This is a genomic window from Skermanella aerolata KACC 11604, assembly GCF_000936425.1.
Lineage (GTDB): Bacteria > Pseudomonadota > Alphaproteobacteria > Azospirillales > Azospirillaceae > Skermanella > Skermanella aerolata.
Genome location: NZ_AVFK01000048.1, coordinates 1 through 47,373, shown reverse-complemented (window position 1 = coordinate 47,373; position 47,373 = coordinate 1). Strand labels below are relative to the sequence as shown.

Annotated in this window: 45 protein-coding genes; 20 read left to right on the top strand and 25 right to left on the bottom strand. The window is 59.2% G+C overall.

All coding sequences use genetic code 11. From position 1 onward, the window contains the following. The 4 genes from N826_RS46090 to N826_RS40860 all read left to right on the top strand — a co-directional run. Positions 1-377 (top strand): integrase core domain-containing protein (locus N826_RS46090; protein WP_157599390.1); only part of this gene is annotated, 377 nt, incomplete at its 5' end. A gap of 84 nt (positions 378-461) precedes the next feature. After that, positions 462-764 carry a hypothetical protein gene (locus N826_RS33000; protein ID WP_147041288.1) on the top strand — a complete coding sequence of 101 codons (303 nt, stop codon included), beginning with the start codon at positions 462-464 and terminating at the stop codon, positions 762-764. A gap of 258 nt (positions 765-1,022) precedes the next feature. Continuing rightward, positions 1,023-1,181, top strand: a complete 159-nt coding sequence (locus N826_RS43675; RefSeq protein WP_157599389.1) for a hypothetical protein — start codon at positions 1,023-1,025, stop codon at positions 1,179-1,181. A 482-nt stretch (positions 1,182-1,663) separates the two neighbouring features. Further along, positions 1,664-2,971, top strand: coding sequence for a serine hydrolase domain-containing protein (locus tag N826_RS40860; RefSeq protein ID WP_147041287.1), 1,308 nt, complete (start codon positions 1,664-1,666; stop codon positions 2,969-2,971). 45 nt (positions 2,972-3,016) lie between these two features. Here N826_RS40860 and N826_RS32990 read toward each other — a convergent pair whose 3' ends face one another. Both N826_RS32990 and N826_RS32985 read right to left on the bottom strand, forming a co-directional pair. Further along, positions 3,017-4,186 carry a diaminopropionate ammonia-lyase gene (locus N826_RS32990; protein ID WP_052832480.1) on the bottom strand — a complete coding sequence of 390 codons (1,170 nt, stop codon included), beginning with the start codon at positions 4,184-4,186 and terminating at the stop codon, positions 3,017-3,019. Positions 4,187-4,213: 27 nt separating this feature from the next. Then, positions 4,214-8,326 carry a Pls/PosA family non-ribosomal peptide synthetase gene (locus tag N826_RS32985; protein WP_084721386.1) on the bottom strand — a complete coding sequence of 1,371 codons (4,113 nt, stop codon included), beginning with the start codon at positions 8,324-8,326 and terminating at the stop codon, positions 4,214-4,216. Positions 8,327-10,164: 1,838 nt separating this feature from the next. Between N826_RS32985 and N826_RS32980 the strand changes: the two genes are divergently transcribed. After that, positions 10,165-11,796, top strand: coding sequence for an ISL3 family transposase (locus N826_RS32980; RefSeq protein ID WP_157599388.1), 1,632 nt, complete (start codon positions 10,165-10,167; stop codon positions 11,794-11,796). A 295-nt stretch (positions 11,797-12,091) separates the two neighbouring features. Here N826_RS32980 and N826_RS43670 read toward each other — a convergent pair whose 3' ends face one another. Both N826_RS43670 and N826_RS43665 read right to left on the bottom strand, forming a co-directional pair. Then, positions 12,092-13,954 (bottom strand): porin, encoded by a 1,863-nt coding sequence (locus N826_RS43670; RefSeq protein WP_052832476.1) that lies wholly within the window; start codon positions 13,952-13,954, stop codon positions 12,092-12,094. A 359-nt stretch (positions 13,955-14,313) separates the two neighbouring features. Next, entirely contained in the window at positions 14,314-14,760 is a 447-nt protein-coding gene (locus N826_RS43665) for a hypothetical protein (protein WP_147041173.1), read from the bottom strand. A gap of 868 nt (positions 14,761-15,628) precedes the next feature. On the opposite strand from N826_RS43665, the gene N826_RS40845 reads away from it, so the two are divergent. Beyond that, positions 15,629-16,057, top strand: coding sequence for a c-type cytochrome (locus tag N826_RS40845; protein ID WP_169789458.1), 429 nt, complete (start codon positions 15,629-15,631; stop codon positions 16,055-16,057). A gap of 445 nt (positions 16,058-16,502) precedes the next feature. Here the strand turns inward: N826_RS40845 and N826_RS40840 are convergent, their stop codons facing one another. The 8 genes from N826_RS40840 to N826_RS32910 all read right to left on the bottom strand — a co-directional run bounded on the left by N826_RS40840 (position 16,503) and on the right by N826_RS32910 (position 24,131). After that, on the bottom strand, positions 16,503-17,546 hold the full coding sequence (locus N826_RS40840) for an adenylate/guanylate cyclase domain-containing protein (protein ID WP_052832471.1): 1,044 nt from the start codon (positions 17,544-17,546) through the stop codon (positions 16,503-16,505). Positions 17,547-17,617: 71 nt separating this feature from the next. Continuing rightward, the gene (locus tag N826_RS32940; protein WP_044436097.1) at positions 17,618-18,373 is read right to left on the bottom strand and encodes a copper resistance protein B; all 756 of its coding nucleotides are present in this window, start codon (positions 18,371-18,373) and stop codon (positions 17,618-17,620) included. Positions 18,374-18,387: 14 nt separating this feature from the next. Next, complete coding sequence (locus tag N826_RS32935; RefSeq protein ID WP_044436083.1) at positions 18,388-20,187, bottom strand: copper resistance system multicopper oxidase; 1,800 nt, start codon at positions 20,185-20,187, stop codon at positions 18,388-18,390. Positions 20,188-20,198: 11 nt separating this feature from the next. Next, positions 20,199-20,765 (bottom strand): cupredoxin domain-containing protein, encoded by a 567-nt coding sequence (locus N826_RS32930; protein WP_044436082.1) that lies wholly within the window; start codon positions 20,763-20,765, stop codon positions 20,199-20,201. A 325-nt stretch (positions 20,766-21,090) separates the two neighbouring features. Then, on the bottom strand, positions 21,091-21,384 hold the full coding sequence (locus N826_RS32925; protein WP_147041175.1) for a hypothetical protein: 294 nt from the start codon (positions 21,382-21,384) through the stop codon (positions 21,091-21,093). A 278-nt stretch (positions 21,385-21,662) separates the two neighbouring features. After that, positions 21,663-22,040 (bottom strand): CopM family metallochaperone, encoded by a 378-nt coding sequence (gene copM, locus N826_RS32920; RefSeq protein ID WP_044436080.1) that lies wholly within the window; start codon positions 22,038-22,040, stop codon positions 21,663-21,665. A gap of 106 nt (positions 22,041-22,146) precedes the next feature. Continuing rightward, entirely contained in the window at positions 22,147-22,596 is a 450-nt protein-coding gene (gene cueR / locus N826_RS32915; protein WP_044436095.1) for a Cu(I)-responsive transcriptional regulator, read from the bottom strand. Positions 22,597-22,625: 29 nt separating this feature from the next. Next, on the bottom strand, positions 22,626-24,131 hold the full coding sequence (locus N826_RS32910) for a calcium-binding protein (protein WP_211099448.1): 1,506 nt from the start codon (positions 24,129-24,131) through the stop codon (positions 22,626-22,628). Between the two features lie 186 nt (positions 24,132-24,317). Between N826_RS32910 and N826_RS43660 the strand changes: the two genes are divergently transcribed. Continuing rightward, complete coding sequence (locus N826_RS43660) at positions 24,318-24,566, top strand: hypothetical protein (RefSeq protein ID WP_147041176.1); 249 nt, start codon at positions 24,318-24,320, stop codon at positions 24,564-24,566. Positions 24,567-24,716: 150 nt separating this feature from the next. Here the strand turns inward: N826_RS43660 and N826_RS32900 are convergent, their stop codons facing one another. Next, the gene (locus N826_RS32900; protein ID WP_044436076.1) at positions 24,717-24,917 is read right to left on the bottom strand and encodes a CopZ family metallochaperone; all 201 of its coding nucleotides are present in this window, start codon (positions 24,915-24,917) and stop codon (positions 24,717-24,719) included. Positions 24,918-25,004: 87 nt separating this feature from the next. Continuing rightward, positions 25,005-25,325, bottom strand: coding sequence for a four-helix bundle copper-binding protein (locus N826_RS32895; protein WP_486669394.1), 321 nt, complete (start codon positions 25,323-25,325; stop codon positions 25,005-25,007). Between the two features lie 162 nt (positions 25,326-25,487). On the opposite strand from N826_RS32895, the gene N826_RS32890 reads away from it, so the two are divergent. From N826_RS32890 to N826_RS32880, 3 genes are all read left to right on the top strand, one after another. After that, complete coding sequence (locus N826_RS32890) at positions 25,488-26,213, top strand: response regulator (RefSeq protein WP_044436070.1); 726 nt, start codon at positions 25,488-25,490, stop codon at positions 26,211-26,213. Beyond that, positions 26,210-27,556 carry an ATP-binding protein gene (locus N826_RS32885; RefSeq protein ID WP_084721385.1) on the top strand — a complete coding sequence of 449 codons (1,347 nt, stop codon included), beginning with the start codon at positions 26,210-26,212 and terminating at the stop codon, positions 27,554-27,556. Before N826_RS32890 ends, N826_RS32885 begins: the two co-directional genes overlap by 4 nt. A gap of 222 nt (positions 27,557-27,778) precedes the next feature. After that, a complete protein-coding gene (locus N826_RS32880; protein WP_044436067.1) occupies positions 27,779-30,175 on the top strand; it encodes a heavy metal translocating P-type ATPase in 2,397 nt (798 codons plus the stop codon). Positions 30,176-30,433: 258 nt separating this feature from the next. Here N826_RS32880 and N826_RS32875 read toward each other — a convergent pair whose 3' ends face one another. The 5 genes from N826_RS32875 to N826_RS43655 form a co-directional block, all read right to left on the bottom strand. Further along, the gene (locus N826_RS32875; RefSeq protein WP_244619743.1) at positions 30,434-30,838 is read right to left on the bottom strand and encodes a c-type cytochrome; all 405 of its coding nucleotides are present in this window, start codon (positions 30,836-30,838) and stop codon (positions 30,434-30,436) included. A 62-nt stretch (positions 30,839-30,900) separates the two neighbouring features. Next, positions 30,901-31,329: a DUF411 domain-containing protein gene (locus tag N826_RS32870; RefSeq protein WP_044436089.1), complete on the bottom strand. Its 429-nt coding sequence runs from the start codon at positions 31,327-31,329 to the stop codon at positions 30,901-30,903. A 29-nt stretch (positions 31,330-31,358) separates the two neighbouring features. Then, complete coding sequence (locus tag N826_RS32865) at positions 31,359-32,819, bottom strand: multicopper oxidase family protein (protein WP_044436063.1); 1,461 nt, start codon at positions 32,817-32,819, stop codon at positions 31,359-31,361. A gap of 92 nt (positions 32,820-32,911) precedes the next feature. Then, entirely contained in the window at positions 32,912-33,400 is a 489-nt protein-coding gene (locus tag N826_RS32860; protein WP_147041177.1) for a hypothetical protein, read from the bottom strand. Continuing rightward, positions 33,397-33,600 (bottom strand): hypothetical protein, encoded by a 204-nt coding sequence (locus tag N826_RS43655; RefSeq protein ID WP_147041178.1) that lies wholly within the window; start codon positions 33,598-33,600, stop codon positions 33,397-33,399. The genes N826_RS32860 and N826_RS43655 overlap by 4 nt, the downstream gene beginning before the upstream one ends. Before the next feature lie 181 nt (positions 33,601-33,781). Here N826_RS43655 and N826_RS43650 point away from each other — a divergent pair, with 181 nt between their 5' ends. Then, positions 33,782-33,961: a hypothetical protein gene (locus N826_RS43650; protein ID WP_147041179.1), complete on the top strand. Its 180-nt coding sequence runs from the start codon at positions 33,782-33,784 to the stop codon at positions 33,959-33,961. A gap of 109 nt (positions 33,962-34,070) precedes the next feature. Next, positions 34,071-34,358, top strand: coding sequence for a hypothetical protein (locus tag N826_RS32855; RefSeq protein ID WP_044436058.1), 288 nt, complete (start codon positions 34,071-34,073; stop codon positions 34,356-34,358). A gap of 130 nt (positions 34,359-34,488) precedes the next feature. Here N826_RS32855 and N826_RS46085 read toward each other — a convergent pair whose 3' ends face one another. From N826_RS46085 to N826_RS32845, 3 genes are all read right to left on the bottom strand, one after another. Beyond that, positions 34,489-34,680, bottom strand: coding sequence for a signal peptidase II (locus N826_RS46085; RefSeq protein WP_373866650.1), 192 nt, complete (start codon positions 34,678-34,680; stop codon positions 34,489-34,491). Positions 34,681-34,791: 111 nt separating this feature from the next. Next, complete coding sequence (locus N826_RS45820; RefSeq protein ID WP_084721384.1) at positions 34,792-35,019, bottom strand: GDCCVxC domain-containing (seleno)protein; 228 nt, start codon at positions 35,017-35,019, stop codon at positions 34,792-34,794. Beyond that, entirely contained in the window at positions 35,019-35,888 is an 870-nt protein-coding gene (locus tag N826_RS32845) for a cation efflux transmembrane domain-containing protein (RefSeq protein ID WP_044436057.1), read from the bottom strand. The genes N826_RS45820 and N826_RS32845 overlap by 1 nt, the downstream gene beginning before the upstream one ends. 78 nt (positions 35,889-35,966) lie before the next feature. Between N826_RS32845 and N826_RS32840 the strand changes: the two genes are divergently transcribed. After that, positions 35,967-36,308: an ArsR/SmtB family transcription factor gene (locus N826_RS32840; RefSeq protein WP_044436055.1), complete on the top strand. Its 342-nt coding sequence runs from the start codon at positions 35,967-35,969 to the stop codon at positions 36,306-36,308. 130 nt (positions 36,309-36,438) lie between these two features. Here the strand turns inward: N826_RS32840 and mntR are convergent, their stop codons facing one another. After that, positions 36,439-36,897, bottom strand: a complete 459-nt coding sequence (gene mntR / locus N826_RS32835; RefSeq protein WP_308518323.1) for a manganese-binding transcriptional regulator MntR — start codon at positions 36,895-36,897, stop codon at positions 36,439-36,441. A 194-nt stretch (positions 36,898-37,091) separates the two neighbouring features. Between mntR and N826_RS32830 the strand changes: the two genes are divergently transcribed. Beyond that, positions 37,092-38,225 carry a multicopper oxidase domain-containing protein gene (locus N826_RS32830; protein ID WP_044436051.1) on the top strand — a complete coding sequence of 378 codons (1,134 nt, stop codon included), beginning with the start codon at positions 37,092-37,094 and terminating at the stop codon, positions 38,223-38,225. Further along, the gene (locus tag N826_RS32825) at positions 38,222-39,376 is read left to right on the top strand and encodes a ZIP family metal transporter (protein WP_044436049.1); all 1,155 of its coding nucleotides are present in this window, start codon (positions 38,222-38,224) and stop codon (positions 39,374-39,376) included. The genes N826_RS32830 and N826_RS32825 overlap by 4 nt, the downstream gene beginning before the upstream one ends. A 171-nt stretch (positions 39,377-39,547) precedes the next feature. On the opposite strand, the gene N826_RS32820 is transcribed toward N826_RS32825, so the two are convergent. Next, the gene (locus tag N826_RS32820; protein ID WP_044436048.1) at positions 39,548-40,117 is read right to left on the bottom strand and encodes a periplasmic heavy metal sensor; all 570 of its coding nucleotides are present in this window, start codon (positions 40,115-40,117) and stop codon (positions 39,548-39,550) included. A gap of 458 nt (positions 40,118-40,575) precedes the next feature. On the opposite strand from N826_RS32820, the gene N826_RS32815 reads away from it, so the two are divergent. From N826_RS32815 to N826_RS32800, 4 genes are all read left to right on the top strand, one after another. Then, the gene (locus tag N826_RS32815) at positions 40,576-41,532 is read left to right on the top strand and encodes a lipid II:glycine glycyltransferase FemX (RefSeq protein WP_044436047.1); all 957 of its coding nucleotides are present in this window, start codon (positions 40,576-40,578) and stop codon (positions 41,530-41,532) included. 518 nt (positions 41,533-42,050) lie between these two features. Further along, a complete protein-coding gene (locus tag N826_RS32810) occupies positions 42,051-43,421 on the top strand; it encodes an Nramp family divalent metal transporter (protein ID WP_044436046.1) in 1,371 nt (456 codons plus the stop codon). 254 nt (positions 43,422-43,675) lie between these two features. Continuing rightward, on the top strand, positions 43,676-44,290 hold the full coding sequence (locus N826_RS32805) for an SCO family protein (protein ID WP_044436044.1): 615 nt from the start codon (positions 43,676-43,678) through the stop codon (positions 44,288-44,290). 117 nt (positions 44,291-44,407) lie between these two features. Beyond that, on the top strand, positions 44,408-44,857 hold the full coding sequence (locus N826_RS32800; RefSeq protein ID WP_044436042.1) for a copper chaperone PCu(A)C: 450 nt from the start codon (positions 44,408-44,410) through the stop codon (positions 44,855-44,857). Positions 44,858-45,067: 210 nt separating this feature from the next. On the opposite strand, the gene N826_RS32795 is transcribed toward N826_RS32800, so the two are convergent. Further along, a complete protein-coding gene (locus tag N826_RS32795; protein ID WP_044436040.1) occupies positions 45,068-46,678 on the bottom strand; it encodes an amidohydrolase in 1,611 nt (536 codons plus the stop codon). Positions 46,679-46,922: 244 nt separating this feature from the next. Here N826_RS32795 and N826_RS32790 point away from each other — a divergent pair, with 244 nt between their 5' ends. After that, entirely contained in the window at positions 46,923-47,327 is a 405-nt protein-coding gene (locus tag N826_RS32790; RefSeq protein ID WP_044436038.1) for an alkaline phosphatase, read from the top strand. Positions 47,328-47,373 lie beyond the last annotated feature (46 nt).

Genomic DNA, 47,373 nt, shown 5'->3' with positions numbered 1-47,373 from the left:
GGTTCTGGGAGAGCGCGGGGCTGAGATGCCCCGCGCCACTCACCTACCTGCACGCCTACACTTCGGTCGCCGAAGCCAAGGCGGGCATTGGCGCCTGGCTGCACTTTTACAACGAGGAACGCCTTCATCAGGCGCACGGCTACCGGACGCCCCGGCAGATCTACGAAGAGCAATGCCCGTGGACATCGGGACGATCGGCTGCGCCGAACGGTTCCGCTTCCCCCGCTTCCCGAGCAAGATCGGAAAGCGGGGAAATGCTCACCTTCGCCCCCATGACCACCGGCATCAGCAACAACAAGGATTTGGAAATTGAAAACATAGCGGTTACCCTACGGTTCGCGCCGACACCGATGCCCGGCGTCGACACGGCGCAATGATCCCGCGGGACTCTCGCTTAACCCGCCACCCCAGTTGCCTCACCAGTGGGGTCCACCTCCGCGTATCAGGTTGGAGTGATCGACTTGGACGACCTCAAGCAACGCCGTGACCGCGTCGCCGATCATGGTCGGGCGTTACGTGAGCGACTGGGTGAGATCCAGCGCCAACACCGGGAGCGGGAGCAGGAAATTCGCCTGTTGGAAGGGCTGGAGGGGTTTTGCGCCAGCATCTGTGACGCTCTCAAGGAGCCGTCATTCGACACGAAACAGAAGATCCTTCGGCTGGTGGTTGACCGCATTCTTGTCGAAGACGACCGCTTGGTGATCAAGCACATCGTTCCGGTTGTGCCTTTTCGATTGCGACCAGGCTCACCTTCGCCCCCATGACCACCGGCATCAACAACAACAAGGATTTGGAAATTGAAAAAATAGCGGTTACCCTGCGGCTCGCGCCGACACCGATCCCCAGCATCGACACGGCGCAATGATCCTGCGGGACTCTCGCTTAACCCGCCACCCCAGTTGCCTCAACAATGGGGTCCATCTCAGTGTGCGCTTCGTGTGTAACTGCCCGTTTTGAAAGTGCAGCCAGTCTCATTGAGCGCGGGTGAAGGGTCACGTCTGTAGCTGTTTGGAAGGGCAGAGATGCCCATTCTGGAGGCCGCGATGTGGACACCCGAGGATCGAGCGCTGGTTGGAAACTATGGCTCCGGTCAGGCCCTGAGCGACGATCAGTACCGCCTGATCGAGCCGTTCATCCCTCGGCTGGTTCGGGCGATGGCGTCGCCTGTCCAAAGACTATGAGGAATTGCCAGAAGTCTCCGAAGCCATGGTCACCCTCGCAGCCATTCGCATGATGCTACAGCGCCTCGCCCACCCAAATCGAAAGCGCCTGCCACCTCCATGACTTTTAAAACGGGCAGTAAACTACCAGGCGCCGGGCGGTTATTCGCCCGCGCGGTGTTGACCGGGAGCAGAGTTCCGGATGCGGACACCGACCACACGTACTCAAGGAGAAGCGGATTCGCACGACCGGCGTGCCCGCCTCATCGTATCCTTCCTCCCACACCCGGCTGGTCTGGCCAGCCCCGCGGTTGTCAGAGGTGACAATAAGGCTGACAGTCTGTTCCATGAATGTGGACTCGCACAAGCTAACTGAATCGTGCATCGTATGTATGTGTCAACGCACCAGAGTATCCTCCTCATCGTCGCAATGCGTTGTCATAAGTCGTGGTAAATCCTATAATGAGGTTCATGACTGCCCTCGGATATAAGGAACCACTGAGTTGCGCAACGCCCTCATTCTGGCCAGTGTTCTGGGTGTATTTGGCTATACTCAACCAGGATATACTCAATCATATCCTCAGCAGTATCCATTGATCCTATCTGATTATAAATTGGCGGAATTTATACTTTTAAACGCACATGGTGGAACGGTAATGGACGACCGTAGCGCGAAACAGATAATAAAGATTGACAAGAAAGGACTTCATAGAAACGGCGATGATAATGATGACAGCTTAGCCGTTCCTCCATGTGCTACGAATGTCAGCGAAGAACTGCACCGTCTGGACGTCCCAGGCATGTCGGCAGTGATCGTCAAAAATGGCCGCGTAGCCTGTACGGCTGTTGCTGGAATGGCCAACATTGAAAAGAACCGGCCGGTCGAGCCTGATACCGTTTTCGCATGGGCCTCGGTCTCAAAGACGGTGACAGCAGCTGCGATCATGAAACTCGTCGAGAACGGCGCCTTCAAGTTGGACGATGACATCAACGCCTACCTGCCTTTTCCTGTTAGAATTCCTGCCTGTCCCGAGAAGCCGATCACGTTCCTGCATCTGCTGACCCACACGTCATCAATAGTGGAAAGCGAGTACGAGGGAGTCTACGCGGATCTCTACGTCAAAGGGGACTCTCCCGTGGCCCTGGGTGACTTCCTTAAGGACTATCTTGTGCCATCCGGAACCTACTACGACGGCGAGAACAACTTCAAAAGAACGTGTCCAGGCACCGTCTCTTCCTATTCCAACGTGGGTGTCGGGCTGCTCGGCTATCTGGTCGAGGTTGTAGCTGGCACTCCGTTCGAACTATACACTCGCGACCACATCTTCGCACCCCTCGGAATGAACGAGGCGGCGTGGAAGTTGTCCGGACTAAACGTTGAACACGTTGCAATGCCCTATTCCGGCGATCAATCATCCGGTTTCAAACCCTTGGGACATTTAGGCTTCCCTACGTTTCCTGATGGCTTGCTGCGCACCTCGGCACCTCAGCTCGCTCGATTCCTGCTCATGTTCATGCAGTTCGGTGAACTGGATGGGACGCGTGTTCTCTCGCAGGAATCTGTCACAAAAATGCGCCGTGTTTACTTTCCCAACCTCGACGATAGTCAAGGGCTCATCTGGTTCTACGACAGCTTTGGACCTCGCAAGCGGGTCATTGGCCACGACGGATCAGATCCTGGAACTAATTCCATGATGTATTTCGATCCAGAGGACGGGGCTGGCGTGCTCCTCGTTGCCAATGGGAGCTGGGAACGGGATCGGGCCGAAGCGCTTGTGGAGAAGCTGTTCAAGGAAGCGGATCAGTATTAGTGGTTTGCCACTGTTGAACTGCAGGATGGTACTGGATCAGTCGTTCTATAAAGCTGCTGTCAGATACATCTGGCCTTCGGAGAGTGATTCAGCATCCTGAGCGCACTCTGAGGCTGTCGCCGATTCGGTTGCAATCACGAGCAATCGAGCATCGGACAATAGTCCAAGGTGCTCCCGTACCGGGCCAGCAAACGGACCACCGAATGCGGCCAGGAGGCCAGCCATCCCTGCGGCTCCGCTGAGGCCGGTGCGAACATTGCAGGAGCGCAGTTCGGACACGGCGGTTGCTGCCCAGGAATCCTCAATGGCCAGGCAGCAGCTTACACCGGCCTGCAAGTTCACGAACGCAGTTAGGGATATTGTCCCGCATTGCAGAACGCTCATTGCGGATATGTCGCTTGCGGAGACTCCAACTGGTTCCCCGGCAGCAAGAGCCGTCATTACGCAAGCTGCAGTTTCCGGTTCCACCACGATTACATGTGGGGAGCGGCCCCGTCGGGTAAGCCGTGCCCAACTCGTGCTCGCCGATGCCAATCCGCCAACGCCCGCCTGGACCGATACCGCATCGATACGGTTGTCTCCGGACTCGGCAAGCTGCTGCTCGATCTCGGCGAAAGCCGTCGTGTACCCTGCCGTTACAAGCTGAGGTATGATGTCCGATGCGCCACGCGCGGTGTCGCTTATAAGCAGCGAGTTGGCACCTTGCGCGGCTTCCAGTGCGGCATCGACCGATGCGTCATAGACGCCGTCGATGATCCTCAGTTCGGCCCCTTCCGCCTCGATCGCTTGGCACCGAGCGAACGACACGAAGCTCGGCACGAAAATCCGGGCGTTCAGGCCGAACCATCGCGCCACACGCGCTACTGCGCGTCCGTGGTTGCCATCGGTTGCTGCAATCAGTGTCAGCGGACACAAGGGCGATGCCCATGCCTGCAAGCGTTCAAACGATAAAGGACCGTCCGGCATCGGTTCGAGCCGCTCACGAAGTGCCGCGTATGTCGCCCACGACGCTCCCAGGATCTTGAACGATGGCAGCCCAAATCGTGAAGTCTCGTCTTTGACGAAGATCTTCGCAACACCAAGAAGTTCGGCAAGTCGCGGCGCTTCCACGATCGGTGTTTCGCGGTAGCCGGGCAGCCGGCGATGGAAGTCTATGGGACGATCAGAGTTCCTGGTATCCAGCGCCTCGGTCGTTAGCCGCAATAGCACACGCATGACAGCTCACCCTAAAAATACTGTTGGTTAAGCCACTTCGGCGGGAACAAACGTTTGTGAGGTTAGACGATCTGCCACTTGTGCTGATTGATGATCTGCGTCGCGGGTCGCCCTGCCGGCAACCGATGTGGCAGGATTTCCCCGCCAAGTAGTGTCCGAATCCACAAGCTCTCCTTTCATTAGGAAGGAGTCTGGACTGAGCACGACGTAGTCTCCCATCACCACACCGTAGTGTACGTTGGATAAGACCCCCAAGGTGCATCCCCTCCCGATCTTCACGTAATCGGATTTGAAGACTCCTTCCTCGAGAGAATGCGGTTGGATCACGCAGCCTGCGTTCACATTCGTGTAATCGCCGATTTCGACCAAGGTATCCTCGTCGTAATCACCCCCATCATCGAATACCTTTCGGCCCAGCCGCACTCCCTGAAGCCTCGATATGACGTTCTTGAAGGGGGTGCCCACAAACAAGGGCGCCACGCGCCAGAGCCCATTCAACTTCCAATACCGCTCATGGAACCAGAAGTAGTCATCCAACAGCATTGACACAACCTTGGGCGTAAGTCTGCCAAATCTCAGAACGAGCCTTTCCACGAACCAGAACCAAAAAACGGAGACGAAGAAGGCAGCGTAGGCAGCGACGACGATTGCTCCGGTACCGAAACGAGAATGATACACAAAGCCAACGGTCAGGCAGAGCAACACGGAAAAAGATGTGAACCAGTTGTTGAGCAGATAAAGGATCGCCGTCACAAGATTGTAGCGATTCTTTTCCCGTAGCCGCTGCTGCCAGGTGGCATCGTCCATCTTGGCCATCCGCTTGTCTCGCTCCGTGGCGCGCGGTATCTCGAAACATGGAGATCCAAGTAGCCCGGTGTTCTCACGAACGGGACCGTCGATGGGCGTCAGGGCCTTGGTAGCAAGGAGAACATTGGTCCCCATTTTAGATTGGGGCGGGATGTGGACATAGTTTCCTAGATAATTTTGGTCACCCACCTTAACTAGACCAAGTTCGAAGGCAGTACTCGACATCGTCTCGTTCATCATTTTCAGTCCGCCGGACACCATTGTCCCGCTGCCGATGTCGCATAAAAAGGGATTGTCGTGTCTCTGGGTCATGCCGAAGTTGGAGCCAGTCTGTACGATCGTGTTGAGGTTCCAGCCAACCCACCGTTGATAGTAGACGATAGCGGAGCTGTCGCCGAAAAGGCGATTATAGAAGACTGAGTTGCTGAGCCGCGTGATCCATTCTTGAACGAAGTAGTGCACGCCGTAGAGGACGTAGCTCGTGTCAGGCCGCAGCGCCAGGTTCAAGACTCTCGGAACGACACCGATGGCAAGCAATCCGAAAACGACGCTGGCGAAGAAAAACAAGAAAGACACAATCAGCATGTCGTCTGTTAGGATCAGCAAGGACTGCACGGGAGTTTCGTAATCGAATTCGTGGAGGCCAACGTAACTATGGAAGTGGGGGAACAAGCTATACAGGATTAAGATTGGGATGGGTGTCAAAGCATATCCGACTACAAGTTGTGTAATGGCATAAGTCCAACGCCTTAGCGGCGTGCAGACCCTCGGCTCAACTGTGCAGTAGTTGGCCATGGTCTCCTGAGCCGGACAGCCATGATAGTGCTTGCCCTGCGGTACGCGCTGGCCATCGTGCAAAGACGATGCGTAGCCCAACTGCGTATTGTCCTCCATGGTCGTGTTGATATCTAGGACGCTGGCCTCTCCGACAAACGCGTTGGCCCCGATGTGGATGGGGCCCGTCTGAATGAAGTTCGACTGCGCCCTGTAGCCGGAAACGATCGAGTCTTTGCTTAGGATCGTATTAGCTCCAATTGAAATAAGATCGGTGCACACGGGTCGGCGCCTGGAGCGGATCACCGTATTTGCTCCAATCTTCGCGCCGAGAAGCCGCAGATAGAGATTGTAGAAGGGATCACCAAATCGAGCCATGGGTGCACTGGCAACAAGGCTTTTGACGACCCAGAAGCGGAAATACCGCAGGCTCCAGATTGGGATAGCTTCCTGCTTCCACTTACCGATCAGCAGCCATTTCGCCGCAATGGGAACGGCGCTGAACAGCAGGGAAACTCCAACCGCGAAAAGGACGACCCGCAGATATGTTTCGCCGAGATCCGGAAGTGCACCATACGACCAGTCTATCCCTGCGACAAAGATCCAGATGATGGCCACGCTCCAGACAACATATGATGCAAACTGCAGAGCGCCGCAGCCGTAATAGGAGAAATCTGACGGAAAGTAGACTTGCTCCCGATTCGACATCCGCTGCTGCTGGCCTGACGCCTCCCGCGGCAAGGAGTCGAGATGGCAGGCAAGCTGCTCAACTGTGGGGTTGAGGTAAATATCGCGCATGGACACTGTTGGAATATCGAGCTTTTTACGAAGCTCAGCGCTGAAACGGGCCATCAGCAGTGAATGGGCACCAAGATCCTGGAAGAAATTGTCCTCCACGGAAACGCGCTCGATATTCATGATAGCAGTGAGCGCGTCGGCGATTATCTGCTCGGCCTCCGTCCTTGGGGCGACAAACTTGCTGCTGGAGATGGAGAAGCGCGGTCCCTTCGGTGCCGGCAGACTCTTACGATCAGCCTTATTGTTCGCCGTCATCGGTATAAATGGAAGTTCTTCGAGGTAAGCTGGGACCATGTAAGCGGGCAAGTGTCGGCGTAGCGTCTCGGAGATTTCGTTTGGCGCCACCTCCGGAGCCCCTTGCTTGCGGGTATAATACGCTACGAGCTCCACTGCGCCAGGCTCAGACTCGTGAGGGTTGACGACGACCTGGGAGATCTGCGGCAGTTGCAACAGCACCGACTCGATTTCACCAAGCTCGACCCGATAGCCCCGAATCTTGACCTGGGTATCGATCCGACCGTGAAACTCCAGTTCACCGTCGTCACGGATGCAGCCATAATCGCCGGTGCGGTAAATGCGCTTCGAGGGGTTGTTCGGCAGGTTTAGGAAGTCGGGAATGAACTTTTGCTTCGTAAGGTCATCACGGTTGAGATACCCCACCGCAAGCCCGATGCCTGCAATGCCGATTTCACCGATCGCACCGTCCGCAACGACTTCGTCCTTGTGCTCATCGAGAATCACAGTTGTGTAAGTCGGTAGCGGTTTTCCAATAGTCACTGGACTATCTGGAACAAGTCTCCGCAAAGTTGAACTTACTGAGCACTCGGTTGGTCCGTAGGCATTCAAAATGCTGCGGCCTGGACGATGCCATCGAACCACAAGATTGTGAGGAACCGATTCGCCGGAAAGCAGCACAATTCGGACGTCCGGCAGATCCTGTTCGAGCGTTGCCCACAAGGTAGGGACGCAGGGAAGTACGGTCACCCGCTGCTTCAGCAGGAACTCGTGCAACTCATTGCCAAAGAGAGTGGATCCCGACTTTCCAGCGATGAGGGTAGCGCCGGCGATCAGCGGAACCCAAAGGCTTTCGACATGGAAATCGAAGGCCAGTGTCATCCCTTGATAGCAGCGGTCACCTTCATCAATTCCATAAACCTCGCCCGCGACCTTAACGAAATTGCAGATGCCCGCGTGGTCGATCGCTACGCCCTTGGGCTTACCCGTCGTGCCGGACGTGTAGATGATGTAGAAGAGCTGATCGCTCAGCGCGCCTTTCTCGTGATCATCGAGGCGCGCCATTGATTCTTCGGTAATCTGCTGTTCCGCACTGTCGAGAAATATCTGCTTAACATCGAACTCGGCGAGCTTTGGGCGGAATCGCGAAACCGAGATGATCGCTGTGATACCGGCATCGCCCAAAATGAAGCCGATCCGTTCTGTGGGAAAGCTGGCGTCGAACGGGACATAGGCGGCGCCGATTTTCAGCACTGCCAGGAGGGCTACGTAGGGGTGAATCGAGTTATCGAATAGGAGGCCAATCCGATCACCTGCCTTCAAGCCCTGGTCGAGCAAATACCGCGCCGTCTGATTGGCTCGATTGTCAAGATCGTGGAATGTGAGGGCGACATCCTCGGTGACGACCGCCAATCGATCTAAAGGCATTCGGTCACAGCGATGCTCAAAGAGATATTCGAGACGTTCATTCTCAGTCCAGCGAATAGTGTTATCGAATTCCTCGCAAAAAAGAACGCTATTAAACATTCAAGGGACCCTTCTTGTAATTACCCAGGATAGTGAGGTATGATTCGGAATATTCCGGGTTTTCGTCCATGAGTTTAGGAAGCTCAGTCGGAGGGGGATGAGGTCCCGACGTGCAATAAAGCAGCTGCTACTCATCAGCAACCCTGCCTGCCGAGACTTTCTTTGCCTCAGCGTCGCACAATCGAGCTTCGTTTGCATAGTACTCACGCAGTTGGTCTGATATATGGCCACTCCTCATCTTATTCCGATATCCGTCAGCCATTTCCTGCCAGTGCAGAGCGCTATACTGCGAGCGCTTTGATGCTACCTCTTGGTAGGCGTCGCGGGAGTGCTGCAGGCGGTCCTGCGGGATGCGGTGCTCGGGCACGTTGTTTTGCGTCAGCCGTAGTCGGCTCCACCATGCAGATAGCGTTTGCAAAATCGAAGGATCTTCTGGAAGTGTCATCATCTCCATCCGTCCAATCTGTTAGTTGTCGAACATAATGGTTGGAACGTTGCTCTGATACTTGCTAAAGTTGCGGTATGTCCGAGAACCGTATTTTTTTCAGATTTCGGAAACGTTGCCTGCGAACCCAGTTAGCTGAAGCCCAGCCAGATAATTGTACCTTCCCTCTCTTATTGATTGGTACATGTAGACAAACGAGCTTTAAGCTATAATCGAATAAGATATACCCATGAAACAAAATTAATGGTGAGCCAACGCACAATCCAAAAGAAAAAAGAAATTCTCTGGCATACACATAAACATACCAAATTAGATTAAGTCTGCTTTCTGAAAATACCCAAATTTCTCTATAAGTTTACCACCTAGCGGCTTTGGGACACATCCATGTTAGGCTATTGAGTCAACTCACTTTTCATGGCGTAACAAAATTACCCTTAGTGGCTTTTTGTATCAACTATCATTTAGTTGAATAATCTTTTAGGCAATAGGGGAGTCTTATGAACACGTATGTCATAGGCAAACCATCAGGAGAGAAGCTGAACATGTCTCGCTAGGGAAGTAATCTTACAATGGATTTCTACATGTAATTGTTCGATCAGCACATAAATTTAGTTTCGCATGATCCTATATTATGTGCTTAACGCTATTCCATTATCAGATTGATTATATCGTCAGATGGTAATTAATATACATATTGGTTCTAGGAGCAAAAATATCGCACTGTATGTTATATTCGTTTCCTAGTTTGATACAAACAGGGATAGTAAATAGGAGCTTTGACTTTTCATGAGTTACAAATGACACTGATCAAATCATTGAGAAAGCAGAATGATAAATAATTTCAGGGAGAAAGCTACCGGAGCAACGCTGCATTCCGATTAATCGTAGGAAACTGCTACACCATTTATCCGTGTTTGTAGCAAGCAGCCTGTCCTGCTTATGTTGATAGGAAGCAACGAAGGGGGCATCGTTTTGGCCGAACGACAAGTGTGGAGGGAGGACCATGACGGGTACAGCGAAGTTTTTCGTGTTCGATACATTGAAGACGAAGCATGTCGTAGACCTTGAGCGTTTATTATGCAAGCTGACAGAACGATACAGCAAGGTGCATTTCTGCTACGTTCGATGCGGAACGTCTCGGCAGTGAGAGGTCGAAAAGCTACGGCCTGTATCAGCAGCTTTGCGATCTCGAGCATGTCTACGAGGGGGGTAGCGCCAGCGTTGATCCAACGATGTCTAGGCAATGGGGTCAAAGACCAGGTTCTTCGTTCTTTTGGGTGCACGTCTCATGGTTGAGTGAATTGATCAAGCTATCAATCAGCTGGGTCTGATGCCATGGTGCGTTCGGCGTCTTATATGAAGATAGCATCTTCAACAACGACGCTGACTTTTATTGATCACCCTCGACCCTTCAGAGTTCTTCCCAAGTCTACACATCATTGATCGGATCGATCCTCAAAGCCCCCGTTTGACATTTCGAGTACAACTGGACCATGAGGACGCTTCCTGTCCGGCCTGCGGTGTTCGGTCGGCGCGGGTTCACAGCCACTACTGGCGCAGCCTCGGCGACGTTCCCTGTCTGGGGCGGCGGCTTATTCTGCTGGTGCGCATCCGCCGCTTCCGCTGTGTAAACTCCGTCTGCCGCCAGCGGACCTTCGCCGAACGTCCCGATGCAATAGCCCGGCCCAGGGCTCGCCACACCGATCGTCTTCGCACCCTGCACCACGCCGTCGCTCTGGCACTGGGCGGCAATGCCGGAGCGCGCATGGCGGGCACGATGGCGATCCCGGTCGGCGCCACGACCCTGCTGCGCCGCATCCGTGAAGCGCCGCTGGAGGCCCTGCCGCCGACCCGTGTGCTGGGTGTTGATGACTGGGCCTGGCGTAAGGGCCAGCGTTACGGCACGATCCTGTGCGACCTGGAGCGTGACCGGGTCATCGATCTGCTTCCGGACCGAAAGGCTGAGACCCTGGCCACTTGGCTGAAGGACCATCCGTCCGTCGGGATTGTCGTGCGCGATCGTGCCGGCGCCTATGCCGACGGAGCCCGCCAGGGAGCACCACAGGCCATCCAGGTGGCGGATCGGTGGCATCTTCTGCGCAACAGCGGCGACGCACTTCGCGGTCTGCTCGACCACCATCATCGTGATCTGACCGAAGCCGCCCGGATCGCTGCCGTCACGGTCGAACCAGCCGCCAACGACAACGCACCCGGCGCGACGGGTGATCGCGACGTCGAACCGCCGGTCACCAAAGCCGAACGTCGGTCGCTGAACGCCAGGCATCAAAGGGAAGCCCGCTTCAAGGAAGCCGTTCGCCTGCGCGCACAGGGTATGACCATGCGCGGCATTGCCCAGGCTCTCGGGATCGGTCGCAGGACGGTGCGACGCTGGCTGCAAGCCGGCCATGCCCCGACCTGGCGGCATGCCGACCGCGGCCGCAGCAGTCTCGATCCGTTCCGCGACTATCTGGAGGCGCGTTGGGCCGCGGGATACCGCAACGGAACCGGCCTGTGGCGGGAAATCCGCGAGCGTGGTTTTGCCGGGCAATCCGGGATCGTCCGGCAATGGGCGGCTCGACGGCGCCGTCAGGATCCGTCCGCGGACCTGACCACACCGACTAACCCGCCCAAAGCCCAGCCGCCGACCGCGCGCAAGGCAGCGCGCCTGCTGATGAGCGAGCCGGACAAGCTGGATGAGGGTGACCGCCGGTTCGTGACGGCGCTGCTCGAACTGGCGCCGCCGGTCGCCCAGGCGGTCGAGCTGACCAAAGCATTCTCGACCATGATCAGGAACGGCCTGGCCGACCAGCTGGACGGCTGGATCTCAGCCGCTGAGACTCGCGGCTTCAGGGGCTTCGCCCGGAGTCTGCGTCAGGATCACGATGCCGTACATGCTGCCATGACACTGTCCTGGAGCACCGGTCCGGTCGAAGGACAGATCAATCGGTTGAAGGCCATCAAGCGTTCCATGTACGGACGTGCCGGCTTCGACCTTCTGCGCCACAGAGTGCTCACCACCGCATAGGAGAAAATCCAGCCATCAACTTCTCCCAAAAGCTGTGCACACAAAAGAACGAAGAACCCAAGACCAAGCGTCATCTGCTCCACCGCGGCCGCGCGGATCCCAAGGTTGTTCATGGCGGCAGCAGAGATCATGACGATGCCCCTATTCTCAACCTTGGCCGGGTTCCCGTAGATGCGGACTATCTCTATGCCATCAACGACCTGCCGGGCTTGCTGCTCTTGTGATCCGAGATTATCGGGTCCCACCAGTACAGGTTGCGTAAATCTGTATCGGCCGTCAGTGACAGTTCTCCTGATCAGAAACTAAGCTGGAGACCAAGCAGGAAGACTTCCGCCTTGTTCACATTCTCGGAGCTCCTGAAGTTCACCTTGGAATGGACGTAGTCAGCCTGAAGAGATAGACCGGGAGCCAGAACGTAGTTAATACCGATCCCTGCAGCCCATGAGTGATCGCCGTTCACGTCCTCCACCCAGGCATACTGGGCACCGATGCCGAACGGACCGGCTTCGTAGATCGCGCCGACGTTCCACTGCCAGTCTATGTCATTGTAGCCATCGAACTTTCCGAAGCCGCCGCCTATGGTGAAGTCGGAGATAGCGATCTGGATACCCGCCATCCAGGCAGTGAAGTCCTTGATGCCTTCGCCATATCCATTGCCGTTCGTGACCGAAGCGCTACCGGTAAACGCAACGGTCTCGAACTCCTTCTGATAGTTCACCGCGAAGGTAGTGACGTCCTTGTGTCCGCTTTCCGGTTCTTCTGACTCTTCCTCCCCAGGATCTTCCTCCTCAGGCTCTTCAACAACGGGCGTTTCGGGCTCAGGCTGCTCTACGGGAGGAACTTCAGGATCTGGCTCCTCGGTTCCCGGCTCATCGGGAGTGCCGGGTTCGTCAGGAGTATCCGGCTCATCGGGGCCGTCAGGTTCATCAGGAGTGTCTGGCTCATCGGTATCCGGTTCTTCGTCGGTGTCGTCGTCCTCATCAGCGCCTTCACCGTCACCCTCTTCATCTTCACCGTCGTCACCCTCCTCGTCTTCACCGTCGTCATCATCCTCGTCACTATCCTCGTCATCCTCGACAAGCTGGCTAACCTGCACCGGAGCAGCCGCTGCGGCGCGGATTGTGCCCCCGAGGCTGAGGGGTGATGACTGAACGGAGGTTTGGGAAACAGCACTTCCCGAAGACAGGCTCTGCGAGGCCGGGAGAGTGGAGGCGGATGTGGTGGAAATCCTTCCAGGCCTCAAACTTACAACCGACTGGCCACTGTCGGATAGATAAGGGCTATAGGATATGCCGGCCTGAAAGCCTCCGATCCTCGGCGTGTAGTAGTTGATCTTGGTTGAAGTTCCGGTATCAGGGTAGAAAGGATAGTAGTCATCCAGGCTCAGCCGCGAAAAGCTGCCGTAATCACCATCGATCTGACCGATCCCAACACTTGGGGCATAGACCAGCAACCCCCCGGCCACGACATCATCTGTATCGCCGAACTCCAAGCGCCCCCAAGGGCCACCCAGATAAACATATGCTTCATCGAAGGTTGTATCCCCAGTGGATTCAAAGCCGGTTTCAGTCTGAAACAGAACTTTCAGGCCATATAGCAGCCCATTGTCGGCTTTGCCGCGAACATTGAGCTCTATATCAGTCTCGTTGCTGAACTGAACTCCGCTCGTGCGGTCTCCCATGACCCCGGCCTGCAAAGTCGCTGTACCGCTAATTGTGGCGTTGAGGGTACCGGGAATGGTCGGGAAGGAATCATCCTCCTCGTCTTCATCTCCTTCCTCCTCCTCCTCGTCATCCTCCTCATCACCATCTACCGCGATGTCATCCTCATCGTCAGTAGCAGAGCCGGAGTCAGGGTCGGCAGTGGTACTCTCGTCGTCCTGGACGTCACCTTGATCGGGATCGTCGCCTCCATCTTCTTCGCCCTCGTCTACGCCTTCGCCACCACCTTCCTCGTCATCCTCTCCATCGTCCTCTTCGTCACTCTCAGCAGGAGCGACCTGCGCTACGGCGATAAGCCGGTCACCGGCTCCATGATCGGATTCGAAACCGGCACCGGTATCTGTACTGGTGTGACGGGATGCCGGACGAGCTTCAATGGGCGGTGCAAGCATCATGCAGGCGATCGCCGCCGTTGTGGTAAGCAGCACCTGTCTCATGAGATGCCCGGTTGCGAACAGGCTGACATAGATTTGCTGTGGCTAAGCCTGTAAAGGAAGAAGATGATGCGGAAAAGGAACAGGCGATGATCATAGCCTGCCACCATGTGCTTGATGCCCAGGTAAATGCACGGCAGCAGATAGATGCCCCTGATTTCCTGAATGTAGCCTTTATCCTCTTCCGCAACGGCGTGGGCGTTGGTGTCAGAACTGAATGCCGTAGGGAGAATAAGACTAAGTAGCGTCAGACGATCTAGTCTGTGCCGCGCAAGACGCGGCCACGGCCAGCCCTTTCGAGAAGGTCCATACATGGATGATGCCCGATGTCCGTTGATGAAATGGAGTCCAAAGACTTTCAGTCAGACAGCGAACAGCGGCCGCGGCGGACGATCCATCCGAGAAGCTGGGGCCCAATAAAGCGAGAACCGGTATAACAGCTGCCAATCCGGCGCCGGCTCATGTTCGGCCATGCACAGGATGGGAGCAGGGCCTGGGGTGTCGTGCGAGTGATCTGCCGGGTTATGCCGGTGATTGTGGCCTGGCTCCCACTCATCGGACACTTCTTCGTCATCGAAATGGGTGTGTTCGGCAGTGGCACCCTCGGAAAGAGGACTGTGTTGCCCAACTTCCGAGAGCTGGGGCTTCAGGGAATCATGCGACAAGGAAAGGATATTCGAGACGGGCAGCGCGCCGAGGGCCATCGCTAACACGATGACCAACCTGATGCCTGCCGTGAGTGTCCATCGCAACATGATGAGCATTTGGTAGAAAAATACCGATAATTGGCAAAGCGGAATACGCTTCAAAGGGTATATCCTCATTGGTGGCGGTAGATGGAGAACTGCTTACCATTTTCGATATCAGCAGGTTCCTCGCTCTACCATTGCCAGCGGCGGCATTGTCTTCATTCAGAAGATATCGACACTTGCCAATCCGCCCTACGCAAGGGAAGATTTCCCACTGTCCGCAGGAGACCGCGCATGTTCCAAGCCCTTGCCTTCAGTGCCACCCTCGCATTTACCATGCTTGGCCTATCAGACGCCGCGTCCGCGCAAAAGGCACACACCGCAGCAGCCTTATGCTCATCTGCACTCCCGCCCCGTTAAGGCGCTTTCCGACCAGCAGATCGCCGATCTGCGCGCTGGCCGGGGCAATGGTTACGCGCTTCCAGCCGAGTGGAATGGTTATCCTGGTCCCTCGCATACCTTGGAGAACGCTGACGCCCTCATGCTCAGCCCGGTTCAACGCGCGCTAAAGCCCTGTTCGATGCCATGAAGGCCGAGGCCATACCCTTGGGTGAATACCTGATCCAGCAGGAAGCCAAGTTGGAACGGCTATTCGCCGAGCAGGCAGCCACGCCTGCGAACCTCGTGAAGGCGACAGGCGCTATCGGGGTGACACAGGGTGAGCTGCGAGCCGCTCATCTCCGGTATTACCTCGCAATGATAGAGGTGCTGACGCCGGAGCAAGTCCAACGTTATAGGGAGGTTCGGGGTCATGGCGGGCATGGACAGAAGGGGCACACCGATCACGGTTGCTGACTTGGCGATCTGATTATCCACTCACATGGAATGAAAACGCGGGTTATACGTCTTCATTGCAGTGCTCCTCAGGTTCAGCGAGAAATCCGCCATGTTACTGCTGTCAAGCCCATCCCGCCGTCGGGTCGCCGCGATGTCTCTGGCCTTCCTCCTGGCGGCCAGCGCAGCGGCTGCCCACGAGGGTGCGACCGGGGTGGTGGCGCAGCGGATGGACATCATGAAGCAGATGGGCCAGCACATGAAGACCTTGGGCACCATGCTGACGGGCAAGACAGCTTTCGACCAAGGGACTGCACAACGTCTCGCCGAAACCATGCACCAACACTGCGAGCATGTTGCACACATGTTTCCGCCTGGCAGCGACGGCCACCACACCGAGGCCACTCCCGCCGTTTGGACTAACCGGGCGGAATTCGACGCCAGCATGCGTCGCTTGGATGCCGCCGTCGAGGAGCTTATGGCCGCGGCCGCCTCAGGCGACAAGGTGCAGTTGGTGGCAAAATTCAAGGCTGTTGGGCAGGAGTGTTCCGGCTGTCACGACACCTTCCGCCAAAAGAAATGACGGCCATCAACCGCTTGGCAATCATCGCACTCTGCCGTCGCATCCGAACGCGAAATCAGTCAGGGGTTTGACTTTTCGGGCTACGATGACGGCAGTGGACTAGGGAAACGAATGCCGTTGAATATGCATTGACCTTCCATCGGCGGGAAGGCGCACAGTGGGACCAGATGCTGTGTGAAGGGGGCGGATATGCCGTGTCTGGAAGCCAGGATCGTGGCAGCCTTCAAGCAGGCCATGGAGGAGGGACGGACGGACGTCGCAGAGCACCTCCTGTGCGCCCTGGAGACGCTCTGCCCTGACGCGATGCCCGATTCCACGCTTGCTGCTACGTACCTGACAATTGGCGTGAAACGCGCGCATCGCTCTTGATATGTCCGACGCGCCTGGCGCCATTCTTTCCGTTTCGGCGTAACGCTTCCGGTCCCCCCTCGGGCATTGGCCCCCATCACAAAGCCAGGTCCGATTTGCCGCGCATCGCGACGGATATGGGCTCCACACGTAGATCCAAACGGAAGACTTCCATCGGCTGTGCCTTGCCGCGCACGTGGAGCAAACCGAGCGAGGTGGCTGTCATTTCGGGTGGCAAACGCAGCCGGTCGAGCACGGAACGGCTGGCCAAGAGACCGACCCCGCGGGTCCGGGCCAGTTGTTCCAACCGGGCAGCCGTGTTCACTGTATCGCCCAAGAAAGCGATCTTCCGCTTAAGCTCTCCGACCTCACCCGCCACCACGGGGCCGAGATGCAGGCCAGCCCGAAAGGTGACCGCGTAGCCATACGTCCGACGAAACGCCGTCTGACGGGCTGCCAATCTCTGCGAGAGCAGAGGGAAGAAGTCTAAGGCGGTTACGGCGTTCCCGTCGAGCGGCCAGGTCACGATGACTTCGTCGCCGATATAATCATGCACCTCGCCACCGCAATCGTGTGCCGCCTGGCCGACCATGCGGAAGAAATCGTCCAGATAAGCGTGGAACTTGAGATCGCCGATCTGCTCGGCGATGGTGGTCGAGTGACAAATATCAAGGAAGAGAAAGAGACGCTCCTCGCGCCGGGGCTGGCGATACCGCCCAATGAGAAAGTTAAACAGCACCCCAGGACCGAGAAGCTGGTTCACGGCGAACAGGATATTAACCACAATGGCTGCGAGCATTGCCATCACGACCGTTTCGCGGTGGGCGAAGAGATCGGCGAGGGGTGGGGCGTCGGAATGATGTGTCAGGCGCGCGCCAATCCCGGTGCCGAGCAGGATCCAAGCCGTGTATGCGGCAGACTTGATCAGGACGAGCCAGCCAAACGGCCACCGGCGTGTTGCCGAAACAACCAGCCAGCGGCGAAGATGAGTCTCATACAGGGCAAGCGGCAGGCCGATGACCGCGGCCACAATGAGGGCGTTGACGGCACCCTCAACGGGTGACGGGTCCGTCAGCGCCCCATACAGTGCCGCCAGAAGCAGGCCGCCGACGACGAGGCATGCGAAGTATTGCAAGGCCAATTCTTTTGACGTTCTCCTCTGTGCAAGGGGAAAGACGTCGGGGCGGCCACCGCAATGACCGCCCCGGTGCCTCAGAACCAGAAGCGAACGCCAGCGACGAAGGATACATCGCTGGCGTCCTCGCCATGGTCGCGGGCGATGTCCGCCGTCTCGCCGAGCTTGCGCTCCCAGTGCACCCCGATGTACGGGGCGAATTCCCGGACGACCTCGTAGCGCAGGCGCAGGCCAAGCTCGATGTCGTTAAAGCCCGGGCCGATATGGAGTTCCTCTACTCGCTGTGCCGAGACGTTCACCTCAGCCACCGGCTGGAGGATGAGCTTCTGCGTGATCAGGAGGTCATACTCCGCCTCCAGGCGGGCGCTGAAATCGCCATCCTCACTGACGAACAGCTGGGCAGTCACGTCGAAGAAGTAAGGCGCCACCCCCTGGAATCCGATCACGCCGTAGGTCGTCTGCGGCTGCGGCCGCACGTCGTGCCGAATGCCAATCTGCGCATCCCAGAATTCGGATGTCATGCGGCTGTAGAGAAGCTGGAACTCAGCTTCCTCCACCTCCCCATCGACAGGCTTGCTGCCCTCGGCGTTGAACCAGATCTTGTTGGTGTCCCCGCCGACCCAACCCTGAACGTCCCAGTCGATCGAATTCTCGCCGTCCCGCCAGCGGTGCTCGAACCGGTCGATGAGAAGCGTCCCAAGGATCGGCGGCTCCTCGTGGAACTGTTCGACCTGATGCTCCTCGGCAGCTCGAGCTGAGCCCACTGAAAGTGACACCACGATGGCCCCTGCCATGAGCGTGGCCCTTTGCAGGCTCTTTGTCGTTGTTCGCATCTGTCGCTCCTGCATCAGAGGCTTGCCGTGCGGGGTTCGACGATGAAGCGAGTCATCATGCCCGAGGCCATGTGATAGAGCAGATGGCAGTGGAAGGGCCACTCGCCGGGCTCGTTGGCGGTCAGTTGCACCGTAGTGGCCTGGCCTGGCGGGACGAGCACGACATGCTTTTTGGGCATCCGATCTGTCTGGCCGTTCTCCAGCTCCACGAACATCCCGTGCAGGTGCATCGGGTGGGCCATCATGGTCGTGTTCACGAACCGGATGCGGACACGGTCACCGTAGGCTACCCGGATTGGGGTTCCTTCTTCGAACTTCTGGCCGTTGATGGTCCAGATGTACCGCGCCATCATGCCCGTCAGCTGGACCTCGATCTCCTGGGTGGGCTCACGCAGATCCGTGGTCTTGGAAAGGGCCTTCAGGTCCGCGTAGGAGAGGGCCTTGGCCCCAGGCGGTGTGCCGGCGTCGCCCCAACCCATTGCCTGTTCCTTGCTACCCGTTGCATCCTGCTTCATGCCCGGCATGGCGCTGTGGTCCATACCAGGCATATTGCTGTGATCCATGCCTTCCATTGAGCCATGATCCATGCCGGGCATGCTGCCGTGGTCCATGCCTGCCATGGAGCCCTGTTCCATACCAGGCATGTTGCTATGGTCCATACCAGGCATGTTGCCGTGATCCATACCCGCCATCGAACCATGGTCCATGCCAGGGGCCATCGCCATGTCGGCCATCGTCAGGTTGGCGCGGGGGCGCCGCTCGGGGATCTCGCCTTCCATCCCTTCGCGGGTCGCGAGTGTGCCCCGGGCGTAACCGGTGCGGTCAATGGATTCGGCGAAGAAGGTGAAAGGATTGTCTTCCGTGGGCATGACGATGACGTCGTAGGTTTCCCCAACGCCAAAGCGGAACTCGTCGACCTTCACCGGTACCACGTTCTGGCCATCGGCCGAGACCACGGTCATCGGCAGTCCAGGGATGCGGACGTCGAAGATCGACATCGCCGACCCGTTGATGATCCGCAGCCGCACGCGCTCGCCAGGGTTATAGACAGCAGTCCAGTTATCCCGCGGCCCCTTGCCATTGACCAGGAACTGGTACCCGGTCACATCGGCGAGGTCGGTGGCATCCATGCGCATCTCGCCCCAGGCGAGGCGATCATTGATCGTGGCCCCCAAGCCGTCGCGCTGGGCGTCTCGGAAGAAGTCGACCAGGGTGCGCTTGTTGTTGTTGTAGTAGCCCTCACTGACCTTGAGCTTGCGCAGGACGTTCTCAGGGTTCTCCGGCGTGTGGTCGGAAAGCAGGACTACGTAGTCACGGTCGGCCCGGACGGGATCACGCCCGGCGGGCTCGATCACGATGGCGCCGTACATTCCTTCCTGCTCCTGCGAGGCGGAGTGGCTGTGGTACCAGTAGGTGCCCGCCTGGCGCAGCTTGAAGCGGTAGGTGTAGGTCTCGCCTGGACCAATCGGCACGAAACCGTTGAACCCGGGAGCCCCATCCATGATGCCCTGGAGCAGCAGCCCGTGCCAATGAATGGAGGTTCCCTCATCCAGCCGGTTGGTCACGTGGATGACCACCTCCTGCCCCTCGCGCCACCGCAGCGTGGGCGCTGGTATCGAACCGCCGATGGAGATGGCGCCACTGGTTTCACCGTCGATGGTAATGCGGGTCCGTTCGACTGCCAAGTTGAGCGACTGGTCTGCGGCCGCGAAGACGCGGCGCCCAGGATAGACCGTGATGATGCCCGCCAAGCCCGCCGCTCCGGCGAGCTTAAGGGCGTCGCGGCGGGAAAGGCCGTGCCGTGCAGTGTGCATGTGCCCTTCCTTCAACGCTTGAACTCGACCTTGCCGACCATCCCGGACTCGTAGTGGCCGGGTATGTTGCAGGCGAACTCTAGAGCGGTGTCCTTGGTGAATTTCCAGGTCAGTTCCTTAGTCTGACTGGGCTCGACAAGGACGCTGTTCGGGTCATCATGTTTCATCTCGGCCATTCCCATTTTGGAATGGTCCATACCGCTCATGTTCTTGTTGATACCTGTCGGCGTCAGCATGCCGTGCTCCATCATCATGGCCATTTCCTTCTGATGGGAGGCGTGCATGGTGGCCGTGCCGATATTGAATTCGTGCAGGAACTCGCCCTGGTTCTTGAGAACGAAGCGGATCGTCTCCCCGGCTTTGACCGGGATGGTCTCTGGCTCATAGAAATTATCGCCCATCACGACCTGGACAGTGCGTGTCTTGGCGGTTGCCTTGGCGGGTTCGCCGATCGCAGCGGTCTCGTGTTTGTGACCGGCTTCGCCAGGGGCGGCGAAAGCCAGGCCCGGCGCGACGAGGAGGCCGGTGGCGGTCAGCAGGGTGGCAGCGGTGTAGAAGGTGCGGGCGTTTAGACGCATGTCGGGTGTCCTCTATTTCTGGCCTCGCCAAGGCGGGCAGAAGCCAGGAACGCTGCGGCTTCCAGCCAAGCATGGCCGGAGCGGCAAGGAATGGATTTGAAGAGTGCAGCGACCGAACAGCCTCGAGCTCAAAGCAACGCGGGAGAAGGCCGGCGAGCCCGTCAGGTGCGAACGCGGAATGGCGTGCGCAGCTGGGACGTCGCGGGATCAGCTATTCCCGGTAAGAGCCCTCGATTTGGATCGATGCGCTGGCTGCAGCGCGTCCCGCCAACGGGGAGGAGCGCCACAAAGCCTCAAGCCCGCATTCTCACGCGAGTCAGCGGCTTCAGGCCGCGGCTTTGGGCGGGCGGCGCAGAGGGGAGACGGAGCGGTCGCGGAGCCTGTCATCGGTGCCGAGCTGCACGCGCGTCGGGTTCTGCGCGAGGGGCATGACCTGAAGATCTGCCGATTCCAGGGCCGATACACCACCGCAGACCATCACGCAACATCCCTGGTGGGGGAGCTTGGAGTCGTCCTCGTGGTCGCCCTGGTGCTGGTGATCGCCATGGCCTTGGTGCCCCGGCTGCTCGTCGCAGTCGGTCGCAGCATCGTCGCCCAGCGACATTTCGTGGTGGGACATGGCGGCCATCGCGGCATTGGGCATGGCCAAGCCCCCCCAACCGAGGAGGAGCCCAACCAACACAGCTGCCAGAAAGCGAATGAGGCGCATGCCTGCTGTCAATTCCATGTCCATGGGCCACTGCCCGAACGCCACACTGTAATGCATCAGTCAGAACGGTTGCAAGAGCGCTTGGTCTTCGTTGGGTGGCATCGTTACCTCGTCACTAGGCGGGAGGGTGTGCCCGTCCCATGAACCGGATATACGGCAAGCGATAATAACGCCTTTGGCGCCTTGAATTAGCGTTGCACTGGGTGGCGCTCGAGCCAGGTGCTCAACTCCTTGATTTCCTTAGACTGGTCTGCGACGACCTTTTCGGCCATCTTCTTCATCTCTGGATCCTTACCGTATTGAATCTCCACTTTTGCCATGTCAACGGCAGCTTGGTGATGTAACCGCATCATCGACGCGAAGTCATGGTCGGCGTCGCCGGTCATCGGCTGAGACATCATGGCTTTGTTCATGTTTTCCATGGACTGCATGTAGGCCCGCGATGCCGGCGTGTTCGGCATATCGTGCTGCATTCCCTGGGACTGCTGTGCCATGACCGGAGCCGCAGCGAGAGCGACCGACAACGCCAATGGCAAGGTAAAACGCTGCAGGAACTTTGATAACATGAACGGAATTCTCCTTAAATGTGATCAACCGAGCGGCACCGACCATGGATGCGCTACACTGGTACCCTGACCTGCGTCTATGGGTTCCCGCAACGGACGATAGGGTTCAGTCTGCACCCACCGCGCCTTGGGATGGACGGCGGCCATGACCGAAAGCATTCCGCGAACCAACGCTTTCCAGGTCTCGCAAGATCGGGCAATCCGGCCGATGGTCACCGTGACAGGCATCGGCAAGTTCTTGGAGCGTGTCGCTCATTGCCTGCATCTCAGCGATTTTGGCCTCCAGTTCGGCGACATGTTCGAGGGCGATCCTCTTGACCTCGGCGCTTTCCCGGCCCTTGTCCTGCCACAGGCCGACGAGATGCTGGATGTGCTCCAGGCTGAAGCCCAAAGTGCGAGCCCGCTTCACAAAGCGCAGGATGTTCACCTCGTGAGGCGTATAAACCCGGTATCCCGAGACGGTCCGGGCCGCCTCGGGAATCAGCCTGATCCCTTCGTAGTACCGGATGAGCTTGGCGTTGACGCCAGACGCCTTGGCCGCCTGCCCGATGTTCATGACCATTTCTCCCTTCAGATATGCGGGGGTCAAGTCACAAAGAAGTAGTCGCTTGCCGCAATCGTTTCATCGCTGAAGATGTACTGCGAGCCTGAAGCCGTGATTTCCGGGTCGTCTTCGAAAAGACCTTGGGTGCCATCATCAGCGTTGAACATGAAGTCGTCTTGAGCCATTTGGCTTTTCGACAGTCCGACCAGAAAGATCGACCCATCGGCCTGCGGATCGGCATCCGTATTCCAGCTGACGAGCACGCCGTCGCCATCGCTACGCGTTGCATCCTCAACCGCCACGTGGCTGGGCAGCAGGTCTCGCAACGCGATGTGGTCGAAGGCGGCGGGGCCAGCATCGAAGCCGCCGACTACGACGTCGTGGCCGCTGTCCGGCCCGACGATGAAGGCATCGGCACCGTCGCCGCCGTCAAGGATGTCGTCGCCCATGCCGCCATCAAGCATGTCGTGGCCCGCGCCGGCATAAAGTTTATCGTTGCCCATAGCGCCCATGAGACTCTCAGCCATCATGCCGCCATAGAGCGTATCGTCGCCTTCCCCGCCCTTTAGATGGTCCCTTCCGTTGCCGCCGTCGAGGATGTCGTCGCCTTCACCGCCCCATAGATCGTCGTCATTCCCTACACCGGAAAGATGGTCGTCGCCCTCTAGGCCGATGAAGTAGTCGCGGTTCGCGGTGCCAAGAAATGTATCAGCATCACTCCCGCCGATTTTGACGCGGAACTCGTCGAAGTTGAATGTCTCGTCCGCAGTTTCGTTTTGGCCGAATTTCGGCGGATCCGCTACATCACCCTCGTTCTTGATGAACGCCATGGCCGTAATCTGATCGGCATCAGCGCTTGTCTGCTTGATGACTTTCCGATCATCGACGAACATGAAATCATCCTGGGCCAGATCCTTTTTGAAGACGTCCTCGAGCAAGACGGAGCTCTCGCCCTCGTTCCAGCTGATCAGCACACCAGCTTTGATGTCCTTGAAATGAAGCTCTTCGGGCTCGATATCGCGCACAGCCAAGTGATCGAGAATGCCTGGGCCGGCTGCGAAGTCCTTGATCATGTCGTGCCCGCTGTCCGGGGAGATCAAGAAGGCGTCGCCGCCTGGGCCGCCGACGAGCACATCGTTGCCCTCGCCGCCATCGAGGTCACCGTGGCCAGTGCCCTCATCAAGATAGTCGGCACCCTTACCGCCGCTTAAGTTGTCGCTTTCGGCGTTGCCCTTGAGGCGATCTTTGCCCTCGCCACCATCGAGATGGTCCATGCCGCCGCCCCCAGTCAGGCGGTCATTGCCAGAGCCCCCCACCAGGTCATCATCCATGTCGCTGCCGGCGAGACGATCTTTGCCACCGCGTCCGAAGACGATGTCCATGTTGTCGGTCCCGCCATACCTATCCTTCCCCTTATCGCCGATATAGAGGCTGACGTCGGCGATGGTGAACTGGGCCGCCCCGAGGTCGTGTGGATTGCATTCGCCCTGATACTTTGATTGATCCCCCATGGATATTTCCTCCGTCATGTTCTTGAAGAAGATCAATGCGCCTTCCAAGCGAGCAGGGTCCGCCGTGTGGGCATGCGGAAAGGCAGGATGGGCTATTATCGTGGCGTGCTGAACAGTTCACCGCGACACAGGAGCCTTGTCATTCGGCAGGACCGATGCACCACCCTACTTCGGCTGAGACATCATTTCGCGGCAGTGCTGCATCATCTGGGAATGGTCCATTTGGCCCATACTCCCAGCGGCGCCATTCCCATGCTGCATGCCGCCTCCTTGTCCCTGCATCATCGCGCGGCAGTGCTGCATCATCTGTGCATGGTCCATCTGACCCATACCGGAATGGTCCATCTGGCCCATGCCGGAGTTGCCCATGGTTCCACTCTGGCTGGCCGGAGCAGTCCTTGGTGCCTGGGTATTACCGCTGGAGCATGCCGCCAAGCCTACCGCAAGGGCGGCAAAAGTGCTGGTGCGTAGCATGTGACTGATCATTCTTGTTTCGCTCCCTGATATCCTTCAGAAACCAGCAGGAGCCACCTGTTGCCAGAGCGCCTGTCGTGCATGCTTAGTTCGTATCTGAAGCGGAGTAGCCAGCGAATGCGCAACGTTGCTCCAGCCCCCTTATCATCACGCGGCGTCGCGGACGTCGTATCCGGCGTCCTCAATGGCCTGTCGAATTGCCCCTTGGTCAGCACTCCCCTCGATAGTCACTTCACCGGCCTTCAGATCCACAAGAGCACGTTCGACTGCGGGTACGGCCTCGATAGCCTTGGTGACGGTCTGGGCGCAGTGATCACAGGTCATTCCATCAACTTTGAGCTTCAGCATGATGTCCTCCTGGTTGGCTGTTGGCCCAGCCTCAGGCTTCCAGTGATGGGAGGGTCAAGGGTCTTTTTCACGCGCCATAGAGCGGCCTTATGCTGCCATCTGGCGGCAGGATTCGGCACATCTTTTGCACATGTCAGCGCATTGGATCATGTGCTGGTCACCCCCGGCCAAGCGTTCGCAGTCCTTGGCACAGGCTTCGCAGACTTCGGCGCAGACGCCGCAGGTACGCTTGTGGAAGTTCGACTCCCGGATCATGAAATTGGCACTGGTCAGGCAGATCTGGGCGCAATCCGCCAGCAGGCGCTGATGGTCGGCCGAGGCATGCTCGCCGCCCATCCCGAGGCAATGAATTGACGTCTCCAGGCAGGTCCGGTGACAATCAAGGCAGTTTTGAATGCATTGTTGCATGTCCATACCGCGGGTCCTCATGTGGCTGATGCTTTCCAAACATCAGCCATCTCCGGGTCGTCTCGTTTGCAGGATCACTTGTAACACTTCGTCACGAACGGAAACTCTTTGAAACGCTGGGCGCTCGCGTCGGAAGGCTGCGCCACGCGTTATCCAGCTATCATGGAACCCGCGGCCCAGATCCTCATCGTCGACGACCACCAGGAGATCCGGGATCTCCTCGGCCGCTTCCTGGAGCGGCACGGGTTCCGAGCGATCGCGTGTCGGGACGGTGCCGAGATGCGGCGGGAACTCAAGATCACCCGCGTCGATCTCGTCGTCCTTGATCTGATGCTCCCCGGAGACGACGGTCTCAAGCTCTGCCGGGAACTTCGTTCAGCAACGTCCGGCAACCCCGACATCCCCATCATTATGCTTACAGCGATGAGCGAGGACACTGACTGCATCATCGGTCTTGAGGTGGGCGCCGACGACTATGTTCCGAAGCCGTTCAACCCCAGAGAACTCCTCGCTCGCATCAAGGCTGTTCTCCGCCGCACAGCCGGATCCAACGCAGGTGCCGTCAAGCCACCACACGCCTATCGGTTCTCGGGATGGGTCCTGGACCTTGTTCGGCGTGAACTGACATCCGCAGCGGGCGTCATGATCGCTCTCACAGGAGCCGAGTACGACCTGCTTCTGACATTTCTCGAGCGACCCGGCCAAGTGCTGAGTCGCGATCAATTGCTGGAACTCGCAAGAAACCGGATCCACGGTTATGACAGGAGCGTCGATGTTCAGGTCAGCCGTCTCAGACGCAAGATGGGCGACGACGCGTCCCCCAGTCCTCTTATCAAGACTATTCGAGGGGCCGGCTACATCCTCACGACTGATGTCGAGCAAACATGATGGGCAGAATGGTGGCGGCTCTTCGCTCACTGTTGCCGGACACCATCGTCGGCCGCGCCGTGGCGATCCTGCTGCTTGCACTGGCCCTGTCACACCTGCTCAGCATGGCGTGGTACCGATCTTATCTGTCACAACAAGCCGACCTAGCCGATGAGCGGGTCGTGGCCGAGCGCATCGCGGCGGTCAAGCAGGCCGTCATGGCTCTGCCGTCCGGGGAGCGCGAGAGTGCCGCGCATTCCCTGTCCGGTCGTGGTCTCACCGCCCACTGGAGCGCCATTCCTTTGGTCGAGGAAGCATTTATCCTTGATGATCGGCTCGATACGCTGGTGCGCCGTCTGCACCAACTGGTTCCTGGAATCGACGACAACGGCCTTCGTGTAGCCTACGCGGCCGAAGGATATGGCGCCGATCATGTTCTATTGGTGTCGACGAAGCTGTCTGACGGAAGCTGGATCAACGCGCGGGCTACGGCCTTGAGCACCTTCGACAGACAGGACAGGCACTTTATCGTACCAACGACTCTGATGTCGCTCGCCATTCTGACGGTTTCAGTCTATTTGGTTCGCGTCTGCACCGCCGAGTTCAGGAACATCGCTCGCGCGGCGCGGCGGCTAGGGGTCGACGTGACGGCACCGCCTCTGCCTGTCCATGGGCCTGAAGAAGTTCGAGAGGCTGCTGCGGCCTTCAACGAAATGCAGGGCAGGATCCGCACCTTGGTGACGGACCGGACGCAGATGCTTGCCGCCATCTCTCACGATCTTCGCTCTCCTATTACCGCCATCCGGCTACGCGCAGAGTTTATCGAAGAGGGCGAAGAGCGCGACCGCATCCTGACCCAGTTGGACGAGATGGAAGCCATGATTTCAGCCACCCTATCGTTCCTTAAGGACGATGGTCGCCGCGAGGAGACGCGAGTGGTTGACGTCGGGGCACTGCTCGGGACCATATGCGACGACATGGCCGACGCTGGTCGGCCAGTTCGGTTCGAGGGAATGACTGGCGCAGCGATGCGCTGCCGCCCTATCGCTCTGAAGCGTGCCTTGACAAACCTGATCGAGAACGCGGTCAAGTATGGCGGCTCAGCGGCCGTGTCCCTGGCAAAGCTGCCAGACCATCTGGCCGTCTCTATCGACGACAACGGGCCAGGCATCCCCGAGGACGAGATGGAGACGGTGTTCAACCCGTTTTACCGTCTTGAGGCGTCTCGCAACAGAGGAACGGGCGGTTTCGGTCTCGGTCTGACGGTAGCTAGATCCGTCATCAAGGGGCACGGGGGCAATCTGGTGTTGGAGAACCGCCCGGCAGGCGGCCTGCGTGTGACCGTCATCCTTCCGCGAGTGTAACAGCAAAATGCGGGAACCTCAGGCTTAGCCATTCCCAGCTTGATGCTGGTACTCCCCTAGTTGGGAAGCAATCTGTCGCCGACAAAAACTCTTGACCTTCTAATCGTTGGAAGGTTCAGCGTGAGTTTTATCATCCGGTGCTCCCACCGGGCCAAAGCGTTCGTTCCAGGCCTCTCACACGAAGCTTGGTAGCCCCAGCGCGTTAGAAAACGGAGGAACAGCATGACCGACCTGCATCACAGCCATGGGCACCATGCTCACCATAGGCATCAAGACGACCAGCCGCACGGATATGATAGTCAGCCGACAGTAAAGGATCCCGTCTGCGGGATGATCGTGAACCCAACGACGTCGAAGCACCGCATCGAGCACGGCGGTCAAACGTTCCATTTCTGCTCGGCCCGCTGCCATGACAAGTTCGTCGCGGCACCCGAACAGTACCTGAAACCCGAGGCAAAGCCCGGTGACCCGGAGCATGCTGCGCATCCGCCGCCTCAGAAGGGCGTCATTTACACCTGCCCGATGCATCCAGAAATTCGGCAGGAGGGGCCGGGCAACTGCCCGATCTGCGGCATGGCCCTGGAACCGGTCACAGGTGGCGTGGAGGGCGAGCCAAACCCCGAACTCGCCGACATGACCAAACGGTTCTGGGTGGGCGCTGCCCTTACCGTTCCCCTCTTCCTCCTTGAGATGACAGCCCACATTCCCGGCATGGGGATGCACGGCATCATCGCGCCACAGGCATCCTTGTGGGTCCAGTTCCTGTTGGCAACGCCCGTGGTGCTATGGGCTGGCTGGCCTTTACTCGAACGCGGCTGGCGGTCATTCGTGACCCGGCGGTTGAACATGTTCTCGCTGATCGCTCTGGGCGTCGGTGCCGCCTACCTGTTCAGCCTAGTGGCGACATTCCTGCCCGGTATCTTCCCGGTCGGGTTCAGAAATGCCGAAGGGCTTGTCGCAGTCTACTACGAGGCGGCAGCCGTCATCACCGTTCTGGTTCTGCTGGGTCAGGTGCTGGAACTCCGGGCACGCGAGCGGACCGGCGGCGCTATCAAGGCCCTGCTGAACCTCGCTCCCAAGACAGCCCGCCGCATCCGCGATAGCGCCGACGACGAGGAGGTTTCGCTCGACCAGGTACAGGTCGGCGATCGGCTGCGGGTCAGACCCGGCGAGGGCGTTCCCGTGGACGGGGAAGTTCTCGAAGGTCGGAGTGCGGTAGACGAGTCCATGGTGACCGGTGAGTCCATGCCGCTGGAGAAGGAGCCCGGTGCCAAACTTATTGGCGGCACCATCAACCAGACCGGCGCTTTGATAATGCGGGCGGACAGGGTGGGCTCCGATACGATGCTGTCGCGTATCGTGACCATGGTCGCCGAAGCCCAGCGCAGCCGCGCCCCTATCCAGCGGCTCGCTGATGTCGTGGCCGCCTGGTTCGTGCCCGCCGTCATCGTAGTCGCCTTGCTGGCATTCGTCGCCTGGATGGTCTGGGGGCCGTCGCCCAGCTTCGCCTACGCGCTCATCGCTGCCGTGTCGGTGCTGATCATCGCCTGCCCCTGCGCCCTGGGTTTGGCGACCCCGATGTCGATCATGGTCGGCATCGGCAAGGGAGCGACCGCCGGCGTCCTCATCAAGAACGCCGAGGCCCTGGAACGGTTCGAAAAAGTGAATACGCTGGTGGTGGATAAGACCGGCACCCTGACCGAGGGCAAGCCTCGCGTCATCCACGTGGTTCCTGCCTCCGGCTTTGACGAAGCGACTGTTCTGTCACTGGCGGCCAGCCTGGAACGGTCGAGTGAGCATCCTCTGGCGGCCGCCATCGTCGCCTCTGCCCGGGATCGTGGTCTGGCTCTCGATGAGGTAATCGATTTCGGCTCGGTGACCGGCAAGGGTGTCGCCGGCATGGTTGGCGGGCGTAGGGTCTCGCTCGGAAATGCCGCCATGATGCGAGACCAGGGGATTGCCTTGGGTGACCTGGAGATCCAGGCGGACGTACTACGACGCGACGGCGCCACAGCCTTGTTCGCTGCCATCGACGGCAAGCCCGGTGGCGCCATCGCCGTCGCCGATCCGATCAAGACCAGCACGCCGGAAGCACTGAACAAGCTGCGGCAAGATGGCATTCACATTGTCATGCTGACTGGCGACAACCGGACTACGGCCGAGGCTGTGGCACGAAAACTGGGCATCGATGATGTCGAGGCCGAGGTCCTGCCCGAGGACAAGAACCAGATCGTGAAGCGCCTCAAGGCGCAAGGCCGGGTTGTTGCAATGGCGGGCGACGGCGTGAACGACGCCCCGGCCCTGGCCGAAGCGGATGTCGGCGTCGCCATGGGCACGGGCACGGACGTGGCGATCCAGAGCGCCGGGGTGACTCTAGTCAAAGGAGACTTGGCGGGTATCGCGCGAGCACGGACGCTGAGCCGGGCCACCATGGCCAACATCCGGCAGAACCTCGTGCTAGCGTTCGTCTACAATGCTCTAGGCGTGCCAGTGGCGGCGGGGATCTTTTATCCATTCTTCGGCTGGACGCTGAGCCCCATCATCGCCGCCGCGGCCATGGCCTTGAGCTCGGTCAGCGTGATCGGCAACGCGTTGCGTCTCAGGACGCTTCGACTATGAAAGTCGAACTGGGACAATGACGCGCCGTCGAAACTTTTTGGTGGGGGCGCCGCATTGGCGTTCCTCACCGCCGGAGGCTTGGTGGTCTGGAGCCTGATGCCTGACAACGGCCGGGCAAACCTGACCGACACGGCTCCTCGGAAAAGCCCGAAACGAAGCTCAGAGAAAGCCGTGAAGACGGAGCAGGCGCTAAAAGGAAACTTGTATCCTTTCCTCTGGAGTAAGCGCTCTCTTGGAGCCTGAAGGCCGACCATCCTTTCACTTCTTCTCTTGCTGCTTCAGGATTGACTGGCGTGCCTGGATGTCCATTGGCCAACTGCTCTTCAGGTAAGCCAACAAGGCCCATATCTGCTCGTCGGTTAGCACGCCGTCGAACGCGGGCATGTCGCTCTCGTACCCGGGCGGGGCATAGGCGGCGATGCCCTGCTTGGTGATGCCGAACAGGATGTCGTCCGGGTGATGCCAGGTGTGCCCCGTGGCGTCGTGCGGCGGCGCTGGCATCTTTCCATCGGGCTTCCGCTCGCGCCACTCTGGCTGGCCCTCGAGTTTGACGCCATGGCACGACGCGCAGTGCTGGGCATAGAGGGCCTTGCCGAGCGCCACCTGAGCAGCATCATTCGGATTGGCCCGGTTGTCGCCCGGCATCAGGATCCAGGCCGCCAAGCCTCCGGCGGCGAGGAGCGCCAGTGCGGCGCTCCCTCCCCAAATCAGGGTTCGTCGGCGTATCATTCGACTGCGAAGACCTGTGGCTCGCCGCTGCCGCCGAAGGTGTAGATGATGAACGGCTCGGTCTTTGGCCCCTCCATCCCGGGCGAGCCAATAGGCATGCCAAGCAGCGAAATACCCTTCACGGCGGGACGCTCGGTCAGCAGTCGCTTGACGGTTGCCGCGGAGACATGGCCTTCGACTACATAACCGTCGATCATCAGCATATGACAGCCGACAAGATCCATGGGTACGCCCTGTTCCTGCCGCTTCAACGCAAGATCGTGGGTGGCGACGGACTTCACATCGATGCCATTCGCTCGCAGGTGCTCGGCGTGACCTTCGCAGCAGCCACATTGCGGGTTCTTGTAGAGGATCGCCTGCTCGGCGAAGGCGGTCGCCGGGAAAAGCAATGCGAGCGACAGGGCGGTGGTCTTTAGAATGCGCATGATCGTGTTCCTGAAAATCGGGTTCATCATCAGACGACGCGGATGGTGGACATCATCCCGGCGGCCTGGTGCTCAAGGATGTGGCAGTGGAACATCCAGTCGCCCGGATTATCGGCGACGAAGGCGATCTCGACACGCTCGCGCGGCGCCAGCAGGACGGTGTCCTGCCATTCCCGGAATTGGGTCGAACGGCCATTACGGGACAACACCCGGAAGGTGTGGCCGTGCAGGTGCATGGGATGGTGCCAAGCCGTCTCGTTGGCCATTGCAATGACGCAAGTCTGACCGCGTTGGAGCGTGAAGATGGGGTCCATGACATGCCCGCCGTTATGGCCCTCGCCGTGACCAATCGCTGCGACGCCGTTGATGGCCCAGGCCATGCCGTGACGCACCATCGTGCGCATGTCCATCATCTGACCATCGACTATGGCGCCGGCCATCGTCCCCATCATGCCACCACCCAGCGTCACCTCCTGGCGGACAGCTCCGGAGAGATCCGGTTCCGGTACTGGATTGGCTGGCAAGGTGAGGGGAGTATCAAGCGGCTGCTCTCGTAGCCGCTCCTGCCCATAGCTCAAGTCTACCAAGCGGTATGCGAGATCCCGGTAGAAATCGTCCACGATGGTCGTGCGGTCGCCGGGATTTCCGGTCATATCGAGGACGAGGTCGATGCGCATCGCCGGCGCCAGCACGACGTGGCCGCCCTCCGGTTCGTGGGGTTCGACCGGATGACCGTCGATGGCGACGATCATCGGCCGGTGTCCCTGAAAGCGCAGGCCGAAGATGCGGGCATTCGCAGCATTGATAAGGCGCAACCGGACCCGCTCGCCCGCCCGTACAGGAAAGTTCTCCAGTACCTGACCGTTGATGGTGACGGTGTTGCCGACCCTTCCGTTGTGGCTCAGGTCCATTGGGTTGCCAAAATCGTTGCTGATCGAGGCGTCCTGCTTGAGACGCCAGTCGCCCAGCACCCAGGTGACATCGCGATCCACCTGGATGGGTTTCTGCTCCTCGACGATCAGCGCCCCGTACAGACCGCGGCCAACCTGCTCATGACTACGCATGTGCGGGTGGTACCAAAAGGTGCCCGCATCGACGGCATCGAACTCGTAGGTAAAGGTTTCACCGGAGGCGATGGGGGGCTGGGGCATGTGCGGCACGCCGTCCATGGCGTTCGGCACGCGGACGCCGTGCCAGTGGACAGTCGTTTCTTCAGCCAGGGCATTGGTCACCGCGATGCGGAGCCGGTCGCCCTGGCGAACACGGATCTTGGGGCCGGGGACCCGGCCGTCGTAGGCCCAGACGGTTGTCTCCGGGTACTCATCACCGACCAGCCGCACCCTTCCGGGTCCGGGGGCCAGCCTATGCGTTGGCTCCGCAGCCTGCACTGGGCGCAGGATCGCGGGTGCCAAGCCCACCGCGGCGACGGCGCCACCCGCGAGGAGCAGGCGCCGTCGGCCGATCGGCCGGGCCAACAGGTTCAGTCGCATTCAATCCCTCGAACTGAATCTGACCGATGGACATCTACTTTGGTCCTACCGGTCAGGCAGGATTAGTCAGGCGCAATGTGTCAGAGCGCGGTTCAAGTGAGGGAGGCTGGCCTCGGTGGTCGCAGATCAGGGGACAGTGACAAGCCGTCCGCGACCATCGGCACTGCGGCGTCGAAGGTGTCGAGCGTGACAGGGAGGCCAACAGATGATGTCGGCAGCAGTCCAGGCAGGACGATGCAAATGCCATTGTGGCAGCCCGCCATCTCCATGCCCTTGTTGGTGTCATGGCTCGAGGTGCAGCCCTCACAGTCCGACATGTCGCTAGAGCCCGCAGCGGCTGCGGCCATGCTCGCCATCAGACCCATCTGGGCAGCCTGCGCCGTTGCCCCAAGTGCGAAGCTCAGGACCACCAGAACAGACAGGATGCGGCGCAAGCAAGTCATGATCCCAATATGAGCTGATCCGGGATCTAGGCCAACAGGTTTGTCGGCAACCAGGCGATTATCTACCAGTCGAAAGCGATAGTTTCCATCGTCTGAGCGAATACCCGTCGAACCATGATTGGCCGGAAGGACGTTCAATGATCACGGTGCTGCAGGGGCTTTCGAGAGCTATGTTGAGCAACCAATGCGTAGGCCTCGCCTAAGGATGATTCGAGGGTTACTTCGGGTCCCAATGTTTCAAGGGCGCGCAAGAGATGCTCGGCAACATCTTGTTGACCTTCATCCATCGCTCTTTTGAACGCACAAAGAACCTCTTCCTCCAGACTCTGGTTTTGCATGCTCCACCTCCGCTGGTCGGCAACACAGAGCGCAAGGGAACTTACTGCCTTGACATCAGGTATTTGACGAAAGTAACGATCCCAAGAACCAGGAAGACAAGGAGGAGGATCCAGACGATCCCCATTGCTCCCATCATCCAACCCATACCTTCCATGTGGTGCATCATGGCATTCATCCTCCTTGCTGCCATGTGACGAGGAACATGAATCTCAGGCTGCACCTTCCAGTGATTGGAAGGTCAAGGACTTTCATAAGGGTATTGCCGCTGGCTACCGCGTGCTGAACCAATCGGAAGTGGAGCTAATAGGCCTCTTTGGCGTGATTGCCCTGGTGGTCAATGTGGTGGCGGCAAAAGATTAAGAGAGTTAAAATCGTGTGTCCGGAACCGATTAAGGCGCAGCGGTTTGACATTGCTGTAGCAGGAACAACAAATTCGACCTGAAAACCTTAGCAACGGAGGAAAACGACCATGAGGCGGATTTTCGGAACGATGGCGACAGCGGCCCTTCTTCTGACGGCGGTTTCCGCTGGTGCTCAAACGGCTATGCCCAACCAAGGACAGCCAAGCCAGACACCGATGCAAAACATGCCGATGATGCAAGGTCAGCAGGGCGGCACGATGCCGGGGCAGCAAAGCGCCCCGATGGGATGCCCGATGATGAAGCAGATGGCGATGCTTCAAGAACGCGTGCAGCAGCTAGAGCAGAAGACAGGCATCCCGTCACCCATGCCACCTAGCACACCGCAGGTTCAGTAACGCCTTGTCAGCCCTTCCCGCCGGTCACTTGGTGTTGACCGGCGGGCGAGAGCAGATCACCGGCCAGCAACAGCAGCACGCCAAGCCCGATGCCGCTATCCGCCAGGTTGAAGGCGGGCCAGTGATAGCCCTAAAAATGAAAATCCAGGAAATCGGTCACGGCCCCGTGACGCAGCCGGTCCACCAGATTGCCGAGCGCGCCACCGATGACCAAGCCGAGCGCCGCCGCCTGTAAGCGGCTCTGCACCTGTACCAGCCAGACCAGCAGGCCGAAGGTGACGCCCCGGTTATGCACCAGCACCAGGTCGAAGAAGGGCAGCACCTTCAATGCCTCGGGTCAAGTCAGGGGCCACCAGGGCGGGCGCCTTCGTCGCCTGATCGACGGCGAAGGCAAGAGCCGCCCAGGCCAGAGCGCGGTGCGGCCGGAAATGCATCAGGACCCTGCCTTGGTTGGGTCACAGCAGGCACCCGCCTGCTGTATCGGTGGGCAAGGCGTGTCGCCGTAGGAGCAGAACACGCAGCAGTCGCCAGGTTTTGGCCGCAGCAGCACCCCGCAGCCCCGGCAGTCATAGAACCATTGGCACGCATCGGCTGGCATCGTCTCGACATGCTGGTGACCGCATTGCGGGCAGGTGATGGTTGAGATGAGAACGGGCTGCATCAGATCGTCGCCTCGGCCAAGTCGCGCCGCGCGCCGCGGATGATCGACCAGGAAGATTGCAGGAACAGCCCGGCGATCACCACCGCCACCGCCAGGTCAGGCCAAGGCGTGCCCGTCCACCAGACCAGCCCGGCAGCGACGACCACGGCGGCGTTGCCGATAGCGTCATTGCGCGAGAACAGCCACACGGCACGCACGTTGGCGTCGCCCGTGCGGTGCGGGATCAGCACCGCTGCCGCCGCCACGTTGACCACCAAGGCAATAGCGCCAAAGAGGCCCATCAGCTCTGCTTCGGGCTGGTTCAGCACCAGCACGCGGTAGCCGGTGGTGATGAGTACGCCGAGGCCGAGCAGGCCCAGGAAAATGCCCTGGATCAGCGCCGAGCGGGCACGCCAAGCGAGCGTCCACCCGATAGCGAGCAGGCCGAGGAAGGTAATCAGGCCATCTCCAAGAAAGTCGAGAGCATCGGCTTTCAGTGCCTGTGATCCTGAAATGAAGCCACCAACCATTTCGATAAGGCCGTAGCCAACGTTGAGCAGCACGACGATCCAAAGCGCCCGCTTATAGCCGGGGGCGATGTGGCTGAGGTCTTTGGGCAGTTCATCGTCATCCCCTGCCGCCTGGGGGCGGGTACCGTCCAGCCGGTCGAGCTGGTAGCCAAGGCCGGTGACGGTGCGCTCGATCTCCGGCAACCGCTCGTCATTGTCCAGGCGCAGCGTCATGATCTGCGATGCAATGGACACCTTCACGTCCTTCACCCCACCGACCCCACGAGTCGTCGTCTCGATCTTGGCGGCACAAGACGGGCAATCGATGCCAGTGACACGGTAACGGACGGTTTCAGGGACGGGGCTGGTGGTGACGGTCATGACTCTATCATATCAGCAGCGGGTGATATGTCATCATATCAGTGACAATCCATATGTCGAGTTGATAAACAAGAGTGCATGTTGGCAGACACCTCACTCCACACTCTTTATCTCCAAGCTAAGCTGTTCCGGGGCTTGGCTGATCCGTCGCGCCTCGCCATCCTGGAAGCGCTGCGCCGAGGGCCACTGCATGTGAGCGCCATTGTTGCGGCTACCGGACTGTCGCAACCCAACGTCTCCAATCATCTGCGCTGCCTGAGCGAGTGCGGCTTGGTGCGGGCGGAAACACGCGGGCGGTTCGTTCATTACCAACTAGGGGATGAGCGAATAGAGCAGTTGTTGCGCTTGGCGGATGAGTTGCTGGCTGACACAGCGTGCGGGGTCCGTGCTTGCGGCAACTATCAACGAGCGAGCAGGTAAAAATCCCCCTCGCCGGGGAGCATCCCCTTGGTTGCTAGGCAACCAAGGGGACTGACCCACATGTCACCGACACCTTCAGCAGTCGTGGTACACTTTTCCTTTCCGCCTCACTGTTGCCGGATGGTGTGCTTCAGCCAAGCGGTTTGGACCGGATGAGGCGCTCGAAGGCGGCCAAAGTCATTTCGCTCACATGGTGTTCGATTCCCTCGGCATCGCGCTCCGCTGTCTCCTCGTCGACTCCGATCTTGCGCAGGAACCCTACCACGATCTCATGGCGCCGCTTGCACCGCTCGGCCATCGCGCGCCCGGTCTCGGTCAGGAAGATCGACCTGTAAGGCAGACTTTCCACCAAGCCGTCCCGCTGAAGTCTGCCGATGGCTTTGACCACGGTCGGATGTGCGACGCCCAGGCGTCGGGCGACGTCGGTTGCGCGGGCCTCGCCGGTCGAGTCGATCAGGTCGGCAATGAGCTCGACATAGTCCTCTGCCAACTCGGTCTGGTGCGCCTCGCGGACTCTCTGAAAGTTGGCGGCCTGCCGGTCCGCGTCGGGCATCTCGTCCGGCATCCTGCTCGCGCTCGCTCCGTTCACTGTTCAGTCTTCCTCTTCAGTTCCGGCGATCGTGCCATAACGTTCCCAGCCTATGCCAGCAAGGCTTCCAGATACTTCAAGTGGAAGGTTGATAAAGCATCGACTTACAACAATTATAGCTTATACTACACGTTATAGCATCGGTTAAAAGGCTTGAGTAAGACCTTGTCGGCTTGAATCCAGGAGGGACGAGCATGAGGTTCCCGTTCGGTCAGCCCGTGACGCGGCGACTGCTTCTTGGGGGCAGTGCCCTTCTCGGTGGGGTGCAAGTTGTACGGCTCGCCCTCGGCGCCGCCTCGGCCCAACCACACGGCCTCGGACATGGAGCTGTTCCCGCGGTCAGCCGGCAGTCGGTCGCACCTTCGGCCGCCCACGTCGCGCATGGCGGCATGATGACCGTGGGCGAGGTCGATGCCGCGCGGAACGGCTTCGACCCGCACACCATTCTGACGTCCTGGGACACCGGTGAAGTCATCTGGGATGGTAAAGGGCATCTCTGCCGCGAGTTCGTGGTCGAGGCCAGCGACAAGGACGTCGAAATCGCGCCTGGCATCATCTTCCCAGCCTGGACCTACAACGGCCGTATTCCTGGTCCGACCATCCGGGCCATGGAGGGCGAGCAGGTCCGCATCATTTTCCGGAACCGTGGCTCGCACCCGCACTCCATGCACTTCCATGGCATCCACTCAGCACGCATGGACGGCGTTCCCGGCGCTGGCGACGTGCTCCCCGGCGGGGAATTCGTCTACGAGTTTGAGGCCAAGCCCTTCGGCTGTCATCTCTACCACTGCCACACCGTTCCGCTGAAGCGGCACATCCACAAGGGCCTGTACGGTACCTTTATCGTGGACCCTGATCCGGCGCGCCATCCGGAGCACGAGGCCGCCGCACGCTCGCGCCTGCTCGGCACGCCCGAGAACCGGGGATGGCAGGAGTTCGTCATGGTCATGAACGGCTTCGATACAAACTTCGACGACGAGAACGAGGTCTATGCCGTCAACACGGTGGCACACGCCTACTCCAGACGCCCCATCGTAATCGACCGGGCACGGCCGGTCCGCGTCTATCTGGTCAACGTGACCGAGTTTGATCCCCTTAACAGCCTTCACCTGCATGGCAACTTCTTCGACTACTACGACAGCGGCACAACGCTGACGCCGACGCTTAAGACCGTGGACATCATCACCCAATGCCAGGGACAGCGCGGCATCCTGGAGTTCACCTTCAAGGATCACGAACCGGGCCATTACATGTTCCACGCACACCAGTCGGAGTTCGTCGAACTTGGCTGGATGAGCATGTTTGACGTCCGTGGAGAAATCGCATGACCACCCGCCGCACGATCCTTGCAGTCGTGACCCCGCTTCTCCTGATCGTGGCGGTGGCCGTCGCCTTTCTCACCGTTGACCCGCTACGCTCGTTGACCGGAGCGGCGCCCCCGATCGAGCAGGTCACAGTCGAGCGCCATGTCCTCGATGGCGACGGTATCGCGCTGCTGGTTCGGGTGGGCGGCACGGCGCCGGTCCGCATTGCCCAGGTGCAGGTGGATGGCGCCTACTGGACATTTGCCCAGGAACCGCCCGGCGAACTCGGTAACCTTTCCTCGGCCTGGCTGCGCATCCCGTACCCGTGGGTGCTCGGGGAAACGCACCACTTCGCGTTTATCACCCGTACTGGGCTGGCCTTCGAGCACACTATCGACGTCGCCGTGGCCACACCCGACACTAACAGCCTTGGCGTTCTCGGTCTGGTCGGCTTGTTCGTCGGTATCGTACCGGTCGCCCTCGGCATGCTGTTCTATCCGGCCTTGCGGGCGGGCGGTACGCGGTCATTCGGTTTCGCGTTGGCGCTGACCATCGGCCTGCTCGGTTTCCTGCTGGTGGATACCCTGCAGGAGGCGTTGGAACTCGCTGCGGATGCAGCACCTGGCCTGCATGGGGCGGCGATGGTCTGGCTGGTCGCAGCACTGGCGTTCGTGCTTCTGCTGGCTGTCGGCCGCCGCAAGGGCGGCGAGATCGGCGGCTTCGCCCTGGCGACCTCCATCGCGCTCGGCATCGGCCTGCACAACCTCGGCGAAGGGCTCGCCATCGGCTCGGCTTTCGCGACCGGTGCTGCGGCGCTGGGCACCTTTCTGGTGCTGGGATTTACCCTGCACAACGTGACCGAGGGCATCGGCATCGTGGCGCCGCTCGTCCAGGAGCGACCACGCTGGCCAGTTTTCATCGGCCTCGCAGCGCTTGCCGGACTTCCTGCAGTCGTGGGCATCTGGCTTGGCAGCTACGCCTTCTCGCCGCACTGGGCAGCGCTGGCGCTGGCCGTGGGGGCTGGGGCGATCCTCCAGGTCATCGTCGAGGTCGGCGGACTGCTGATGAGGCGCTCAGCAACCCAGGGAACCTCTTGGGCCTCGGCGCCGGCAGTTCTGGGCGTCGTCCTCGGTGTGGCGGTCATGTACGGGACCGCGCTCCTCGTGCAAGCATGAGGCCACAGTGTTTTTCAATCGGTCTTGAAGTACCAGGCAGCTAAGGTGAATAGGGCAGAACAGTCGGTCGGCAGCATCACCCAGAGCACCTTCTTATTCTTGTGCGTCACCATTGGGCATGACTGTCATGGGCGTGTGCTTCGGCCATGAGTAAAGGCCCTCGATGCTAGGTCAGCGGGCGTGATCGCTGTGCCCCTCCTGTTCATGTCCACCACTATAACCCCGAGCTTCGGCATAGCGCTGAACCTGCTCCGACGTCAGCACCTCCACCATCATGAGGTGATAGCGGAGGTGAGCAGTTCTCAGCGCACCCTGCGTCACGCCGATCGCGTTCGTCGCCGCCTCCAGGCTCGCTGGCGTAACCGCCCTCTCGGCGAACAGCCGTTCCAGTTCGGTTTCCTGCTCAATCAGCCGTTCACCCAAGGGTACGGCCTGTGCCTTCATGGCCTCGAACAAGGTTCTGGTACGCTCACGCTGGAAAGGGCTGAGCATGAGTGCCTCAGCATTCTCCAGAGTATGCAAGGGACCGGGATACCCGTTCAACTCAGCCGGGAGCGCATACCCCATGCCGCGACCGGCGCGCAGATCAGCGATCTGCTGGTCGGAAAGCGCCTTGACGGGACGGGAATGGAGATGGGCATAAGGTTGCTGCGGTGTGTGGGTCACCTGTGCGGACGCGGCACCCGACAGGCCAAGCGTGGTGAGTGCGAGAGAGGCACTGAGGGCAAGGGCTGGGAACATGTGCGGTCTCCTACGAACAAGGCCAAATCTTCCTGCGTGCAGGCTGGCTTGGCAAGCGTCAACTGGCTCTAATTGAAACGGCATCATGCCGCCACTACCACGACGGCGTGGATCCATACGTCGTCTTCCTGCGTTTTCAGCTGGAGTTGCGGCGTCTGGTATCTGCTCTGTCGTGATCCTGTCCACCCCGAGATGAAAGGCTGACAGAGGACAGCCACCTCGGATCGCCATGAGGGACAGGTGGTTTTCGCCGCCATAACCGATCGCCCAAAATTCCTTATTGAGAGTAAAGTATTTATGGCAATAAAGCAGATCATGACGACTCGCCGAGCCGAAGGATCGCGCCCTGATCGGCATTCCCAGTTGATCAATCCTTCCGGCGCCGACTCTGGGCTGGCGTTGGGCGCACGCTGCCGCAACAGCTGGACCAGGCTCAATCAAGGACGAGGCTGGTCAGCATGACACTGCCGTTCAATCCTTTCCGGATCGATTGGAATGACTGCACCTTCGGCCAATGGGATGCTCTGCTGGCGCGTTGCAAACGGCCGACGCTGCTGCAGACGTGGCAGTACGGCATTGCCTTAGCGAAGGTGGAAGGATGGAAGGCGGATTTCGGCATCATCCATTTTGAAGAAAAGCCGGTCGGCCTGGTTCAGGTTCAGACCAGAAAGTTGCTGCCGTTCCTCACTGCGTGCCGCATTTACCGTGGACCGTTGTGGATTTACGATGAGATCCCTGGTGAGATGCTGAAGCTCGTCCTGAGGATGATCCGGGACCGGTACCTCCTGCGGCATGGCCGCCCCCTCGTGTTCCACCCCGAACTTCGCGATGATCCCGCGACGCGGCAGCGGATGTCGGCGACGGGCTTCAGGCGGTGGAGCGAGGGATACGAGTCGGTCTGGCTCGACCTGACACCCGGTTCACAGGCTGTTCGCGCGGGGTTGCATGGCAAGTGGCGAAACCAGCTGCACCAGGCTGAAAGGCACAACCTGGTGTTGGAGACGGAAACATCGGCCGGAAAGCAGTTCGACTGGCTGATGGAGCACTACCTCGAGGACAAGATCGCGAGGAACTACCGCGGTCCATCACCCGCATTTCTTCGCGCGATGCACGGAGCCTCCGCCGACAAACCGCCCCTGGTAGTGCTGAGGGCCCTGCATGGCGGTAAGCCAGTTGCCGGGGTCCTGCTGGTGCGGCATGGACGGGCAGCGACGTACCAGGTGGGGTGGACGAACGAGCAGGGGCGCGCGGTTCGGGCCCACCATTTCCTGCTCTGGCAGTCCGTGCTCTGGCTTTTGGAACACAGCTACACCGGCTTCGATCTCGGCGGCATCAACGAAACGACATCGGGCATAGCCCAGTTCAAGACCCGAATGGGAGGCAAGCCGTTCCGCCTCGTCGGTGGCTACGTCTGACTCTGGTACATGACGTCGATTTCGTCCATTCGGCTGCAGGCCCGTCAAACCTGTGCCATGTTGCGGCGGGCTTTTGGTGGCTCGGCGAACCTAGTGATCAACCGCTTGCCCATCGTAAACCACTCGTTGTCTCAAGCTGTCTTTGGGCGATCAGCTACAGCCTTTCCAGCCGGATGGCAAAGTGTTCCTTGGAGCCTTAGCTCAAAAAGCACATCTCCCGCAGCCACTGGAAGTTGGCTACCTGCCGGTCTGGGTGACGCACTCCACGTTGCCGATCCGTTGCCGAGCTATACCTCTTTTTGAACATGGGCGCCATCCGGCCAAGGCACCCAGCATCTTGCCTCATCTAAATGTTGATCACAGCTTCGGAATAATGAACTATAGCATAGGCTACACGTTTTGTGCCTGGCAACAATTTCGATTTGACGCCGCGGCGCTGGAGCGCGTGACTCGTGGACCAGGTGCCTACGGCTTAACACGCTCTGTTGGACGACCGCATTGCAATCGTGGAGCTTTCAATGGACACCTGGGTGGCGAGCAAATCTCTCGAGGGTAAGCGGACCCGTGATGGACTTACCGGCTGGCGCCGGGAGCGGGGGAACGCTCCGCTCGGAGACGTCAATCGGAGCATCGCAGTGCCGCGCACGGGTCCAGGTGCCCGCAAGCTCGCAGCGTTCATCGGACCCGGCTATCTCGTCGCTGTCGGCTACATGGACCCAGGCAACTGGGCGACCTCGATCGCAGGTGGTTCCCGGTTCGGCTACACGCTTTTGGTCGTGGCCCTGGTTTCCAATATCATGGCGATTGTGCTGCAGTCGCTGTGCGCACGACTCGCCATCGCATCCGGACGCGATCTCGCGCAAGCCTGCCGCGACGCCTACCCCAAACCTGTTGCCCTTATCCTCTGGTTCCTTGCCGAACTCGCCATCGTGGCCACGGACCTGGCGGAGGTGATCGGAACGGCAATCGGTCTCAACCTCCTATTCGGCATTCCGCTGGAAATCGGCGTCCTGGTCACGGCGCTTGACGTGTTCCTGATCCTTTACCTGCAGAAGCTCGGGTTTCGCTACCTGGAGGCGCTGATCGTGACGCTGCTCGGCGTCATTGCGGTCTGTTTCGGTGTACAGGTGGCGCTTGCCGATCCGCAGTGGGGCGAGGTGATCCGCGGGTTCGCACCGACCACAGCGATCGTTACCAACCCCGAGATGCTTTATCTGGCGCTCGGCATTCTGGGCGCCACAGTGATGCCCCACAATCTCTATCTCCACTCCGCGATCGTGCAGACACGGGCGTACGGCGGATCAACTGGCGAGAAGCGGGAGGCGCTGAAATACGCCACCATCGACTCGACGGTTGCGCTGATGTTCGCCCTCCTGATCAACGCCTCGATCCTGATTTTGGCCGCTTCGGCGTTTCACAGTACGGGCCGGACCGAAATCGCCGAAATCGGCGAAGCGCATGGGCTGCTGTCGTCGCTGCTGGGCACAGCCTTCGCGCCGACCCTGTTCGGCATCGCCTTGCTGTGCTGCGGCTTGAACTCGACCGTAACGGCCACTCTCGCGGGTCAGGCGGTTATGGAGGGCTTCCTGGAGATCCGGCTGCCGCCCTGGGTACGACGCCTGGTCACCCGCCTCGTCGCGATCGTCCCCGCTGCGGCCGTGACGATCTGGTACGGTGAGTCCGGTACGGCGAAGCTCCTTATCCTGAGCCAGGTCATACTAAGCCTGCAGCTGTCCTTCGCCGTCATTCCGCTTGTGACATTCACGGCAAGCAAGGCCAAGATGGGGGCATTGGTTGCGCCGAAATGGCTTGTGACTTTCGCAAGCCTAGTCGCTGCCGTCATCGTAGCCCTGAACGTCAAGCTCCTGATTGACTTCGCGCTGGGATAAGGCACGGTATGGTGATCACTCGAAGGCTGATAGATGTCGTTTTCCGCAGCGGAAGGTCTGATGGCAGCCGGAGTTCTTTCGGCCGACAGGAGCCTCCATGGAGCCAACACCGAAACCCATGGGAATGGTTCGGGATGACCATTTTTGTGCTGTTCTCCTGCGCTTTGCTTCTGATCTATGCAAGCGGCAGTCACGTTACTGATCTGATACCCGTCTGGTTGGAAAATACCTGATTTTCTAGTGGGGGATGGATCATGGATAGGAGTAGAAGACAATTCCTGCTCTACGGTGGAACTGCAGTGGGTGCCAGTCTCCTGACCATTGGAATTCTCAACTTGCTGCTTGGAGTGGAGTCGAGCGACGTCGAGAGTTCCTCTCACGAAAGGTTCCCAGATACGCTACTACAATCACACGATGGAAAAACTTACCGCTTCTACGATGATCTCATCAAAGGAAAGATTGTCGTTATCAATTTTTTTTACACGGAGTGTGGCGATGTCTGTCCATTGACTACGCAGAACCTGGCTGAAGTTCAGCGGTTGCTTGGCGATCGGGTCGGACGTGACATCTTCATGTACTCCATAACTCTTCAGCCAGAAGTCGATACGGCGGAGATGATAAAGGAGTATGTCGAGGTTTATGACGTACAACCCGGCTGGCTGTTTCTTCGAGGCTCCCGCGCGGACACGGACATGCTACGGCGCAAGCTTGGTTTTGCCAGTTCGGATCCTGCGATCGATGCCGACCCCGAACAGCATATTGGAACCATCAGGGTCGGCAATGATACGATAGACAGATGGACGGGGTCTTCACCCTTCGCCAGCCCCGAGGAGATCGTCGAGACTTTGCTTTCAGTAGTTCCAGCGTGATCGACACTGAATGCTGCTCCGCGATAATGCACTATCCAAGCTCCCCGACCCAGGAAAGTTGGTTAGAAAACCAGGCGTTGTTCGGCTTGAAAAATAAACAAGAGGAAAGGATGGTTGATGGGGATCAAGGGCGCTTGGCTCGCGGCTGGAATGTGGGCGCTTATACTCGATTCTGCCCTGGCCGATCCGATCCAGGTGGGAGATCTGGTTGTCGATCAGGTTTGGGCCCGGGCAACGATACCTTCCGCTAAAAGCGGCGTGGCATACCTGACCGTCAGGAACACGGGTTCTCAGGCGGATCGCATCATTTCCCTCCAGGCGCCCGTTGCCGGGGAAGTCATGGCGATGAGTCACGGAACCAGGAAGCCAGGCGAGGTGGAAGGTCTCGCCGTTCCTGCGGGCGGCAGTCTCGAATTCAAGCCCGGCGGCACGCACATCATGCTTTCCGAGTTGAGCAGCGGCCTGAAGGTAGGCCAACAGTTCCCGCTCACAGTCACCTTTGAGAAGGCTGGCATTGTGGAGATCCCGGTCAAGGTTGGCAAACCAGCTGCTATGGGCCCGGAATAGAGCTATGGCAAGAGCGATGCCGTCAGCGAACTCGCCACCAACTTGGTTCAAGTATCCGGGCTGTCAGTGACATGCCGAGTTCCTTGCGGCTGGATCATGATGCATTGTCTGTATAGAGGACAATGCGCGAATTTGCTCCACTTCATGCCTGTAATATCCGGGCGTCCCCATTCGAGGAGCCCGGTTTTTCGACCATGGCCTCAGGATTGATCAGTTCGCCGCCTTTTCCAGGGTCGGGTACTTGATACCCAGCTGTTCAAGGTAGCTCGGGTAAAGAGCTGGATTATAATAGAATTTCTTCATCTCTGGCCGGTACTGGGCCATGACGTCGGCGTTGATGTAGGTTGCCGGCTTGTCCTTGGTGGAGATGAAAGGCTTGTACTTGACCTCCTTGGTCTGGACATCCTTGTAGTAAGTCCAGGCCTGCGTGATCAGTTCCGGTCGGAGCAGGAGGTCGAGCGTGGTCATGGCCATGACCTTAGCACCCGCCGTTGCCCCCTTGTGGGCGATCGGTGTCGCCATGGAGATAGCGTTGGCCCAATGGTGTCCTGGCAGATCCGGAATGTTCGACGGGTAGCGCAGGGTCACAGTCGGCACTGCCCAGGAGATGTCGCCGATGTCGTCCGATCCGCCGCTTTCCGGCTTCTCGGCCGGCGGCTTGAACTTCTCGAGCTCGTTGGCCAGGCCTTTGTCCTTGACCTTGACGGTCCGCTGAACCCCCTTGGCCAAGGCCTGATCGTCCTCGCTCCACTTGGGCAGGCCTACCGCGGTGATGTTTTCGCTCATCGTCTCCGCAATCACCTTGTTGAAGTGTCGTGGCCAGGCGGACCCGATGATGCGCCGCGACACCGTGGTATCCGTCATCATGGTGGCCGCTTCGGCCATCTTGTTGGCAATGCCGAAGTTCTTTTCGATATCCGCGGCATCCATCTCCCGGATGAAGTACCAGACCGAAGCGAGCGACGGCACAACGTTGGGCTGGTCGCCACCGTTCTTGATAACATAGTGGGATCGCTGCTCGGGCTCGAGATGCTCGCGCCGGAAGTTCCAGCCGATGTTCATCAGCTCGACGGCGTCAAGCGCGCTACGTCCCCGCCAGGGCCGTGCGGCGCTATGGGCGGATTCTCCCTTGAAGGTGTACTCGACGGAAATCATGCCCGTGCCGTTTGGCTGCCCCCAAGTGACGTCGAGATTGTCACCGACATGGGTGAACAATACGGCATCCACATCCTTGAAGTGGCCGTCGCGGACCATGTAGGCTTTGCCAGCCAGCAGTTCCTCGGCAACTCCGGGCCAGAGAACCAGGGTTCCCGGCAGCTTCTCCCGCTCCATGATCGTCTTCAGCGCCAGTGCGGCCGTCACGTTCACGGCTTGGCCCGAGTTATGCCCTTCACCATGACCGGGGGCACCCTCGATCATTGGTTCGTGATAGGCGACGCCCGGCTTCTGAGATGCCTTCGGTATGCCGTCGATGTCGCTGCCGAAAGCGATCACCGGCTTGCCGGTCCCCCAGCGGGCGATCCAGGCGGTGGGCATGCCCGAGATGCCACGCTCTACGGCAAACCCATTCTTCTCGAGGATCTCCGTAACATAGCGTGAGGTTTCCACCTCTTGGAAAGCAAGCTCACCGAAGCTGAAGATCATGTCGATCATCTCCTGGGTGAGCTTGCCGTTGGCTTCCACACTCGCCGCAATTTCCTGCTTGAGTGAAGGCAGCCTGTCGGCAGACGCGGCGACGGCGCTGGGCTCGGCTGCGGTCTGGGCCAGCGCCAGTTGGGGTATCGTTAGTAGTGAGCAGACAAGAAGGGCGGTTCTACGCATTGGTTAGCAGCCTCTTCTGAAGGAATGGCCTCCAAAGGCTCGGCCATATAGTGTGGGGCGGTCAAGCCCACCGTCTGAGTTACCCACGACACAAGCGGACTGTTGATGATGTTTTGTCTGAATTACACGGCGAAATCGCTTATACAAAAAAAGAAAACTTCATAGTTGTATCACAGGCCTGCCGCATCGCGGCTCTAGCTTTCCGTTAACCAGCAAAAAGCTGCCATACGGAAGGATTGTACTCATGGCTGACGAACTGACCACCGTCCCAGCGAAGAACGTCATCTTCATGCTGCCGGATGGCGCTTCTGCGTCCTACATGGCGAACTACCGCTATTTCAAGGAAGGTGCCGAGGGCCCAGTCTGGGAGCCCCTGCTGAAGGGAATGGTGCAGACCGATTCATTCAGCAGACCCGTGACCGATTCGGCGGCCGGCGCCAACGCCTACGCCACGGGGGTCGAGACCCGCAACGGCTCGGTCGGCGTCGATTTCTTCGGCAATGAACTGACCTCGGTGATGGACCTCGCATCCGACGCCGGCAAAGCCACCGGCATCGTTTCCACAGCGGCCATCACCGATGCCTCGCCCGCAGCCTTCGGGGCCAGCAACCCGCAGCGCGGTGATCAGGCCGACATCGCCCAGCAGTGACCTTGCCCCGCCAGACCGGACCAGTGGCAACGTTTGTCATGCGGCC

Bases quoted from the DNA above. Each gene is read 5' to 3' on its own strand.
- N826_RS43675 (WP_157599389.1), top strand. From the start codon at position 1,023: ATGCCCATTCTGGAGGCCGCGATGTGGACACCCGAGGATCGAGCGCTG.
- N826_RS32845 (WP_044436057.1), bottom strand. From the start codon at position 35,888: ATGACCGTCACCACCAGCCCCGTCCCTGAAACCGTCCGTTACCGTGTC.
- N826_RS32895 (WP_486669394.1), bottom strand. From the start codon at position 25,325: ATGCAACAATGCATTCAAAACTGCCTTGATTGTCACCGGACCTGCCTG.
- N826_RS32870 (WP_044436089.1), bottom strand. From the start codon at position 31,329: ATGCGCATTCTAAAGACCACCGCCCTGTCGCTCGCATTGCTTTTCCCG.
- N826_RS32825 (WP_044436049.1), top strand. From the start codon at position 38,222: ATGACCACCCGCCGCACGATCCTTGCAGTCGTGACCCCGCTTCTCCTG.
- N826_RS45820 (WP_084721384.1), bottom strand. From the start codon at position 35,019: ATGCAGCCCGTTCTCATCTCAACCATCACCTGCCCGCAATGCGGTCAC.
- N826_RS32880 (WP_044436067.1), top strand. From the start codon at position 27,779: ATGACCGACCTGCATCACAGCCATGGGCACCATGCTCACCATAGGCAT.
- copM (WP_044436080.1), bottom strand. From the start codon at position 22,040: ATGTTATCAAAGTTCCTGCAGCGTTTTACCTTGCCATTGGCGTTGTCG.
- N826_RS32935 (WP_044436083.1), bottom strand. From the start codon at position 20,187: ATGCACACTGCACGGCACGGCCTTTCCCGCCGCGACGCCCTTAAGCTC.
- N826_RS32790 (WP_044436038.1), top strand. From the start codon at position 46,923: ATGGCTGACGAACTGACCACCGTCCCAGCGAAGAACGTCATCTTCATG.
- N826_RS43655 (WP_147041178.1), bottom strand. From the start codon at position 33,600: ATGCAAAACCAGAGTCTGGAGGAAGAGGTTCTTTGTGCGTTCAAAAGA.
- N826_RS32890 (WP_044436070.1), top strand. From the start codon at position 25,488: ATGGAACCCGCGGCCCAGATCCTCATCGTCGACGACCACCAGGAGATC.
- N826_RS32840 (WP_044436055.1), top strand. From the start codon at position 35,967: ATGTTGGCAGACACCTCACTCCACACTCTTTATCTCCAAGCTAAGCTG.
- N826_RS32900 (WP_044436076.1), bottom strand. From the start codon at position 24,917: ATGCTGAAGCTCAAAGTTGATGGAATGACCTGTGATCACTGCGCCCAG.
- N826_RS32865 (WP_044436063.1), bottom strand. From the start codon at position 32,819: ATGCGACTGAACCTGTTGGCCCGGCCGATCGGCCGACGGCGCCTGCTC.
- N826_RS32800 (WP_044436042.1), top strand. From the start codon at position 44,408: ATGGGGATCAAGGGCGCTTGGCTCGCGGCTGGAATGTGGGCGCTTATA.
- N826_RS32815 (WP_044436047.1), top strand. From the start codon at position 40,576: ATGACACTGCCGTTCAATCCTTTCCGGATCGATTGGAATGACTGCACC.
- N826_RS32990 (WP_052832480.1), bottom strand. From the start codon at position 4,186: ATGCGTGTGCTATTGCGGCTAACGACCGAGGCGCTGGATACCAGGAAC.
- N826_RS32820 (WP_044436048.1), bottom strand. From the start codon at position 40,117: ATGTTCCCAGCCCTTGCCCTCAGTGCCTCTCTCGCACTCACCACGCTT.
- N826_RS32795 (WP_044436040.1), bottom strand. From the start codon at position 46,678: ATGCGTAGAACCGCCCTTCTTGTCTGCTCACTACTAACGATACCCCAA.
- N826_RS32940 (WP_044436097.1), bottom strand. From the start codon at position 18,373: ATGCGAACAACGACAAAGAGCCTGCAAAGGGCCACGCTCATGGCAGGG.
- N826_RS40845 (WP_169789458.1), top strand. From the start codon at position 15,629: ATGTCTCTGGCCTTCCTCCTGGCGGCCAGCGCAGCGGCTGCCCACGAG.
- N826_RS32885 (WP_084721385.1), top strand. From the start codon at position 26,210: ATGATGGGCAGAATGGTGGCGGCTCTTCGCTCACTGTTGCCGGACACC.
- N826_RS32985 (WP_084721386.1), bottom strand. From the start codon at position 8,326: ATGTTTAATAGCGTTCTTTTTTGCGAGGAATTCGATAACACTATTCGC.
- cueR (WP_044436095.1), bottom strand. From the start codon at position 22,596: ATGAACATCGGGCAGGCGGCCAAGGCGTCTGGCGTCAACGCCAAGCTC.
- N826_RS43670 (WP_052832476.1), bottom strand. From the start codon at position 13,954: ATGAGACAGGTGCTGCTTACCACAACGGCGGCGATCGCCTGCATGATG.
- N826_RS32830 (WP_044436051.1), top strand. From the start codon at position 37,092: ATGAGGTTCCCGTTCGGTCAGCCCGTGACGCGGCGACTGCTTCTTGGG.
- N826_RS32930 (WP_044436082.1), bottom strand. From the start codon at position 20,765: ATGCGTCTAAACGCCCGCACCTTCTACACCGCTGCCACCCTGCTGACC.
- N826_RS32925 (WP_147041175.1), bottom strand. From the start codon at position 21,384: ATGTCCCACCACGAAATGTCGCTGGGCGACGATGCTGCGACCGACTGC.
- N826_RS32805 (WP_044436044.1), top strand. From the start codon at position 43,676: ATGGATAGGAGTAGAAGACAATTCCTGCTCTACGGTGGAACTGCAGTG.
- N826_RS32855 (WP_044436058.1), top strand. From the start codon at position 34,071: ATGAGGCGGATTTTCGGAACGATGGCGACAGCGGCCCTTCTTCTGACG.
- N826_RS32810 (WP_044436046.1), top strand. From the start codon at position 42,051: ATGGACACCTGGGTGGCGAGCAAATCTCTCGAGGGTAAGCGGACCCGT.